This is a genomic window from Merdimmobilis hominis (assembly GCF_016901855.1).
GTDB lineage: Bacteria > Bacillota > Clostridia > Oscillospirales > Ruminococcaceae > Paludihabitans.
This window is the reverse complement of the sequence record NZ_JACJKY010000002.1, coordinates 115,058-172,526: the sequence shown is the minus strand read 5'-3', so window position 1 is coordinate 172,526 and position 57,469 is coordinate 115,058. Positions and strand designations below refer to the sequence as shown.

The 57,469-nt window shown below is 49.9% G+C and carries 57 protein-coding genes and 3 tRNA genes (2 of these 60 cut by a window edge); 28 read left to right on the top strand and 32 right to left on the bottom strand.

From position 1 onward, the window contains the following. The 14 genes from H6A12_RS02180 to H6A12_RS02115 all read right to left on the bottom strand — a co-directional run. Positions 1 to 37: the 5' end (the start) of a bifunctional 3'-5' exonuclease/DNA polymerase gene (locus tag H6A12_RS02180; RefSeq protein ID WP_178354371.1), read on the bottom strand. Its footprint begins 1,883 nt before the window's first position; 37 of the gene's 1,920 nt are visible here — the first part of the coding sequence; it begins with the start codon at positions 35 to 37; the stop codon falls past the left edge of the window. Between the two features lie 65 nt (positions 38 to 102). Beyond that, entirely contained in the window at positions 103 to 852 is a 750-nt protein-coding gene (locus tag H6A12_RS02175) for a hypothetical protein (RefSeq protein ID WP_099322086.1), read from the bottom strand. A 21-nt stretch (positions 853 to 873) separates the two neighbouring features. Next, entirely contained in the window at positions 874 to 1,290 is a 417-nt protein-coding gene (locus H6A12_RS02170) for a hypothetical protein (RefSeq protein WP_178354370.1), read from the bottom strand. Between the two features lie 13 nt (positions 1,291 to 1,303). After that, positions 1,304 to 2,572: a DEAD/DEAH box helicase gene (locus tag H6A12_RS02165; RefSeq protein ID WP_345941212.1), complete on the bottom strand. Its 1,269-nt coding sequence runs from the start codon at positions 2,570 to 2,572 to the stop codon at positions 1,304 to 1,306. A 77-nt stretch (positions 2,573 to 2,649) separates the two neighbouring features. Beyond that, a complete protein-coding gene (locus tag H6A12_RS02160) occupies positions 2,650 to 3,078 on the bottom strand; it encodes an HNH endonuclease signature motif containing protein (protein WP_204444301.1) in 429 nt (142 codons plus the stop codon). A gap of 113 nt (positions 3,079 to 3,191) precedes the next feature. Then, positions 3,192 to 3,395 carry a hypothetical protein gene (locus H6A12_RS02155; RefSeq protein ID WP_178354369.1) on the bottom strand — a complete coding sequence of 68 codons (204 nt, stop codon included), beginning with the start codon at positions 3,393 to 3,395 and terminating at the stop codon, positions 3,192 to 3,194. 81 nt (positions 3,396 to 3,476) lie between these two features. Beyond that, positions 3,477 to 3,866: an RNA polymerase sigma factor gene (locus H6A12_RS02150; RefSeq protein WP_099322501.1), complete on the bottom strand. Its 390-nt coding sequence runs from the start codon at positions 3,864 to 3,866 to the stop codon at positions 3,477 to 3,479. A 590-nt stretch (positions 3,867 to 4,456) separates the two neighbouring features. Next, positions 4,457 to 5,272 (bottom strand): DUF3825 domain-containing protein, encoded by an 816-nt coding sequence (locus tag H6A12_RS02145; protein ID WP_178354368.1) that lies wholly within the window; start codon positions 5,270 to 5,272, stop codon positions 4,457 to 4,459. Beyond that, a complete protein-coding gene (locus H6A12_RS02140; protein ID WP_178354367.1) occupies positions 5,269 to 5,511 on the bottom strand; it encodes a helix-turn-helix domain-containing protein in 243 nt (80 codons plus the stop codon). The genes H6A12_RS02145 and H6A12_RS02140 overlap by 4 nt, the downstream gene beginning before the upstream one ends. After that, on the bottom strand, positions 5,486 to 5,908 hold the full coding sequence (locus H6A12_RS02135; RefSeq protein ID WP_178354366.1) for an RNA polymerase sigma factor: 423 nt from the start codon (positions 5,906 to 5,908) through the stop codon (positions 5,486 to 5,488). Before H6A12_RS02135 ends, H6A12_RS02140 begins: the two co-directional genes overlap by 26 nt. 205 nt (positions 5,909 to 6,113) lie before the next feature. Further along, positions 6,114 to 6,542 (bottom strand): arsenate reductase ArsC, encoded by a 429-nt coding sequence (locus H6A12_RS02130; RefSeq protein ID WP_204444331.1) that lies wholly within the window; start codon positions 6,540 to 6,542, stop codon positions 6,114 to 6,116. 2 nt (positions 6,543 to 6,544) lie between these two features. Further along, entirely contained in the window at positions 6,545 to 6,922 is a 378-nt protein-coding gene (locus H6A12_RS02125) for a thioredoxin family protein (protein WP_204444299.1), read from the bottom strand. Positions 6,923 to 6,940: 18 nt separating this feature from the next. Next, positions 6,941 to 7,954 (bottom strand): permease, encoded by a 1,014-nt coding sequence (locus H6A12_RS02120; RefSeq protein WP_204444297.1) that lies wholly within the window; start codon positions 7,952 to 7,954, stop codon positions 6,941 to 6,943. Positions 7,955 to 8,043: 89 nt separating this feature from the next. Then, positions 8,044 to 8,352: an ArsR/SmtB family transcription factor gene (locus H6A12_RS02115; protein WP_033125792.1), complete on the bottom strand. Its 309-nt coding sequence runs from the start codon at positions 8,350 to 8,352 to the stop codon at positions 8,044 to 8,046. A 168-nt stretch (positions 8,353 to 8,520) separates the two neighbouring features. Here H6A12_RS02115 and H6A12_RS02110 point away from each other — a divergent pair, with 168 nt between their 5' ends. From H6A12_RS02110 to H6A12_RS02100, 3 genes are all read left to right on the top strand, one after another. Beyond that, positions 8,521 to 9,141, top strand: coding sequence for a hypothetical protein (locus H6A12_RS02110; RefSeq protein ID WP_204444295.1), 621 nt, complete (start codon positions 8,521 to 8,523; stop codon positions 9,139 to 9,141). A gap of 109 nt (positions 9,142 to 9,250) precedes the next feature. Then, positions 9,251 to 9,625 (top strand): DUF3795 domain-containing protein, encoded by a 375-nt coding sequence (locus H6A12_RS02105; protein ID WP_177639268.1) that lies wholly within the window; start codon positions 9,251 to 9,253, stop codon positions 9,623 to 9,625. 159 nt (positions 9,626 to 9,784) lie between these two features. Next, a complete protein-coding gene (locus tag H6A12_RS02100) occupies positions 9,785 to 10,396 on the top strand; it encodes a SprT-like domain-containing protein (protein ID WP_177639267.1) in 612 nt (203 codons plus the stop codon). Between the two features lie 314 nt (positions 10,397 to 10,710). Here H6A12_RS02100 and H6A12_RS02095 read toward each other — a convergent pair. Then, positions 10,711 to 10,786: transfer RNA gene (locus tag H6A12_RS02095), tRNA-Thr, on the bottom strand. 136 nt (positions 10,787 to 10,922) lie between these two features. Here H6A12_RS02095 and H6A12_RS02090 point away from each other — a divergent pair. Together H6A12_RS02090 and H6A12_RS02085 are read left to right on the top strand one after the other, a co-directional pair. Further along, positions 10,923 to 11,753 carry an MBL fold metallo-hydrolase gene (locus tag H6A12_RS02090; RefSeq protein ID WP_204444293.1) on the top strand — a complete coding sequence of 277 codons (831 nt, stop codon included), beginning with the start codon at positions 10,923 to 10,925 and terminating at the stop codon, positions 11,751 to 11,753. A gap of 124 nt (positions 11,754 to 11,877) precedes the next feature. Then, positions 11,878 to 12,921 carry a polysaccharide deacetylase family protein gene (locus H6A12_RS02085; RefSeq protein ID WP_204444291.1) on the top strand — a complete coding sequence of 348 codons (1,044 nt, stop codon included), beginning with the start codon at positions 11,878 to 11,880 and terminating at the stop codon, positions 12,919 to 12,921. Between the two features lie 204 nt (positions 12,922 to 13,125). On the opposite strand, the gene H6A12_RS02080 is transcribed toward H6A12_RS02085, so the two are convergent. Beyond that, positions 13,126 to 13,201: transfer RNA gene (locus H6A12_RS02080), tRNA-Gly, on the bottom strand. 140 nt (positions 13,202 to 13,341) lie between these two features. Between H6A12_RS02080 and H6A12_RS02075 the strand changes: the two genes are divergently transcribed. From H6A12_RS02075 to hflX, 3 genes are read left to right on the top strand one after another with little or no spacing between them, the layout of a single operon-like run. Next, complete coding sequence (locus H6A12_RS02075; protein WP_204444289.1) at positions 13,342 to 13,614, top strand: DUF2508 family protein; 273 nt, start codon at positions 13,342 to 13,344, stop codon at positions 13,612 to 13,614. Positions 13,615 to 13,651: 37 nt separating this feature from the next. Beyond that, positions 13,652 to 13,924: a pro-sigmaK processing inhibitor BofA family protein gene (locus tag H6A12_RS02070; RefSeq protein ID WP_204444287.1), complete on the top strand. Its 273-nt coding sequence runs from the start codon at positions 13,652 to 13,654 to the stop codon at positions 13,922 to 13,924. Between the two features lie 48 nt (positions 13,925 to 13,972). Then, the gene (gene hflX / locus H6A12_RS02065) at positions 13,973 to 15,244 is read left to right on the top strand and encodes a GTPase HflX (RefSeq protein WP_204444286.1); all 1,272 of its coding nucleotides are present in this window, start codon (positions 13,973 to 13,975) and stop codon (positions 15,242 to 15,244) included. Between the two features lie 196 nt (positions 15,245 to 15,440). Here the strand turns inward: hflX and H6A12_RS02060 are convergent, their stop codons facing one another. After that, positions 15,441 to 17,831, bottom strand: coding sequence for a glycoside hydrolase family 38 C-terminal domain-containing protein (locus H6A12_RS02060; RefSeq protein ID WP_204444284.1), 2,391 nt, complete (start codon positions 17,829 to 17,831; stop codon positions 15,441 to 15,443). Between the two features lie 365 nt (positions 17,832 to 18,196). On the opposite strand from H6A12_RS02060, the gene H6A12_RS02055 reads away from it, so the two are divergent. Together H6A12_RS02055 and H6A12_RS02050 are read left to right on the top strand one after the other, a co-directional pair. Then, positions 18,197 to 18,273 (top strand) — tRNA-Pro (locus H6A12_RS02055). A 743-nt stretch (positions 18,274 to 19,016) separates the two neighbouring features. Then, positions 19,017 to 20,663, top strand: coding sequence for a SulP family inorganic anion transporter (locus H6A12_RS02050; RefSeq protein ID WP_204444282.1), 1,647 nt, complete (start codon positions 19,017 to 19,019; stop codon positions 20,661 to 20,663). A 106-nt stretch (positions 20,664 to 20,769) separates the two neighbouring features. Here H6A12_RS02050 and serS read toward each other — a convergent pair whose 3' ends face one another. The 12 genes from serS to rpmH form a co-directional block, all read right to left on the bottom strand. Then, positions 20,770 to 22,053 (bottom strand): serine--tRNA ligase, encoded by a 1,284-nt coding sequence (gene serS / locus H6A12_RS02045; RefSeq protein ID WP_204444280.1) that lies wholly within the window; start codon positions 22,051 to 22,053, stop codon positions 20,770 to 20,772. Between the two features lie 20 nt (positions 22,054 to 22,073). Beyond that, entirely contained in the window at positions 22,074 to 22,943 is an 870-nt protein-coding gene (locus H6A12_RS02040; protein ID WP_204444278.1) for a ParB/RepB/Spo0J family partition protein, read from the bottom strand. Beyond that, on the bottom strand, positions 22,934 to 23,716 hold the full coding sequence (locus tag H6A12_RS02035) for a ParA family protein (RefSeq protein ID WP_204444276.1): 783 nt from the start codon (positions 23,714 to 23,716) through the stop codon (positions 22,934 to 22,936). The genes H6A12_RS02040 and H6A12_RS02035 overlap by 10 nt, the downstream gene beginning before the upstream one ends. Before the next feature lie 188 nt (positions 23,717 to 23,904). Beyond that, complete coding sequence (locus H6A12_RS02030) at positions 23,905 to 24,705, bottom strand: ParB/RepB/Spo0J family partition protein (protein ID WP_204444274.1); 801 nt, start codon at positions 24,703 to 24,705, stop codon at positions 23,905 to 23,907. A gap of 119 nt (positions 24,706 to 24,824) precedes the next feature. Next, on the bottom strand, positions 24,825 to 25,538 hold the full coding sequence (gene rsmG, locus H6A12_RS02025) for a 16S rRNA (guanine(527)-N(7))-methyltransferase RsmG (protein WP_204444272.1): 714 nt from the start codon (positions 25,536 to 25,538) through the stop codon (positions 24,825 to 24,827). Beyond that, positions 25,535 to 27,418: a tRNA uridine-5-carboxymethylaminomethyl(34) synthesis enzyme MnmG gene (mnmG, locus tag H6A12_RS02020; protein ID WP_204444270.1), complete on the bottom strand. Its 1,884-nt coding sequence runs from the start codon at positions 27,416 to 27,418 to the stop codon at positions 25,535 to 25,537. The genes rsmG and mnmG overlap by 4 nt, the downstream gene beginning before the upstream one ends. A gap of 9 nt (positions 27,419 to 27,427) precedes the next feature. Then, the gene (gene mnmE, locus H6A12_RS02015; protein WP_204444268.1) at positions 27,428 to 28,792 is read right to left on the bottom strand and encodes a tRNA uridine-5-carboxymethylaminomethyl(34) synthesis GTPase MnmE; all 1,365 of its coding nucleotides are present in this window, start codon (positions 28,790 to 28,792) and stop codon (positions 27,428 to 27,430) included. A gap of 102 nt (positions 28,793 to 28,894) precedes the next feature. After that, a complete protein-coding gene (gene jag, locus H6A12_RS02010) occupies positions 28,895 to 29,758 on the bottom strand; it encodes an RNA-binding cell elongation regulator Jag/EloR (RefSeq protein WP_204444266.1) in 864 nt (287 codons plus the stop codon). Between the two features lie 19 nt (positions 29,759 to 29,777). After that, complete coding sequence (yidC, locus tag H6A12_RS02005) at positions 29,778 to 30,836, bottom strand: membrane protein insertase YidC (RefSeq protein WP_204444265.1); 1,059 nt, start codon at positions 30,834 to 30,836, stop codon at positions 29,778 to 29,780. A 32-nt stretch (positions 30,837 to 30,868) separates the two neighbouring features. Then, complete coding sequence (yidD, locus tag H6A12_RS02000) at positions 30,869 to 31,114, bottom strand: membrane protein insertion efficiency factor YidD (RefSeq protein ID WP_204444262.1); 246 nt, start codon at positions 31,112 to 31,114, stop codon at positions 30,869 to 30,871. Further along, positions 31,111 to 31,452, bottom strand: coding sequence for a ribonuclease P protein component (rnpA, locus tag H6A12_RS01995; protein ID WP_204444260.1), 342 nt, complete (start codon positions 31,450 to 31,452; stop codon positions 31,111 to 31,113). The genes yidD and rnpA overlap by 4 nt, the downstream gene beginning before the upstream one ends. Positions 31,453 to 31,590: 138 nt before the next feature. Beyond that, positions 31,591 to 31,725, bottom strand: coding sequence for a 50S ribosomal protein L34 (gene rpmH, locus H6A12_RS01990; RefSeq protein ID WP_204444258.1), 135 nt, complete (start codon positions 31,723 to 31,725; stop codon positions 31,591 to 31,593). 560 nt (positions 31,726 to 32,285) lie between these two features. Here rpmH and dnaA point away from each other — a divergent pair. The 10 genes from dnaA (at position 32,286) to H6A12_RS01940 (ending at position 45,730) form a co-directional block, all read left to right on the top strand. Further along, positions 32,286 to 33,692: a chromosomal replication initiator protein DnaA gene (gene dnaA / locus H6A12_RS01985; RefSeq protein ID WP_204444256.1), complete on the top strand. Its 1,407-nt coding sequence runs from the start codon at positions 32,286 to 32,288 to the stop codon at positions 33,690 to 33,692. 367 nt (positions 33,693 to 34,059) lie between these two features. Continuing rightward, the gene (dnaN, locus tag H6A12_RS01980) at positions 34,060 to 35,175 is read left to right on the top strand and encodes a DNA polymerase III subunit beta (protein WP_204444254.1); all 1,116 of its coding nucleotides are present in this window, start codon (positions 34,060 to 34,062) and stop codon (positions 35,173 to 35,175) included. A gap of 11 nt (positions 35,176 to 35,186) precedes the next feature. Continuing rightward, positions 35,187 to 35,402, top strand: a complete 216-nt coding sequence (locus H6A12_RS01975) for an RNA-binding S4 domain-containing protein (RefSeq protein WP_204444252.1) — start codon at positions 35,187 to 35,189, stop codon at positions 35,400 to 35,402. Positions 35,403 to 35,427: 25 nt separating this feature from the next. Then, on the top strand, positions 35,428 to 36,546 hold the full coding sequence (recF, locus tag H6A12_RS01970) for a DNA replication/repair protein RecF (protein WP_204444250.1): 1,119 nt from the start codon (positions 35,428 to 35,430) through the stop codon (positions 36,544 to 36,546). A 4-nt stretch (positions 36,547 to 36,550) separates the two neighbouring features. After that, positions 36,551 to 36,802: an extracellular matrix regulator RemB gene (gene remB / locus H6A12_RS01965; RefSeq protein ID WP_204444247.1), complete on the top strand. Its 252-nt coding sequence runs from the start codon at positions 36,551 to 36,553 to the stop codon at positions 36,800 to 36,802. Positions 36,803 to 36,862: 60 nt separating this feature from the next. Next, positions 36,863 to 38,800 (top strand): DNA topoisomerase (ATP-hydrolyzing) subunit B, encoded by a 1,938-nt coding sequence (gyrB, locus tag H6A12_RS01960; RefSeq protein WP_204444245.1) that lies wholly within the window; start codon positions 36,863 to 36,865, stop codon positions 38,798 to 38,800. A 17-nt stretch (positions 38,801 to 38,817) separates the two neighbouring features. Next, positions 38,818 to 39,510, top strand: coding sequence for a YcxB family protein (locus tag H6A12_RS01955; protein ID WP_204444243.1), 693 nt, complete (start codon positions 38,818 to 38,820; stop codon positions 39,508 to 39,510). 52 nt (positions 39,511 to 39,562) lie between these two features. Further along, positions 39,563 to 42,115 carry a DNA gyrase subunit A gene (gyrA, locus tag H6A12_RS01950; RefSeq protein ID WP_275955277.1) on the top strand — a complete coding sequence of 851 codons (2,553 nt, stop codon included), beginning with the start codon at positions 39,563 to 39,565 and terminating at the stop codon, positions 42,113 to 42,115. A 110-nt stretch (positions 42,116 to 42,225) separates the two neighbouring features. After that, a complete protein-coding gene (locus H6A12_RS01945) occupies positions 42,226 to 42,831 on the top strand; it encodes a carbohydrate-binding family 9-like protein (RefSeq protein ID WP_204444241.1) in 606 nt (201 codons plus the stop codon). A 244-nt stretch (positions 42,832 to 43,075) separates the two neighbouring features. Further along, positions 43,076 to 45,730: a cation-translocating P-type ATPase gene (locus H6A12_RS01940; RefSeq protein ID WP_204444238.1), complete on the top strand. Its 2,655-nt coding sequence runs from the start codon at positions 43,076 to 43,078 to the stop codon at positions 45,728 to 45,730. Between the two features lie 47 nt (positions 45,731 to 45,777). Here the strand turns inward: H6A12_RS01940 and pap are convergent, their stop codons facing one another. Continuing rightward, positions 45,778 to 47,268: a polyphosphate:AMP phosphotransferase gene (pap, locus tag H6A12_RS01935; RefSeq protein WP_204444237.1), complete on the bottom strand. Its 1,491-nt coding sequence runs from the start codon at positions 47,266 to 47,268 to the stop codon at positions 45,778 to 45,780. A gap of 190 nt (positions 47,269 to 47,458) precedes the next feature. Between pap and H6A12_RS01930 the strand changes: the two genes are divergently transcribed. The 6 genes from H6A12_RS01930 (at position 47,459) to H6A12_RS01905 (ending at position 54,075) form a co-directional block, all read left to right on the top strand. Then, positions 47,459 to 48,259 carry a LicD family protein gene (locus H6A12_RS01930; RefSeq protein ID WP_204444235.1) on the top strand — a complete coding sequence of 267 codons (801 nt, stop codon included), beginning with the start codon at positions 47,459 to 47,461 and terminating at the stop codon, positions 48,257 to 48,259. 119 nt (positions 48,260 to 48,378) lie between these two features. Next, positions 48,379 to 49,572, top strand: a complete 1,194-nt coding sequence (locus tag H6A12_RS01925) for a glycosyltransferase family 4 protein (protein ID WP_204444233.1) — start codon at positions 48,379 to 48,381, stop codon at positions 49,570 to 49,572. An 18-nt stretch (positions 49,573 to 49,590) separates the two neighbouring features. After that, positions 49,591 to 50,613, top strand: coding sequence for a polysaccharide biosynthesis protein (locus H6A12_RS01920; RefSeq protein WP_204444327.1), 1,023 nt, complete (start codon positions 49,591 to 49,593; stop codon positions 50,611 to 50,613). Positions 50,614 to 50,630: 17 nt separating this feature from the next. After that, a complete protein-coding gene (locus H6A12_RS01915) occupies positions 50,631 to 51,743 on the top strand; it encodes a capsular polysaccharide biosynthesis protein CapF (RefSeq protein WP_204444231.1) in 1,113 nt (370 codons plus the stop codon). 23 nt (positions 51,744 to 51,766) lie between these two features. Beyond that, the gene (gene wecB, locus H6A12_RS01910) at positions 51,767 to 52,897 is read left to right on the top strand and encodes a non-hydrolyzing UDP-N-acetylglucosamine 2-epimerase (protein WP_204444229.1); all 1,131 of its coding nucleotides are present in this window, start codon (positions 51,767 to 51,769) and stop codon (positions 52,895 to 52,897) included. Beyond that, positions 52,894 to 54,075 carry a glycosyltransferase gene (locus H6A12_RS01905; protein WP_345941209.1) on the top strand — a complete coding sequence of 394 codons (1,182 nt, stop codon included), beginning with the start codon at positions 52,894 to 52,896 and terminating at the stop codon, positions 54,073 to 54,075. Before wecB ends, H6A12_RS01905 begins: the two co-directional genes overlap by 4 nt. A 46-nt stretch (positions 54,076 to 54,121) precedes the next feature. Here H6A12_RS01905 and H6A12_RS01900 read toward each other — a convergent pair whose 3' ends face one another. Next, positions 54,122 to 55,009, bottom strand: a complete 888-nt coding sequence (locus H6A12_RS01900) for a DegV family protein (RefSeq protein ID WP_204444225.1) — start codon at positions 55,007 to 55,009, stop codon at positions 54,122 to 54,124. 260 nt (positions 55,010 to 55,269) lie between these two features. Between H6A12_RS01900 and H6A12_RS01895 the strand changes: the two genes are divergently transcribed. Both H6A12_RS01895 and groL read left to right on the top strand, forming a co-directional pair. After that, positions 55,270 to 55,557, top strand: coding sequence for a co-chaperone GroES (locus tag H6A12_RS01895; RefSeq protein ID WP_204444223.1), 288 nt, complete (start codon positions 55,270 to 55,272; stop codon positions 55,555 to 55,557). Positions 55,558 to 55,598: 41 nt separating this feature from the next. After that, the gene (groL, locus tag H6A12_RS01890) at positions 55,599 to 57,227 is read left to right on the top strand and encodes a chaperonin GroEL (protein WP_204444221.1); all 1,629 of its coding nucleotides are present in this window, start codon (positions 55,599 to 55,601) and stop codon (positions 57,225 to 57,227) included. 74 nt (positions 57,228 to 57,301) lie between these two features. On the opposite strand, the gene H6A12_RS01885 is transcribed toward groL, so the two are convergent. Beyond that, a protein-coding gene (locus H6A12_RS01885) for an NAD(P)/FAD-dependent oxidoreductase (protein ID WP_204444220.1) crosses the window boundary here: on the bottom strand, positions 57,302 to 57,469 show its 3' portion. 1,014 nt of this gene lie beyond the right edge of the window; 168 of the gene's 1,182 nt are visible here — the last part of the coding sequence; its start codon lies beyond the right edge, outside the window — the gene reads right to left on this strand; the stop codon is at positions 57,302 to 57,304.

Genomic DNA, 57,469 nt, shown 5'->3' with positions numbered 1-57,469 from the left:
TTATCTTTTTCAGTGACAAAGCACAGGTATAGCTCATTTTTCCTCCATTCTGCCCGGAAAGCGGAGGAGGCCCGAAGGCCCCGCTCCGCTGGGCGAAAGTGCTTATTGCAGGGGTTCCACGATCTCGCCGGTTTCCGGGTCAACCAGCGGGCCAGCCTCGGCAGGCTCCTCGGTATCAAAGCCCACGCGGCGGCTGTACTGCTTCACCTGCTCGGACAGGCGGTTAATGAGGATTTGCTCCTCGCTGGTGAGCGGGCGGTCAATGGTAAACTGTGCCTGCGAGTATGCAATGCCGCTGGCGTTGGTGGCCTTTTTCAGAGAAAAGCGGGTCACGACCATGTTGCTCTTTTTGCCCTTACTGAGCAGGCGCTTGATGTAGCGGGAAAACTCCCGCATCGAGCCGGTGGGCAGGGAGAGGATCAGCGGGAACAGCTCGCCCTCCCGCAGCAGGAATACCCTGCGCCGGGTTTTGCAGGCTTTGCTGTTGTTCTCCCCGGAGCCAAACTGATTGAGGGGGCATTGTGCGCAGACACCCCCGGGTGTGCCTTCTCCGGTCACGCCATCGAAGGAGCCGCAATCGGGTGGGTTGCTGCCTCCGGTATATTTCTCCTTGTAATACTGCAAGACCGGATGATGGTGCAGGATCACAGCGGAAAATTCCTTCACCATTTCCGGCTCGTCCGCCTCGTCGCCGGGCAGCTCGAACATGGTGGCACCGCCAGACGGGATCTTCACCCGGTCAAAGCCGCCCTCCAAGCCTTCCAGTTCCTCGGCCATACTCTCGTTCATATTGAAGTCGGCAAGGGCCAGAAAGCCGCTGCCAGTAGTCATAAGTTCGTTCTTATCGCTCATGGATAAATCCTCCTGATATTTTTACTTTGCGGCCTTGCGCACGCCCACGGTAGTTTTCTCAAACACATTGACAAGGCCATCCAGCCAATCCGGCAGCATATCGCCGTTTTCCGCCACCTGCTCCTTGACAAAGGCGGAGAGGCTGTTGGCGTTGACGGTTTCATACACAAGGTCGCCGAAGCCCCCGGCGCGGAGGGCGGAAAACAATTCCTCTTTCCGGCCCGCCACGGCGGAAGCGTGGGTTTTGGTCGTCAGGCAGAACATGGTTCCGGCGCGGGTAAAATTCTGCGTTTCACTTTCGGCCATCAGCTCGGAGAGGCGGTAGTCCACCTCGTCCATTTCCGCCTTGATTTCTTTCAAGTGCTGCTCGGCCTCGGCCTTCTTGTCACGAAGCGCCCGGAGCCGGTCAGCCAGCTCAAACATTTTTTCTGTATCCATCGTTCCTCCAAATCTAAGCAGCAAAGGGATTTCTCCCGTTGCGGTAATCGTCAACAAGGGTTCTCGCAAGGTCGGCCTTGCTTTCCAGTGCCGCCAGCACCTTTTCATCCACGGTGCCACGGGCCACCAGATATAAATAGGTGCAGGGCATCCGCTGGCCCACCCGGTGTATCCGGGCCTTGGTCTGCTCAAAGTTCGACATGGAATAGTCGAGGGAGTAAAAGACCATGGTAGAGGCAGCGGTCAGGGTAATGCCAAGCCCTGCTGTGGCAATCTGGCCCACAAAGGCCATGACCTCCGGCTCATTTTGGAACCGCGCCACCTGCTCGTCCCGGTTCTTCACCTCGCCGGTGATGCAGGAATACCCAAGGCCCCGCTTTTCCAGCAATTTGCAGATGGCTTTGATTTCCGGGATAAAGCGGGCAATGATAACCAGCTTTTTCCCCTCGGCCACAGCCCCGTCCAGAATGTCCTCCAAGGCGGAGAGCTTGGCCGCGCTTACCTGCTCCACGGCAGCGGTTTTGTCATTTCCGAGAAAGCCGCCGGTGAGCTGGGACAGCCGCAGTAGCCGGGTGAGGATGTTAGTGGCTGTAACCTCGCCACCGGCCAGTTCCGCATAGCTTTCTTTAACGAGGCCCCGGTATATCCGCAGGGCGGCAGGTTCCAGCTCTATCTGCCGGATCATATCGGTGGTTTCTGGCAAATCCAGACATTCCGCCTTCGTTGCCCGGTAGGAAATGCTGTGGAGCTTCTCTGTCAGCTCGCTCTCCATAGATTTCTTCAAAACCGGGGTATGATTGCCATAGCCCACCATATCAAAGTAACGGTTGCGGAAGGCATAGAAGCTGTTCCCGTAAATGGCCGGGTTCAGAAATTTATACTGGCTGAACACATCAATGGCCTTGTTGGTGATAACCGTACCGGTGAGCAGGAGCCGGTAGCTTGCCTCCCGGCCCATCCGGTGCATGGCCTTGCTGGCAGCGATATTGTGGGTTTTGATCTTGTGGCCCTCGTCCGCGATAATCAGGTCGGGATGCCATGCGGTCAAAGCCTTTTCCAGCCGCCATGCGGACTCATAGTTTACGACCACCACCTGCAGGGCGGTGCCGATCATGTGCCGCAGGGTATCCAGCTTCTTGGCGCTGCTGCCGGAAAGAACCGCCAGCGCATACGGGAAGGCAGCAAATTTCTGAAATTCCTCCTCCCATACGCCAAGGATGGAGAGCGGGGCCACGATCATCACCCGGCGAATCCGGCCCGCTTGTGAAAGTGCGCCGGTAATGGCGATGGTAGTCAGTGTTTTCCCTGTACCGGGTCAACCCATTTCCATGAGGAGCGCAGCCCCTTTACTGGAAATGTTCATTTGCACCACCTCCCTTGCGGATCGCGGCGCTGGGTCTTGGTATGCTCTGCCTGAGAGGGCAACACCTCTAAATTCATCGGATCGTTGTTCAGCTTGTCCCCGTCCCGATGATGAACGACCTCTCCGGGCCGCAGGGGCCTGCCCAGCATGGCTTCCGCCGCCACGCGATGCTCGTGTCTGCCGTAAAATTTCCGGTAAGCCTTCCCGGCACCTTGGGCGGACAGCTTCTCCCGGTGCTTTCTGCGGGAGGACACCACCCCGCCCGGTTTGTTGAGGGGGTTGGCGGTACGGTTGTATTCCGTCATACGGCCAGCGTTCCACTTACGGGCATGAGCCACACAGCAGAAATTGTGCTGGCGCACCTCATGGGCGGGCTTCTGGAAGCTCCGACCGCACAGGTGGCATTTCACCGTCGCTTGGGCCATCCCGATCACCTCCCGGCAGCAGGCCAAACAGGCCGCAGACAAAATTGAAGGCTTCGATCTGGTGCCGGTAGGGCGTTGCCTTAATCGGCATAGGCAGGGCCGGGCGGACATTCTCATGCACAATCATGGCTGCCCACCTCCGGCACCTCCTGAACCGACAGCGCCTGCACACTGTCGCCGGGGACGATGATCGTCACACGGCGCGTATCCCCGAACAAACGCCGCAGCACCCGCTCGCGCAGCCGAACCGTCTCACAGCGGACTATGCCGCCGGTTTCCGGCCCGCTGGCAATGCAGATTTTCAAGTTATGTTTCATTTGCCTTTCACCTCTTTCTGAGAGCCGGTTTTTGTAGCTCTCACTGTTAGGCCACGGGAAAGACAAATTGTAAGGGTCAGATTAAAAATTATTTTTAATCTTCTGGTATATCCGCTTTAGGCGGTCATGGATTGCCACATGGGAAACGCCTTCTTCACGGGCAATCTTCGAGATTTTCTCATTTTCAAAATAGACTCGGCGCACCAGCTCCCGCTGGGCCGGGGTAAGGGCCTCCATGGCCCGGAGCAGGCAGGCCATATCCGCCCGCTTCAAAACTTGCTCCTCCGTATTTTCAGGGGAGAGGAACGCCTCGCCTTCGTATTCCATACCGTCGAGGGAAGTATGGCGGCGGGTTTCCTTGTGGTCGTTGTTATATTCCTGCCGGTCAAAATCCACCAGCAGCTCCCCAAGGTTGTCGTCCACCTCAATTTCAGAAATTTCTCCATTTACAAATTCATACCGGACTTTCATTTTGCCGTTCTCCTTTCGGAGCCCGGCAGGCGGCACCTTGGCCGCTAAAACAAAAAAAGCCTGACAAGCAGCACAAAAGTGCCGCTTGTCAGGCTCAATGTCGTCTCCACCATCTTTCGGGTGGTACCATGGAGGTTTGACCGCTATCTAAGGAATGAAATCGCCCCTCCGCGCATCATGCACAAACAAACGCGCGCACCGGTTTCCCGGCTTCGCTGTCCGTTGCCCGTCCTCATATACATTCCTTATGAGGGCTGTAGTATTGCCGCAGCTATCCGGTAAGTCCCGGAGTCTTGCCCGGAACATTCGGTGTTTGCTATTCAGTTTTTATTACCCCGATTTCTGCGCCGCAGTGCCCGCACTTCACATAATAATCGGGATACCGGCCCTTCTTCGGGATAATCAGCCGTGATTTGGTATCTGGTGCGGAATCCATAAACCGCCGCCCACATTTCGGGCAGAGGATCGGCTTCCGTTCATCTGTCAGCTCATATTGTTCAACCTCCTTCTTGCTTCGGCGCAAGTCTAAGCACCCCTTTCCGCCAGAGCCGATCCGGCTGCCGGGGAGCGGGCCTGCGATCTGTGCGCAGCTATTCCTCCACAATGTCCGTGAGCCAATGCGCCACCGGTCTGGAAAGAAGCCGCGCGTTGAGGTACGCCATCTCTAAGGTGAGGCAGGTATTCCCCAAATAATACCCGTCCATGATCGTGAGGGTCATGGCAAGGTCGGGCTGCTCCATATCGGTCAGACAGATCGGCAGCAAGTATTGTACCCGGCCCTGATACCCCTGTGGAACCACAATGCTCGGTTCCACCACAGCCTTCCGCCGCGCCAACTCAACTGCCGTTTCTAAGAGCAGGGGCAGGTTTTGCGCTTCTCGGATTTCTGGCGGGATACGGGAAAGGTTCTCCGCATCACCGAGGATATGCTCCACGTTGACACGGATCGGCCATTCCGGGTTGTAATTGACGCCATATTGCGTCATATAGTAGCTGGGCTTCTTTGGCAGCGGGGAGATATGCCGGAGCATCGGCGACAACTCGTCCGCAAAGCCCCTGAAAAACCATTCCAGCAGGGAGTCCTTCTTTTTATTCCGGTCAAAACAGGCATAAATGGCTTTGTACCGTCGGGTGTAGAGGCCCGTATGGAAGCAGCAAAATTCATTCTCGATGTGGAAGTAATCTGCCGCGCTGCTGGGGTTTCTTTCGTCCTTGTAGTCAATAAGCTGTTTCTTAAAGATCGCGTGAATGTATCGCTCCAAAATCGGAGTATCTGGATTTTTCGTTAAGTATATAGGGTTTTTGAATCGCCACGGTTCCGGCAAGGCCATCTCCGCCAGCATATCAAGCTGGGAGTACCAGTTCGGGACGTAGGCGAAGGAAAACAGGTCTGGCATGAGTATCATATCAGTTTCCTCCATTTGTTCTGTAATGCGTCCACGAGCTTCATCTGCACCTCAATTTTCATATCTTCATCAATATGCCGGTATATCCGGCCATCCGGGCCAACTTCGTCGTACGACACCAGAAAATTGATGTAAGCGTCATAGTGCAGGAGATATGCTTCGATTGCCTCTTGGTCGCCGTGAACCGCTCGCTTGATTAGGTCATAGGTTAATTCATGGCTCTGAGCTGCCTTGCTCATAGAATTTCCGGATTGCCTTGAAAGCGCGCTGCCTCAGGTTGTAGACAGTGCGGGTCGTCACCTCCATTCTGGCTGCAATTTCCCTGTCCGTCCAAGCATACCAGAAGTCAAAGAGTAAGACCTTCCGCTGCTTCTCCGGCAGGGAGCAGAGTGCTTTATATAAAGTTTCGCTGTGAACCACGCAGGATAACTCGTCCGCATAAAGCACAAAATGATCGGACGGATACCTGTCGTCGTGGCTTAAAGTTTCAAGAAGATAGTCTACCGGCTCGTCGGAGTAATGCTTCTCCGCGTTGGCCTTTGCCCGTTTGAGATTTCTGCTGAAATTCCGGGCCACCGTCTTGGTGAAGGAATCCACCATGGCGACGATCCGTTCTTCATCAGAGGGAGACATCATGCCGCATCCCTCCTTTTTGCAGATTTGAGCTGGTTCTTTTTCGCCTCCTCACATAACCAGAACACATCTCAGGGGTGCAAACCGGAAAGTTTTTTTGAAAAATTCATTTTATTTTTGCGAAGCTCAGATTATACAAAGGGTGTTTACAAAAAAGTGGGCCAATCCACACAAGGCAGATTGGCCCGCAATAGAGTTTGTGTAGCCTTTAGTCTGATTCTGATTGAAGGCCATCGTTGCTGGTGCAAAAATAATTTTTTAACTCATTTAATCTTTTCTCTATCTGCATGATAACATATTTGAATATTTCATCACCTTGTCCCGTTGGATCGGGAAGACCCCAATTATCATCAAATGCTCTACCGATATAGGGACAGCCGACATCACACCCCATTGAAATCGCAATATCAGGCGTGGGGATTTTATCAATCGTCTTGCTATACTGGCTTTTCTCCATATCTATCCCATAAAGCTGTTTCATAAGCCGCACAGCATCCTGATTGATTTGTGGTTTTGTTTCTGTTCCAGCAGAATAGAAATCAAACTTATCTCCCGCCAAATGTTTTCCAAGTGCTTCTGCAATCTGACTGCGGCAGGAGTTATGCACACAAATAAAGGCTACCTTTTTCTTATCCATCATTAAAACCCCAGCTTGTGCAGCAGAGCAACTACATCAACGGCTTTCAAAACCTTGCCCATAGCAACAACCTTTTCATTGACAACAAGGGCAGGCATACTCATAACCCCGTATTCCATTACTTTCTGCATGTCGGTAATGTATTCGACCTCTACGGAAAGTCCCATATCCTTTACCGCCTGTTTTGCGTATTCAAATTGTTCGTGGCAGGATTTGCAACCTGCTAACACTTTGATACAGCAGATTTCTCCCTCTTTCAAATCAGGACAGCAATCGTTTGTAATGCTTTCTGCTTCGCTGGCAGCACCACCACAGCTACAAGCGCAAGCAGGTGTTTTCTTTTCTTCTTCCTTTTTCTTTCCAAAATTAAATAATGCCATAATAATAACCTCCTAAAATTAAACAATTAAATATTGTATTGCGTTGAAAAGATAGCCTACAATAATAATACCAGCGGCACATATTCCAATGAAAATACCGAGCAGTTTCGGCTTAACTGCTTTGCGAAGCATAATTATTGAAGGGAGCGAGAGCGTTGTAACGCCCATCATAAAGGAAAGCACAACGCCGAGCAAAGCACCTTTTGCAAGCAGGGCTTCTGCAATCGGGATTGTACCGAAAATATCCGCATACATCGGAATACCTACTATCGTAGCAAGAATTACGCCAAACGGATTATTTTCGCCAAGTGCTTTGACAATAAATTCTTCAGGAATCCAGTTGTGAATGAAAGCACCAATGCCCACGCCAATCAGAACATAAGGAGCAACCTTTTTAGCGGTTTCAACAACCTGTTCCCACGCAAATTTCATACGGTCTTTGAAATGCAGCTCCTCCTGCGGAACATCAATTGAGTGACCGTTTCGGATATATTCTTCCACTTGATTATCGAGGTGCAACTTTTCAATTAGCGTTCCGCCAGCCACAGCGATTACCAAACCGAATATTACATATAAAACAGCAACTTTCCAGCCGAAAATACTCATCAGTAAGACAAGGCTTCCGAGGTCAACCATCGGCGAAGAAATCAAAAAGGAGAATGTAACGCCAAGCGGCAAACCTGCGCTTGTAAACCCGATAAACAACGGAATGGAAGAACACGAGCAAAACGGTGTTACCGTACCGAGCAGAGCGGCGATGATATTCGCCCATATTCCGTGAAATCTGCCGAGTATCTTTTTAGCTCTTTCGGGCGGGAAATAACTTTGAATATACGAGATAATCAAAATCAAAACGCCAAGCAGTACCATAATTTTTATGGTATCATAGATGAAAAACTGAATACTCGCTCCTATTTTGCCCGTGGTATCTAAACCGCAAGCGTTCAAAATTGTTTCAATGAGACGATTCAGCCAGTTCATACCGAGGACTTCATTTTGAAAAAAGTCCCAAATTGTTTTTAGTGCCTCCATAAAAAGCTCCTTTCATATAGTCATATTGAAATATGTCGATTTAATATTCCGAATATAAGTCGTGCGGAAAAGCATTCAAATAAACTTCCTCACTTTTCACAGCACGACTTATTTTCGCTTTCAACATCAAGTGTTGTCAACTGCCGCAAACATTCTTTTGCCTGTTCCACACCTTTTTCTGAAATAGAATAGTGTGTCCATTTTCCCTCTTTGCGCCCGACAACTATTTCCGAGTCACAAAGAATTTTCATATGGTGGGAAAGCGTAGGCTGTGTGACATTGATTTCTTCCAACAGCTTGCAGGCGCATTTTTCACCTGAACGCAGCAGTTTTATAATCCTAATGCGATTTTCATCACAAAACGCTTTGAAAATTGCCGCAATTCTTTTTTCATCCATCTCTCTCAATCACCTCCTATAGATAAATGTCTATATGTTATTATATGCACGACAGCGTGAATTGTCAATACCTTTTTCAAAAAAGGCCTTGATTTTTCACCCGTGGTGTGTAAGCTGTGACTCACACAAGGCAACAGCCCCAGCACAAAATGAAAGGTGGAAATGATAATGAAAACAGGAAAAATCACAGCGAAACTGAGGGACGCGGTTCCGGTTTGCCTTATGGTAAACGGCGAGGAAGTCAAGCGGTATAAGAACATTGAGCTGCCGGACGCACTGAAAGAGGTGGAAATGACCGACTTCCATTTCAACGTACACATGGATGGGAAGATCACCTTTGAAATCCACTATGAGGAAGGCGCACTGCCGGAGATATTCCCGGAGGCCCGCACCAGAGTAAGCCGAGCGGCGAAGGCCGCAGCCAAAGCCGCCGCACAGGAAAGCACAGAGGTTATGGCCGTGGAGGCTGCCGAGCCGGAAATAGAGACCGCGCTGCAAGAAAGCCCACAAACCGACGAAATCCCGGCGGAAGATCCCGGTGAGCCTATCACGGTGGGAAATGAGCCGGAAGGCATCGAAGCGGCCTATAATGTGACAGGTGTGCGTCGCAAGGAGCTGGTGGCAGCAGTAGGCGACTTCATTGGCGCAAAGCCGGAATATCTGAGAGCGCCGACATACGCTTTCGCAGTAGGAAGCTATAACATTGACAAAGAAGGAACCTTGACCGGCCCGGAAAATCCGGCCCTCATCGAAAGCCTGAAAGAACAAGGTTTCATTGCCGCAGAGTAAAACGAGAAGGCCCCGCTTCGGCGGGGGCTTTCTTGGGTTATAACATGCTTCCCTTTTGTAGCTCGATATGCTATAATCAGAAAAACAAATTGGAAGTTGGAGGGATCACATGAAACGAGAATTAGGAATTGCCAGATGTGGCCTTGCGTGTTGCTTATGCACAGAGAAAGCTGATTGTAACGGCTGTGGCTCAAACGGTTGTCCAGATAATGATATTTGTGAGAATAAAAAATGTTCGATTGCAAAAGGACTGACACACTGTTATGAGTGTGAAGAAAATTGCAGGAAAGGACTATTAAGCAAAATCAAACCGTACGCATTTACCTTATTTGCGAAAAAGTATGGAGAAGAAAAGCTCTTGGACTGTTTAGAGAGAAATGAGAAAAACGGGATTGTATATCACAGAAATGGCATAAACGGAGATTATGATGATTTTGATGATGTAGAACAGTTAATGAATTTTATCCTGACAGGAGTGCGATAAATCCTAATTTGCTGTTTTGATTAGCCCCGCTTCGGCGGGGCTTTTCCTGTCCTCAGTGAAAAAAGATATGTTTCAAGACCTTTAGAGCTTGCTTTTTGACCGGTGTTGTATAAGCTGTCACTCACAGAAATAAAACATATCTTTAAGGAGGACGCAATCATGCTACAAATATCTGAAATCGTAAGAAAAACCGAGGAAATGTTCGACCTGTTCAACGAGCATTTTTACGAGGGCGAGTTGAGCCGCCCGGCCATCACTGTATCGCCGGACGGAGGGCGCGGGGCTTATGGCTGGTGCAGTATCAACGAGATATGGAACGCCAGCGGAGAGAAATATCGGGAAATCACTCTCTGTGCCGAGTACCTTGACCGGCCCATCTTCGAGCTGGCAGCCACGCTTCTGCATGAGATGGCGCATCTCTACAATCTGGTTCATGGCATCCAAGACGTAAGCAACAACGGCTACTACCACAACCAGAAATTTAAGGCCACCGCTGAGGCCCACGGCCTGCATATCGAGAAGCACGCCAAGTATGGCTGGACGGTAACAACGCTGGCCCCGGAGACTGAGGCATGGATCAGAAAAACTTTGGGCGAGGACAAGATCAACGCCAGCCGCTTGCCGGTGGAAGGCACCACCAAGGGCGGAAGTAAGAAATCCATTAACCGCAGCATCAAATATGTCTGCCCCTGCTGCGGCACCATTATCCGGGCAACGCGGGAGGTCAATGTAATCTGCGGGGATTGCGGAGAGCCATTCGAGCAGGAATGAGACAAAAGCGGGAGCCGTAAGGTTCCCGCTAAATTGTTCTCATTGAAAGAGGTGGCGCTGTCCGGGAGTGGATACTTTTTAGCGTTTCCTCGTTTCTGGCATATACGGGCCGGACAAGGGTGTGCAAAAATGAGCCGCCATGGGACTATGTGATCGCCGCGATAGGAAGCGGGCCGATGGCGGACTAATCCACCAAGTCCCCGGAAAACAGAAAAAGCCCGGAAAGCCTGATATTGTGGGCTTTCCGGGCATAGATACAAAAACAGCCCTCCGATTTGGAAGGCTGTTTTTGTATTAAAGATTGTTCCTTAATATGGAGCTGGTGGACGGACTCGAACCCCCGACCTGCTGATTACAAATCAGCTGCTCTACCAACTGAGCTACACCAGCGTATCTCATATTCTATTATTATAATACACGATTCCGCAAAAAGTCAACCTGCTTTTTTCGTTTCTTCTTTCACTTGCAACCATGGTTGCGTTTTTTTATACTATACTTAAATAACCCATTGATCGGAGGGATTCTCTTGAAACTGACGGTTCTTTCAGAAAACAGCGCGTTTTCTCCTCAATTTTCATGCGAACACGGTCTGTCCGTGCATGTCTGCACATCCGACTGCGCCGCTTTGTTCGATACCGGTGCATCCGACCTATTCTTGACCAATGCAGCAGCCTGCGGCATTGATCTTTCCACCGTTTCATGCGCCGTGATTTCACACGGCCACTACGATCACGGCGGCGGCATTGCCGCTTTTCTGCGGGTGAATCAAACCGCTCCTGTTTATCTGCACAACGGCGCATTTGCTCCGCTTTATTCCCGCCGGGCAGAAGGACTCGCTTTCATCGGGCTGCCGCCTGGGCTAAACGATCACGAAAGACTGCGCATCATTTCCTGTGACAGCATTGTTCCGGTCTGCAATCATATATCTGTCTTTTCCGGTGCAGAACCGACTGCACTTTTCCCTGCCGCAAACAAAAAACTGCTGATCCGCACAGCTGACGGCGATTTTCCCGACCCGTTTTTGCATGAACAATACGCCGTCTTCGAAGAAAACGGAATGCTCCTGCTCTACACCGGCTGTGCACACCGCGGCATTGTGAACATCATGCACCGGTTCTGCGCGCTGTTCGGACGCGCACCCGATCTCGTTGCGGGCGGATTTCATTTAGGCGACCCGCGCAACCCGCTCGCCTTTGACGCATCATTCTGCGCGCAGACAGCCGCCGCGCTTGCCTCATTTTCCAACACGCTCTATCTCACCGGGCACTGTACCGGAAGTGCACCATATGAGATTCTTGCAAAACATCTCGGTACACGGCTCATGAAGCTGTCTGCCGGTGCACAGTTTGATTTGTAAGCGCCGCGCTTACGGAAAATGATTACATTCCGACAACATTTATTACAGTTGATAAACAAATTTCACTTTCCTATTGATTGTCGCATTTTGTCGATTATAATAAGAAGTAACAAGAGGAAAGTAGGTGTTTGTTTTGAAACGATTTCACTTCTTAAAACTCATTTGCTGTATTACTGCATGCTTGATGCTCAGCAGTTGTGTGTCTTATCAGACACCTACGCTTTCTTCCGCGGAATCATCGGAAAGCAGTATCACAAGTACAAGTGAGCCGACTTTTGAACAAACATCTTCAGAAGAAATTTCCGAGGAATCAAAACCCGAATCTTCCGAAGAAACGTCTTCGAAACCGGAATCGTCAAAGCCGGCATCATCGAAACCGTCTTCATCAAAGCCGACGGAATCAAAACCGAAACCTTCCGAACCGGAATCATCGACTCCCCCAAAACCAGTGACATATCCGAAAAGTCCCAAGGGATTAAACACCGTATACCTCACCTTTGATGACGGACCGACCCCAATGACGCCGCAGGTACTTGACGTACTCAACGAGTTTGGTGTCAAAGCAACGTTTTATGTGGTATCCGGGCCGGGTGCGAAATATGCCGATTACACAAAGCGCGCATTTGACGAGGGACATGAAATTGCGATTCACAGCGCCTGCCATGACTACAAAAAGATTTATCAGTCAAAGGACGCATTCTTTGAGGATTTTACAAAGACACAGAACTGGATTATGGAAGTGACCGGAAGCGGTACGCCGACGCTTCAATTCAGGTTCCCGGGTGGAAGCAGTATTTCGAAAAAGTGGGCGGCGCCATCGGTGATGAACGAGATTCTGCACACAGCTCAAAGCATGGGTGCGGTGCACAACGACTGGAACGTATCGGCAGGTGACGCGACATATCCGCGTCCGTCCAAGGATCGGCTCATACAGAATATTCTGCCGGCGGCGATGAAGCTGAACGAACCGGTCATTCTGATGCACGACTCGAAAGATAACAAGAATTTATGCGCGGCGCTTCGTGAGATTATTCCGGTGATGCTGGAAGCGGGATACACATTCGACACGATCTCGAACATCAAAAATCCGGCACAGCATCGCATTTACAGTGAATCCGGCACGCCGGCAAGCGGCGGCGGTTACGTCAAGCGCCAATTCGGCGCCTAAGGCGCGTTTCCATCGCACACGGAATTTTGTGCAAAACCGAACTCTTCTTCCTGCGCTGGAGACTTCATAAAAAAATAAACACCCCGTATCGCATGATACGGGGTGAATTGCTCCACCGCAGGTGGTCCAGACTTAGCCCACAGCGCGGGCAGAAAACCAACAATAATAAAAAAACCTGCGTGCGCGAGTTGCGCACCGCAGGTGTGGAGCGGATGACGAGGCTCGAACTCGCTACCTCCACCTTGGCAAGGTGGCGCTCTACCAGATGAGCTACATCCGCAGGTAAATCGCTTCAAAAAGAAAGCTTTATTATTATATCAGCCGCACACGCCCTTGTCAAGCATTTTTTGTTTGCACAAGCTGTATAAATACAGGAAAAACGGTCCAACCTTTTACATATGATAAAAGGAGGCACCGCACATGGAAGGAATTCTTTCAAAAACACAATCGAAATGCGCACAAATCTGCGCACTCGTCTTAAACCGCCCGGCTTCCAAACAGCCCACGCGCGCCGAAGAATTGATTGCCGCACTCCGCGAAACAAAACAAAAACTCGCCGCACTCGAACAGGCTTTCGACTTGGAAACCGACTTTGACCGCATCGACGCGTATGTCTTTGAAATCGAAGCGTGCAAACGACAGTATTCCTACCTCATCAAATGCGCAAAACGCGAACACATCACCGCGTTTTAACCCGCCTCGCATCTTTTTTAATAAGGAGCGATCGTCTATGGGGAATATTCTGCCCTCCGAATGGATTACGCTGTTTGTATTAGCCGCACTGCTCATCCTGCTCTTATGGCTTTTGCGGCATTACCGGCGCGCAAGGCTCTGCGTGCTCTGCTGGGCATGCACGGGTGTCGGTGCGCTGTTTTTATGTACTGCGCTCGTGCCGAACACGATACTCCCACTCACCGCCAACCTGTTCACCGGCGCCGTTTCTGCGGTGCTCGGCGTGCCGGGCGTGTGCCTGCTCACCGGCGCGTGTCTTTCGCTTTTTTAAAAGATATGGTATAATACTGCCAAACCGATTCGCAAAGGAATGACGCACATGCATCTTTTGGAAGAAGAAACACAACGCGTTTTGCTCGCCGCAGTCGATACAGGCGAATATGATGCAGAAGAATCCATGGAAGAACTCGCGGAACTCGTCCGCTCAGCAGGCGGCGAAGTGAAAGCACAGGTCATCCAGCCGCTTCCCTCCATTCGTCAGGCAACATATTTAGGCATCGGAAAGCTTAAAGAAGTCAAGGAAGCTGCCGAACGGCTCGACGTAAACCTGCTCATCTTTGACACAGAGCTGACCGGCGCACAAATGCGCAACATCGAAGCGGAAACCGGCATCCCCGTCATCGACCGCACGATGCTGATTCTTGATATTTTTGCACAGCGTGCACGGACAAACGAAGGCAAACTGCAAGTAGAACTTGCACAGCAAAAGTACCGGCTCCCACGGCTTATCGGCATGGGGCAAGCACTCTCCCGTCAGGGCGGCGGCATCGGTACGCGCGGCCCGGGCGAAACAAAGCTTGAAAGCGACCGCCGTCACATCCGCCGCCGGATTGAATCGCTCACCCGCCAGCTTGATGAGTTAAAACGCCGGCGCGGTGACTTGCGCAAACGCCGCCAAAAAAGTGAACTGCCGGTCGTGTCGCTCGTCGGCTATACAAACGTCGGCAAATCCTCGCTATTAAACGCGCTGACCGACGCAAACGTCTATGCCGAAAATCAGCTGTTTGCAACGCTCGATACCACCTCCCGCCGGCTTTTGCTCCCCTCCGGAAAAGAGGCAATCCTCACCGATACCGTCGGACTGCTGTCCCGCCTGCCGCATGAACTGATTGAAGCGTTCTCCGCAACACTTGAAGAAGCGGCTTCCTCCGATCTGATTTTGCATGTGTGCAATCTTTCAAACCCGCGTGTCGCAGAGCAAAAGGAAATTGCTGAGCAGCTGCTTTGCAAACTTGGCTGTACCGATATTCCAATGATCACCGTCTACAATCAGTGCGACCGTGTGCCGCTTTCGCTCCGACCGCGGACAAACGATCATACGGCAGTCACCTCGGCGCTCACCAAAGAAGGCCTTGACGATCTGCTGCTAAAAATCGAACAGCTATTGTCTGCCGAAATGCAGTCGGGCACATTTTTACTGCCGTATCACGAGGGTGCGCTGCTTTCAGAAATCCGAAAGCTTGGCCGTGTGGATTCCACCGATTTTGAAGAAGGCGGCATCCGCATCACTGCCTCAATGCCGAAGCGGCTGTTTGCTCAGGCTTCGCAATATGCCTGCACGGACACAAACGAATATTCCGATTTGGAATAATATAATTATTTTATACGATTAGGAATTAAAGAACGATGCGCATTTTGATTCCTGTTTGTATTAAACATCTTATATTCTCCTGCTTGTTGTTTTGTTGTGTAAAGATAATAATACAACTCGGATAAATCATTAAAGATATAACAAAACAGCGCTGTCCCGTTTCAGACAGCGCTGTTTTTATCATGTACGCATTTCATTATTCACCGGTGATAAAGGTCACGACGCCGAGGTCGCGGTCTTCCAGCCGATCAAGCGATGCGTTCGGTGCTTCGCCGCTCACGCGCTCGATCGCATAGCAGTATTCTGTAAAGCCGGAGAGATCCATTTTGAAGTTTGTCTCCCATGTGTTGTTCATGATCCAGCTGTACAGCGGACGTGCATTGTTCTCCTCTTTGTTGTCGCATAGGTGAATCGGATGGTGACGCATCTCACCCTGATACAGCAGTGCGGTATCGAGTGTGCTTACCAGATAGCTTGCATCATCGGACGCAAACACCACACCGTGATCGGCAGTGTAGTATTCCATATTGGTACCCGGCAGCTGGTCGATGCCCGGGCGCATCATGACGCCGCCTTTTTTGATATATGACACGGTTTCCGTGTTCAGCGACAGCGGCAGGAACATGCTTTCGATATCATGCGAAATGGTTTTACCGATCTGGAGTTTGAAGTCGATGCGCGGCAGTTCACGGTACATTTTGACAATGACCGCAGTGTGTACTGTGCCCGGAAGCGAGAATGTGAATTTCACTGTGACAAAGACCGGGCCGCAGTCTGTAACCGTGACATCGGTGAGCGCTGCCTGATACAGTTTCGCGTGCAGGCCGCGGATGTTTCTGCCGATGCGGCGGCGTTCTTCATAGACGTCGGTGCGGATTTCCGTGTTTTCATAAAGCGGTGTGAAGAAGGTGTTGATGCCGTCTTTTAACAGCTCTTTGCCGCTCTGTTTATCATAGAACGATGTAAATCCCTCGCCGATGCGGTACGACAGTTTAAACCAGTCGTTTTCGATCTGATACGGCAGCAGATACGATTCGGTGTCATGATTGTTTTCGACATCACGCACCCGCTCTGCACCGACGAATGCAACACGTGTACTTGCCGGTTTTGTCTGATCCGGAATTTCCTCATAACGGAATGTTTTCTCCTCGCCTGCTTCAAAGAACGAAACAAAGCTTACGAGCACACCGCGCGGATGTGCAGACATCTGTGCCGGAATTTCTGCGCCTGTGGACGGATCAGTCACGCGGATCCCGCTCATTTTTGCGGTTTCCACATAGAACTCCACCGGGAATTTGCCGGCCGTTCTTGCAAGGTTGACTGCCTTGACTGTACCGGTGGTGTTATAGTAATAGTGGCTGTCACCGAGTGCATGACACTGCTCATTTTTCCGCATTGCACTTGCTTCGTGCGCTTTGGATGCATAGCTGGTGTTGCGGATATCAAGATTTTGCACCATAGTGTCATACGGATTTGTAATCGTCGAAGAATGACCCCAGGTGTGCTCTGCATAGAGGAGCATATTTTCGTCTGCGGTGTCTGCAAGTGCATCATTATGAATCCCCGTTTTTTCTTCGAGGCGGTCACAGATGTGTGCAAGGCGCTGTGCCTCTTTATAGTGTTTGACGGAATACGGTGTACTGCCAACGCCGTTTGCCCACCAGTCGTTCAAATCGCCGCGGTAAATCGGTGCATTTTTGACTGCATCGCGGATCAAATCATACAGCTCGGACACAGTGACCATCTGCAGACGGACTTCCTCGCCGTACCGCTCGTTGAACGCGTTGATCATTGGAATAATGGTCGGGTTCGGCGGTGCGTTATCGCTGAACACGCCGGACACGCTTGTGATATAAAACGGATACGGATAGCCGTCGTCCTCGTATTCTTTGATGCTCTTTTTGAGATTCTCGTGCAGAATGTCCACCGGATCGGTTTCATTCTGTCCGCCGAAATACATCTTCGTCATATAGTAGGTGTTTTTGTTATAGACAATGCCGAGTGCGTTGCCGAGGTTATAGTGCTCGCCGCTCCACACCAGCAGACGTTTGCCGTTTTCTGCTTCCCAGAAATACGGTGTCTGGTTTTTATAAAGCGGGTACATGCCGTGGTGCGTATGGATATTGGTGAACAAAAACTCAATGCCGTTTTCGATCAGAATATCACGTGCGCCCATCGAAATGCCGTTAATGTCTGCGTTCATTGCCGCATTGACCGGCAGTCCGTGTGCAGTGAACAAATCCTGCATCTGTTTCGTTTTGCGGGAAAGCGCACCGCAGTCGACCAAGTCGTTAAAGTTTAAATAAGTGCCCGAAATGCCGATATTGCCGCGGCGCACCAGTTCAAAGAACAGCTCTTTTTCCGCTTCGTCCGCGTGTGCTAAAAATTGCTCGACACAGTAGTACGTTTCGCAGTTCCATTTGAAAAAGCGCATGTCGGTATTTTGTTTGTAGCCTTCGTCGATCATGTGGATCGCCTTTTTGATATTATAGATATGGTTATAAACCACCTGCTCCTGCAAATCAGTATAGCCGATATCGGTGTGCGAATGATGAACGATATAGACGTTTTTAATGGTGTTTCCCATTGCAAGACCTCCTGTGTTTTCTTTGAAAGAATACTTCCCCTACATATTAGCGAGAATCGTTCAATATGTCAATACATATTAAGAAAATTTTTATTGCAAAAAATATTACAAATCGTAATTTATGCAGGAAAAACGGCGTATTTTCGGGATGCGCACGCTTGCTTTCAACAGCGATGTTGAAAACGAAGTGCATAAAACCGCCTGTTTCCACGTTTTCAACAATGGGAATGTTGAAAACGTGGAAAGTTTACGCTTCGTATTACTCACGATTTAACAGCGATTATACATAAAACAAACATTTCAAAACAGAACAAATGCACTGCTTCTTGACATTTTTTAAAAAGCAAGCTATAATAAGAAATCGACGAGGCGTAGCTCAGTTTGGTAGAGTGCTTGGTTTGGGACCAAGATGCCGCAGGTTCGAATCCTGTCGCCTCGACCACCAGGCTGAGCCTGGAGCCAATTTGCGCTCCGGGCTCTTTTTTATTGATTAATGAGCATCCCGCGCTGAAAATAGGTCAAAACGCCTTAGGCGCCGGTCAGCGTTTCGCCGTCGTAGGTTCTTTTCTTTTTATTTAGCAAAGATACCCGCGCCGCAGGCGAATCAATGTGCCTTAGGCACCGCGCCGCAAGCGAATCAATGTGCCTTAGGCACCGCGCCGCAAGCGAATCAATGTGCCTTAGGCACTGCGCCGCAGGCGAATCAATGTGCCTTAGGCACCGCGCCGCAGGCGAATCAATGCGCCTTAGGCGCCGCGCCGGAGGCGAATCAATGTGCCTTAGGCACCGGTCAGCGTTTCGCCGTCGTAGGTTCTTTTCTTTCTTTTAATAAAACTGCTCGCGTCGAATATAAACGTGGAAAACAGGCTTAGCCTGAAGACTGCGCCTGGAGTCAAATTGGCTCCAGGTTTTTTGCGCAAATTCTCATGCTGAAAATAGACAGCTCCGGCGGGCGGTGTTTCACATGAAACCAGTCTTTCTAGATATTTATTCTTTGGTTTTCTCTGTCGTATCACTGATGCCAGTGTGTCAAGAACAGCGCGGTCAGCTTTGCCGCCGAGAATCGGAAGTGATTTTATTTTTCCACAGCCAAATATTGTTTCTGTTGAAAAAGTGTCTTACCTTTTGGCTTGATCTTTTTCATTTTGTTATTGATCTTACCCTAATGCGAAAGGAATGTATTTCATGAAAAACATTTTTCATCCGATGCTGTTTTCAGATCTTAAAAGCTACAGCAAAAAGCAGTTTGGCTTGGATTTGATTTCAGGAATTATTGTTGCGGTCATTGCTCTGCCGCTTTCCATCGCGCTGGCGATTGCATCCGGCGTCGCACCCGAAGCCGGTATCTACACGGCAATCATTGCAGGATTTCTCACTGCGGTGTTTGGCGGCAGTAATGTGCAAATCGCCGGTCCGACGGCCGCCTTTGCAACCATTGTCGCCGGAATCGTTGCAAAAAACGGCACGGATGGTTTGATGATTGCAACCATTATGGCCGGCATCATCCTCATTATTATGGGATGTTTAAAGCTCGGCAACTTGATTCGCTTTATTCCCTTTACGATTACCACCGGATTTACATTCGGCATCGCAGTGACACTGTTATTCGGTCAGCTCAAGGATTTCTTTGGCGTGACCTATCAAAACGGCGAATCTCCGATTGAAACCATTGAAAAACTCAAAGCCTTTTTTGTAAATGTCACCACGGTGAATTGGCAGGCAATCGTTGTGGGTGCGGTCTGTCTGGCTATTTTAATTATCTGGCCGAAAATTTTCGATAAAATTCCTGCATCTTTGATTGCCATTGCCGCCGCAATTGCTATGGTTGTCGGTTTTGACATGGAAGTAAACACCATCGGTGATTTGTTTACCGTAAGCGGAAAGCTTCCAACGCTTCATGTGCCGCAGATGTCGTTTTCTACCGTTGTTACCCTTTTGCCGGATGCGCTTACCATCGCTGTTTTGGCGGGAATTGAATCGCTTCTTTCCTGTGTGGTCGCTGACGGAATGATCGGAAAACATCATCGTTCCAACACGGAATTGATCGGACAAGGCATCGCAAATCTCGGTTCTGCGCTGTTTGGCGGTATTCCGGCAACCGGTGCAATCGCCAGAACGGCTGCCAATATTAAAAACGGCGGCAGAACACCGGTTTCTGGAATTGTCCATTCTGTAGTACTTTTAATCGTTTTGGTGGCACTGATGCCATATGCCGCATATATCCCAATGCCGGCCATTGCCGCTATTTTAATCAGCGTGGCATATAACATGTGCCAGTGGCGTCAGTTTGTCAATCTGTTAAAAACAGCGCCGAAAAGCGATGTTCTAGTGATGGTTTCCACCTTTTTGCTGACTGTCGTATTTGATTTGGTCGTAGCGATTGAGGTTGGTATTATCATGGCATGCGTGCTGTTTATGAAGCGCATGAGCGAAGAAACACGCATCAAGAGCTGGAAGTACACCGACATCACCGACGATGAATCGGACGAATCGCTGATGACCGTCCCCAAACATATCAGCGTATACGAGCTTAATGGTCCCCTGTTTTTTGCCGTTTCCGATCAGCTTCGTACCATTCGTACCAAATCGTTTACAACGTGTGTCATTCTGCGAATGGGCGCTGTTCCGATGATGGATACGGATGCGATCCGTCAGATCAAAAAATTCGTTGATGATTGTCATAAATCAGGAATTACTGTGATTTTGTCCCATGTTAATGCACAGCCGATGAAAGCCATCAAAAAGGCCGGTTTATATCAGATAATCGGCAGTGAAAACTTCTGCAAAAATATCGATCATGCAATGCGCCGCGCAAAACGCATCGACGCCTAACTTATATACTGAACTGCAAACACTGCTTTGTTTTCCACAACACACAGCATAATCGGTTGAAAAAACGCCTATGGAATGTTCCATAGGCGTTTTTTATTGTTCTTTCTTATTCTTTTGTAATGCGGTCGATACCCATATATTTACGGAGCACTTCCGGAACGGTGACAGAGCCGTCTTCATTCTGATACTGCTCGACGATTGCCGGAATCAAACGGCTGGTTGCAAGGCCCGATGCGTTGAGTGTATGGACAAAATGCAGTTTTTTGTCCTCACCGCGATAACGCATATTGCCGCGGCGTGCCTGATAATCACGCGCATTCGATGCGGAGCTGACTTCTTTGTAGATGCCCATGCTCGGAATCCAGACTTCGATGTCATAGGTGCGTGCCATCGAGAAGGAAACGTCGCCTGCTGCAAGCTTCGATACCTGATGATGGAGACCCAGCTTCTGCACAAGGCGCTCTGCTTTGCCGACGAGCTCTTCAAATGCTGCATCCGAGCCGTCCTCTGTTGTATACTGCACCATTTCCACTTTGTTGAACTGGTGGCCGCGGATCATGCCGCGTTCTTCCGAACGATAACTGCCTGCTTCTCTGCGGTAGCACGGTGTATACGCGATATATTTGCAGGGCAGCTCTGAAAGATTGAGAATTTCGTCGCGGTGCAGGTTGACAAGTGCTGTTTCTGCGGTCGGCAGCATGAATTTTGCCACTTCGCTTGTCGGGTTCGCGATTTTATACACCTCATCGGCGAATTTCGGGAACTGGCCGGCAGTATAGCCGCACTCATAGTTGAGCATATGCGGCGGCAGAATAAACTCATAGCCGTCTGCAACATGTTCTTCAATAAAGAAGTTAAGAAGCGCCCATTCAAGCCGTGCACCCCATCCACGGTATACCCAGGAGCCTGCACCTGCCAATTTTGCGCCGCGCTCATAGTCAATCAGACCAAGGGATTCACACAGCTCGACATGGTTTTTCGGCTCAAACGAAAATTCCGGTTTTTCAAGGAAGGTACGAATCGGCACGTTGTTCTCTTTGCCGCCTTCTTTCAAATCTTCATCCGGCATATTTGCAAGGCTTAAAAGCAGTTCTTTCTGCTGTTCTTCGAGTTTTGCCACCTCTGCCGCATTTTTAGTGATCTCATCGGACAGCGTTTTCATTTTTGCCAAAATCTCAGAAACATCCTGTCCCTGTTTTTTGAGCATCGGAATCTGCTTGCTTGCGCTGTTCTGCTCGCTCTTCATCTGATCGGTCTTTGTCGAGAGCTCACGGCGTTTCACGTCAATTTCCAAAATGCTGTCGACCACAGAATCGAGTTCCAAACAGCGTTTTTTCATTCCTTGTTTTACTTTTTCCGGGTTTTCGCGGATCATTCGAATATCCAGCATAACTGATAACCTTCCTTTTTTTAATATGGTTTATACTGTTTGATTAAAGCAAGCCGGGAAGCAATATCGCTAAGCTCCTCTTTGCTGTAAAACGAAATTGTAAGCGTTCCTTTTTCTCCGTCGCTTGTAATTTTAATGCTTCGATGGAGTTCCTCGCGCAGTGCAATCTCCATTTCATCGAAAAAGCTGTCCCGGAATGCCGGTGCATGGTTCTTTTTCTCTGAAGATGCGGCTTTTTTGCTCATCCGCTCAATTTCACGGACGTTTAATCCCTTCTGCACGGCTTCTTCTGCGACTTTGCACATGCGTTCTTCCTCTTCAAACGCCAAAATTGCACGCGCATGACCGGAAGAAAGCTGTCCGTTTTTCACATAATCCATGACTTTTTGCGGCAAATTCAAAAGACGCAGTGTATTTGCAACGGCAGACCGCGATTTTCCAACGCTTTTTGCCACATCCGCCTGTGTCATGCCGTATGTCTCCATAAGCTCCTGATAGCCTGCAGCTTCTTCCATCGGATTTAAGTTTTCCCGCTGCAGGTTTTCGATCAGTGCGAGTTCCATCGTTTTCTGATCGTCAAGCTCACGGATAATCACCGGCACTTCCCGCAGTCCTGCCATCCGGCTCGCACGGTAACGCCGCTCACCTGCAACGATCTGATAACCGCCCTCCGGCAGCGGACGCACCAAAAGCGGCTGAATGAGTCCGTGCTCGCGAATCGATTCCGCGAGTTCCTGAAGCGGTTCGTCTTCAAATACTTTTCGCGGCTGCGAGCGGTTCGGTGTAATGTCACTCAGCAAAATGGTCTGCACACCGCTTTCAGATGTCTCTGTCGCATTGTCCAAAAACAGCGCATCCAACCCTTTTCCAAGTCCCTTTTTTACTGCCATTTGCTCGCCTCCTTATTTCGTTTCATAAATTCATTTGCAAGTTCCATATAGGCTCTTGTTCCCGATGAAGATTTGTCATAATAAAAGACGGGCTGTCCATAGCTTGGCGCCTCCGACAGACGCACATTTCGCGGAATCGTCGTTTTGTAGACCTTTTCCCCGTAATATTTTTTGACTTCGGACAACACCTGTGCCGTTAAGTTTAATCTCCCGTCATACATTGTAAGCAGCACGCCTTCCAAATCAATGTTCGGATTATACAGCCGCTTGACCTGACGCACGGTTGCCATCAGCTGAGACAGACCCTCGAGCGCATAATATTCACACTGAATCGGAATGAACAGCGTATCGCAAGCAGTCAGCGCATTCAGTGTAATCAGTCCGAGCGACGGCGGACAGTCGATGAAGATATAGTCAAACCGCTCTTTCTGCGCGGCAATCGCCTTTTTTAGCATATTCACGCGGTCTTCCATATCCACAAGTTCAATTTCAGCACCGGCCAACTGAATATTTGACGGAATCACTGACAAATTTTTGAATGACGTTTTTAAAATCACGTCCTCCGCCTTTGCCGTACCGATCAACAAATCATAGGAAGACGCTTCCACGGCACGTTTATTGATTCCGACACCGCTCGTTGCGTTTCCCTGCGGATCAATATCGATCAGCAGGACTTTTTTTCTGAGCTGTCCCACACATGCGGCCAAATTGACAGTCGATGTCGTTTTTCCGACGCCGCCTTTCTGATTTGCTACCGCAATAATTTTCCCCATGGTTCTCCTCCTTTGTTTGTTCTTTTTTCAGTATACCACACTTCCTTTTGAATGAAAAGATGTTTCACATGAAACAATCAAAAAATGTTTCATGTGAAACAAAACAAAATGCGCCCGGAAGGTTCCGGACGCATTTTGTCGGTTTGGGGAATGGGTAGTTTTGTTTATTTCAAGGGGTTTCCTCGAAATCAAATGGGAATGCGGACGACGTATTCAATACAAGTATCGGAATCGTTTCGTTCATATGTCACATCCACGCCGCTTTCACTCATCGTCGTGATCGCACGATCAATCGTATTCAAAAAGATGCGAACATCCTTGATAATCGGTTTTTTTCGTTTTCGATGCACTTTTGGCTGTTCAAGCTGTTGTTCAAGCAGCTTTGCCATATGCTCGGCTTCTTCTGCTGACAGGTTATGCTCTGCAATCCGCGTAACTGCCTGCAAAAACTGCGGTGTACCTGCCAAACAAATCAGTGCCCGCGCATGCCGTTCAGGAATTCGGTTTGTAAGCAGTGCCACACGTTCTTCTTCTGAAAACCGAAGCAGCCGGATTTTATTTGCGATGGTCGGCTGTGCTTTTCCGAGCCGCTCGCCCACCTCCTGCTGCGATACACCCCATTCGGTGATAAGATTTTTAATTGCAGCCGCCTCTTCAAAATAGTTGAGGTTTTGCCGCTCAATATTTTCGATCAGCGCAAAAATAGCCGCCTGCCGGTCCGATGTATCCATAATAATACTCGGAACTGCCGAAAGTCCTGCCAATATGCTGGCACGAAGCCGGCGTTCGCCTGAAATCAGCTGATATTTTCCGCCGGCAATCCGCCGGACAGTGATCGGCTGAAGCAATCCGTTTTGTTTGATACTGTCAGAAAGCGCATGCAATTCTTCTTCGGAAAAATCAACACGCGGCTGTGCAGGATTCGGTTCCACCTGTTCCGGCGGAATCAATACCACGCGATTGATTGTTTTAAGTCCGATTCCTTTCATAAAAAAACACCTCCGTGGACCCTGCTTGTCCTTTCTACAATGCAGAGTATACCACAGAAGTGTTTTAATTTCCAGTATTTTCTATTGACATTGCTTGCGCTTTTTCGACAATCAGTATGTCAAACAAGCGGCTGCTTTTTGATTTTTGCGCTGGGACGCGGATATTTTGTCGGTGTCTGCGATATTTTTTCAATCATCACAAGCGTTCTGCCACTACCGTCCGGCAATGTATACGACTTCACTTCTTTGATTTTTCCGCCGAGCAGTCGAATTGCCGTTTTTGCTTCGGTCAGTTCCTGTTCCATTTCCGGACCTTTGAGCGCTAAAAACATGCCGCCGACCTTTACAAATGGTAAGCAGTATTCACTCAGCTCCCGTAAATGCGCAACCGCACGTGCAGTTGCCACATCAAACTGTTCCCGCAATTCTTTCTGACGGCCGCCCTCCTCTGCACGTGCATGAATGCATTCTGCCTGCACGCCGATGGAAGCGGTCAGATGACTTAAAAATGCAATGCGTTTATTGAGGCTGTCGAGCAGCGTGAGTTTTATGTCCGGACGCAAAATTGCACATGGCACGGACGGAAATCCCGCGCCGGTACCCACATCGATCATCGATGCATGGTCTGCAACTGCGGCATGGGAAAGAAGCAAAGCACTGTCAAGAAAATGCTTCACGATGATTTCGTCCGGTGCAGTAATCGCCGTCAGATTCATTTTTTCGTTCCACTCCACCAGAATCTGCGCATATGCGTCAAACTGCGACGCTTGTTCCGGTGTTACGAAGATATTTGCTTCACCAAACAGCGCAATCAATTTTTCCTGATCGATCATTGCTGATATCCTCCTCTCTGCTGTAACCATACCAAAAGCACCGAAATATCCGCCGGACTGACACCCGAAATACGCGATGCCTGTCCAATATTGAGCGGTTTCACCTTCTGAAGCTTTTCGCGTGCCTCGAGGCTCAATCCGATCAGCGTATTGTAATCCACATCCTGCGGCAGTTTCCGTGCTTCCAGCTTCCGCATTTCATTTACCTGAGAAAGCTGCTTTTGAATGTAGCCTGCATATTTTAATTCAATTTCAACCTGTTCACACACTTCAGAAGACAGCTCCGGTGCATTCGGATCGAACTGCATCACATCACGATAAGAGAGCTGCGGCCGGCGAATCAAATCAGCGGCACGCACGCCGGTCGACACCGGTGATGTTTCACGTGAAACAAGCATTGCATTGAGCGCGTCACTCGGCGAAATCGTCTGTTTTTCCACGCGAGCAATCTCCGCATCAATCTGACGCACTTTCTCTTCAAATCCTTCATATCGTTCTTTGCTGATCAATCCGATCTCATAGCCAAGCGGTGTCAGCCGCTTGTCAGCATTATCCTGACGCAAAATCAAGCGATACTCACTGCGCGAAGTCATCATACGATACGGATCGGAACAGCCTTTCACCGTCAAATCGTCAATCAGTGTCCCGATATACGAACTTGCACGGTCAAGCACCACCGGTTCTTTTCCCTGAATCGTGCGCGCCGCATTGATGCCCGCAATCAGTCCCTGTGCCGCCGCTTCCTCATAGCCGGAAGTACCGTTGAACTGTCCGGCACCGTACAAGCCTTTCACCGCCTTAAATTCGAGCGTCGGCAGCAGTTCCAGCGGATCACAGCAGTCGTATTCGATTGCATAGGCGTTGCGCATAATTTCCGCGTGTTCAAATCCTGCAATCGTGCGGATGAACGCCAGCTGCACGTCCTCCGGCAGTGAGGATGACATGCCCTGCATATACATCTCGTCGGTATCCAGGCCCATCGGCTCAACAAACAGCTGATGACGCGGCTTTTCTGAAAAGCGAACGACTTTATCCTCAAAGCTTGGGCAATACCGCGGGCCGATGCCGGAAATCCGTCCGCTGTAAATCGGCGACCGATGCAGATTCTGACGAATCACCTCGTGCGTCTGCGCATTTGTATAGCCCATATGGCAGACAACCTGGTTGTGAAGCGGCTGTTTCGTTTCAAACGAAAATGGCACGACCGGATTGTCACCCTCCTGCACTTCGAGTTTTGAAAAATCAATGCTTCTGCGGTTGATACGGCACGGTGTTCCTGTTTTAAACCGCCGAATCGTAATGCCAAGCTCCCGCAGGCAATCGGTCAAACCGATACTCGGGGCAACAGCATCCGGCCCGCTCGCATACGACACCTCACCGACATGAATCATCGCACGCTGATACGTTCCGCTGCAAACAATCGCCGCTTTTACTTCATAAACGGCACCCAGCTTCGTTTCCACGGCACAGACATGATGTGCGTCATCCACATGAACGGCAGTGATTTCATCCTGTTTCAGCCACAAATTTTCCTGTTCTTCAATTTTTTGTTTCATATAAACGTGATACGCACGCCGGTCGCTCTGGACACGCAAGCTGTGCACAGCGGGACCTTTTCCGCGGTTGAGCATACGGCTCATCAAAAACGTCGCATCGGCCGCTTTGCCCATCTCGCCGCCCAGTGCGTCAATTTCACGCACCAAGTGTCCCTTTGCCGTACCGCCGATCGACGGATTGCACGGCATATTTGCCACCGCATCGAGCGTCAATGTAAACAAAATGGTACGCAGTCCAAGCCGTGATGCTGCAAGCGCCGCTTCCACGCCGGCATGTCCCGCACCGATCACCGCGATATCATACGTTCCCATTGGATATGACATAACGTTTCCTCACTTTCCTACACAGAAATTCGAAAAGACCTGATCGACAACCGCTTCGGTCACACGTTCACCCGAGAGCGTCAGAATCGCTTCGATGGCTTCCTCGACCAAGACGGTCACTGCGTCAAATGTCATGCCGTCACGCACTGCTGCAAGCACGCCTGCAAGCGATTCTTTTGCCGCAATCGCACAGCTTCTTTGACGCTCGTTTGCAAGCATCGGTGCAGTCGGATCGATTTGCTCCATCGACAGCTTTTTACGGATTGCTTCTTCAAGACTCTTTGCCGCCGATTCCTCACGCGCCGAGATTTCAACAATCGAATCGAACGATTGTTGAATCTTTTCCATATTCGTTTTAGACGGCAGGTCATTTTTATTGACAATCGCGACAGTCGGACGGTCTGCTGTCATGAGAATCAGCTCCTCATCCTCTTCGCTCCAGTCAGACGAGCCGTCAAACACCGCCAGCACGAGCGACGCTTCCGCAAGCCGCTGTTTTGCAATCGAAACACCGATCTGCTCCACACGGTCGTCCGTTTCGCGAATACCTGCCGTATCTGACAGCCGCAAAAGCAAATCGCCGAGCCGCACGGACTCCTCTACCACGTCACGCGTCGTTCCGGCAATATCAGTGACAATACTGCGCTCATAGCGTGCAAGCGTATTCATGAGCGTCGATTTGCCGACGTTCGGTTTGCCGACAATGACGGTATCAATGCCCTCGCGGATGAGCCGTCCCGCGTCATACGTATCGAGCAATGCACAGATTTCATCATAACATGTCTGTGCCGTTTCGACGATTTCACTCTCATCCACCTCAGGGATTTCATCCTCGGGATAGTCGACCCACGCCGACAGATGCGCCGCAAGTTTCAACAACTGATCTTTAACACTGTTGATTTTTTTGCCGAGCACGCCTGAAAGCTGACTCGTTGCCGCCTTCGACGCATCGCGCGTTTTCGCTTCGATCAAATCGATGACCGCCTCTGCCTGTGTGAGGCTCAGTTTTCCGTTTAAAAAGGCGCGCTTTGTAAATTCACCCGGTTGTGCAAGGCGTGCACCGCTTTCGAGCACAGCACGCAGAACCGCTCTTGTCACATAAATGCCGCCGTGGCATGAAATCTCCACGACCGTTTCTCCTGTATAGCTGTGCGGCGCCAAAAACACAAGCGCCACCGCCTGGTCGATCACCGCACCGTCTTGTTGCACCGTACCAAACAGCGCTTCATAGCCCTTGCAGTCAAACAGCGTTTTCTTTCCCGCCGGAACAAACACGCGCGATGCCACCTCGAGCGCTTCATCGCCCGAAATGCGGATCATCGAAACGCCTGCCGGCGCTACTGCCGTTGATACTGCCGCAATCGTCTGTGCCATGATACGTTCTCCTTTCTTTAAACAAAACAAAAGGACCGAGCCTGCCGCCCGATCCTCCCGCTCAAGAATCATGCAAACACCCTTACGGGGCTTGTTTTTTTCTTACAGTTCAATTTTCGAATACAGCTCTGCGCTCTCTTCTTTTTTGCGGAATTCATCTTTTAAGATGTCCTCCATTGTGCGCTCCGGCTTATTCTGATACGATTTTTTCTGATATCCGCCGTTCGAACGGCCGCCGCGGCGATTGTTGTTATTGCGCGGTTTCGGCGTTTCGCTTAAAATCACGACACGACGGTTCGGCTCTTCGCCTTTCGATTTCGAGAACACACCCGGAATTTCAGACACGACCGCATGAATGATGCGGCGCTCATACGGATTCATCGGCTCTAAAAGCTGGCTTCTGCCGGTGCGTTTGACCTTTGCGGCAATGCGTGCAGCAAGCGCTTTGAGTGTTTCCTCACGTTTTTCACGGTAGTTGCCGCAGTCGAGTGTAATGCGGAAATATTCGCCGTCCACACGGTTGCAAGCGAGCGCTACAAGGTACTGAAGCGCATCGAGTGTCTCGCCGTGATGACCGATCAGAACCGCAATATCCTCGCCCTCAAAGGTGATGACTGCGCCGTCTTCCGATGTTTCTACGTTCAGATTCACATTCTCAATGCCCATTGCTGCGAGAATCGACGAAAGATACTCTTTTGCAACGGTGATTTTTTTCTCCTCTGCGCTGCTTAATGCACTCTCCGGCTCTTCAACCGACTCGGTCATCTGAAACTCTGCCGGTTTGTTGACCTCTGCCACTTCTGCGGTCACTTTGAGCACTGCATATTTTAGTTTCGATGAAAACAGCTTTTTCGGCGCTTCCATCACTTCATATGTGCAAACAGCTTCTTCCACGCCAAGCTGATCCGCACCCTGTGCAAGCGCTTCTTCAATCGTTGCCGCTTTAATAATCACTTCTTTTGTCATAACGACAAGTCCCCTTCCGTCAATCCTCTTTATATTCATCACCGTATTTTTCGGCCATACGGCGACGTGCTTCTGCAATCCGCTTATTCACGGTGTCACGGTCTTCCGCCAAATCAAGCTTTTCTGCTTTTTTCGACTGTGCGTTTTGTGTGGTACCCTTTTTCTCGTTCATGCGTGCGGACAATTCATCCATTTTTTCGCGTTTTGCACGCATTTTTGCACGTGTTTTTTCAATATCTTTCTGCGACATTGCCATCACTTTTTCCGGTGAATACATTTTCTGCAGAATGAGTGTCTGTGCAATCATCAAAACGTTCGAAACAGTCCAGTAAAGACCAACGCCCGCCGGCAGCGTAATCGCAAACCAAAGCGATAAAAGCGGCATCAACAGCATCGTCCATTTCATGCCGTTCATCATTTCCATGCCGTTTTGCTTCTGTGTTTTCATCATCAGCAGCGTGGAGATGACCTGTGTGCCGAACGAAAGAATCGGAATGATAATGACCGGGCTTAAGAGGTTTTCCTGCGGAATCTCACCTAAGTTCAGTCCTAAAAAGTTCATGTTGAACGACTGAATCTGTGCGACAATATCTGCGCCGAAAATGCCGGTAAGCTCCTGTGCAAACTGACCGCCGTTTTGAATCTGGCTGATGATGGTCAGCTGCGGTGCGCCGCCCGCACTCGATCCGAGCACATTGATCGCTTCGGAAACCAGTGTCTGATCCACGTGCAGAATATGAAGCAGCGGATTATAGATGACGTCAATGATACCAAAGAGCAGCACAAATGTAATCAGCATCGGAAGACAGCCGCCTGCAGGGTTGATGCCCTCTTCCTCGTAAAGCTTCATGGTTTCCTGATTCATGCGCTGTTTGTCTTTTGCAAACTGCTTTTTGATCTGGTTTAATTTCGGCTGAAATGCCGCCATGCGTGCAGTGCTTTTCTGCTGTTTGATACCAAGCGGGAACTGCAAAATTCTTGTCAGTAAAATAAATAAAATCAGCGCCCAGCCATAGTCATGCACAATGTTATAGATAAACGACATGACATAGCCGAACGGAACGCCCAAAAAGTTCATACGACTCCTCCATACACCGCAAAAACGGCTTGTTAGTTTTTCTTGTTCTGTTTTTTCAATGAAAATGTCTGAGGCACCGGGTCAACGCCGCCTTTTGAAAACGGGTGACAGCGAAGAATCCGGCGGACAGCAAGATATCCGCCTTTTAATGCGCCGAATTTTTTCACCGCCTCGTATGCATACGCCGAGCATGTCGGATAAAACCGGCAAGAGGGCAAAAACAGCGGTGAAATGCATTTTTGATACGCACGGATCAGCAAAAGAAAAATCGTCTTCATCCGCGGCTTAACACCTGCACATGCTTTTTCATAATCCGCATGACCTCTGCGGAGGTTGCATCGGGGGTTTGAGGTCTTGCGACGAATACATAGTCACATGAGGAAAACAGTGCAGGATCTTCGTTTAACAGCATCCGGTATGCTGCCATGATCACACGGCGGGCACGGTTGCGCTTGACTGCGCATCCGATTTTTTTGGACGTGGTAATGCCGATGCGGGGCGTTTTTGCCCTGTTTTTCACCCGATAGGTGACAAGCAGCGGATGCGCCTTGAATTTTCCCTGAAAATAGGCCCGTTTAAATTCTTTATTCAGTTTGAGTGTAATCACCTGTTGCATCTTTAAAAACGCACCTTTTTTTAAAAATAAAGACCACCATTTCTTCTTAGAAAATAGGTGGTCTGTCATTTTTAAGTTTTTTCATAAAAACGCATTCCCACAACGCCAAAATACCATGTGGTTCATTTTTTAAAAAACTTAGTGGGTCAGTCTTTTTCTGCCCTTTGCACGGCGGCGAGCCAGCACTTTTCTGCCGTTTTTGTCAGCCATTCTTTTCATAAAGCCGTGTACTTTTTTGCGCTGCAGTTTTTTCGGCTGATAGGTTCTTTTCATCGAGTAAACCCCCTTTTTTTAACTTCATGGTGATGGTTTATAAACAAAGCCGAACAAAATGCGGCTCTGTCATGATTAAGACCTGCCGAAACGGCATGGCTTAAACGCATAAGAATCAGGGCAAAACCCTGCAAGTTAGTATTATACTGGGCTTTTTTTTATTTGTCAAGCAAAAACACACATTTTCTCCCCGTAAACTGCCGTGTGGCGGCACTTTTTTTGCGCTTCCCCATTTCAAAAAGAGTTACATTATATATATACTCAATTTTGTTTGCGAAAAACTTGAAAACAAATGCGGTTTGCGCTATAATAAATACTGTATCTTAATGCACGTTTACACGCTTGTTTCAACCGTGCTTCCGCAGGCATTGCACATGTTTTCAACATCTTCCCCGTGTTTTACCCGAACCGTTGTTGAAAACCGGGGGAGTATTGTTGAAAACTTGCGTTTTTCTCGTGATTCCGGCTTCTTTTTCGGGGAATTGTTTTCCACCAAAGAAAATCAGGCCGGTTTTTTCTGGCACTGCGTGCATCCATTCTTACAAAGGAGTAGGACATTCATGGAATCGTTTAACGAAGTCGTAAACCTTGTCAAAGAGCAAATCAAGGAACAGATTTCCGACATCGCCTATAACGTGTGGATCAATGTGATTGAACCGGTGAAGTTTGAAGGAAACAAAGCCGTTTTATACATCAAAACGCCGTTCCAACGCGATGTTTTGCTCAAACAATACCTTTCAAAAATCGAAGAAGCGTTCGAGGCGGTTCTGGGCTTCCCGGTCGAAGTGCTGATTGTGACGGAAAATGAGCTGAACACCTATATCTCGGACGGTGACACTGCCGCTGTGCCGACGCTCCCGACCGCTGAGGAGCCTTCCGGTGTGCCGGAGGTGCTGCCGGTCGCCGGCGGAAGCGCACAGATCGACGAAGCATCGGGTGATAATTCCGGCAATTACGAATACACCTTCGATACCTTCATCGTCGGACCGTCGAATAACTTTGCCTATGCAGCGTGCAAAGCCATCACCACCGACAACCAGATCGGCTCATATAACCCGCTGTTTATCTACGGTCCGTCCGGCCTTGGCAAAACGCACCTGCTGTCTGCGATTGCGTACGAAATCAAGAAAAATCACCCGGAGCGCAACATCATCTCCGTCAGCAGTGAAACGTTCACAAACGAGCTGATTGCGGCGATTTCTTCGCGCACCATCGACGCGTTCCACAACAAATACCGCAAAGCGGACATCCTGTTGGTCGACGATATCCAGTTCATCTCCGGCAAAGAGAGTACGCAGGAGGAGTTTTTCCACACGTTCAACGAGCTGTATAAGGTCGGCAAGCAGATCGTGCTTGTTTCCGACCGTCCGCCAAAAGACATCAAAACGCTCGAGGATCGTCTGAAAAACCGGTTTGAATCGGGACTTTTAACGGATATCTCCCCGCCAAACTTTGAAACAAGAATCGCCATCATCAACCGCAAGGCCGATCTTTTGCAGATTGAAATTCCGCCGGATGTGACCGAATATATCGCAAACCGGTTAAAGACAAACATCCGTCAGTTAGAAGGTGCGGTCAAAAAAATCCGTGCGTACAAGCTGTTCACCGGCTCGCCGCCGTCTTTAAACGTCGCACAGACCGTCATCAAAGAGATTTTAAACGACAATCAGCCGGTGCCGGTCACCATCGAACGCATCATCGAAGAAGTCGCAAAGACATATTCGATCACGCCGGATGACCTGCGCTCGAAAAAACGCGCCGCACAGATCTCCTATGCGCGCCAGGTCGCCATTTACATTATTAAAGAAGTCACGCAGATGTCTTTAGAGCTCATCGGCAACGAATTCGGCGGCCGCGATCACTCCACCATTTCGTATGCACTGCGCCAGGTGGAACAGCAAATTGAAAAAGAACCGCACCAAAAAGCCATTATTGACGATATCATCAAAAATATTAAAAATAAATAAGTTTCAACATCCGGGTTTTCCACAGAAAAAACGGCGGAAAAAACGCGCGTTTGAGTTTTCCACGTTTTCAACGAAGTTTTCAACATGTTTTTCGTTTTCCACCCGTTTTTTTGTGGAATGCACGTTGCCCTCGTTTTTTTAAACATCGTTAAACGCAAAATAAACGCGGGATAAACAACGAAAATTCCGGACAAACTTAGGTATATTGGGTGTTTGCGCCCTTTTCCCCGAAATCCACACCCCCTACTATTACTACTACTATTTATTTTATTATTTATTGATATGATAATATCATCATAATAGGACCGAATATAACGCGTGTTCTTTCCGGATAAAAAACGAAACGAATAAAAAAAGGATGTTTTCGATGAAATTTACTTGCGAAAAAGCTTTGCTCTGTGAAGCAATCAATAACGTTCTTCCGGCTGTTTCTTCGAAATCGACGCTCATTGCGCTTGAGGGCATTTTAATTTCCTGTAAAAATCAGGAACTCACCTGCACAAGCTACAACCTGGAGCTCGGTATTTCGAAAACCATCGAAGTACAATCATCGGAGGACGGCGCTGTGATTTTGAATGCGTCGCTGCTTTCGAATATCGTCAATAAAATGCCCAACGGCATGGTCACAATCACCTGTGACGAAAAGCTTCTGACGGTCATTTCCTGCAACGAGGTTGAATTTACAATCCTCGGCTTAAATGCCGCAGAGTTTCCGGATATGCCGGCAGTCGAAGGCGATCAGTCATTCTCCCTGCCTGCATTCTTATTAAAGAGCATGATCAGCAAAACGCTGTTTGCCATCTCCCAAAACGATCAAAACCCGGTGCACACCGGTTCGCTGTTTGATTTAAACGACGGTATCTTGCATGTTGTTTCGGTCGACGGCTATCGCTTGGCAATGCGCAAAGAAAAAATCAATCTGATGAATCAGTTAAAATTCGTCGTTCCGGGAAAAACACTCTCGGAGATTGTAAAGCTTCTCTCGAAAATCACCGGCGATGATGACGACGATCAGGTCGGCGTTCATGTGTCGAAAAAGCACATTTGTTTCTCCGTCAGCGGCTATCAGGTGATTTCAAGACTGTTGGAGGGCGAATTTATCAACTATAAAAACGCCATCCCGAAAGAGAGCTTAACCACCGTACAGGTCGAAACAAAAGCATTTTTGGACAGCATCAACCGTGCGTCCATCATCATCAACGAGCGTGCAAAAAGCCATATCCGCTGCTCGTTTTTAGACAGCGAGATCAAAGTGTTCTGTGAAACGGCGCTCGGCAAAATCAGCGATTCGGTGCACGCTTCGTGCGACGGTCCGGAGGTCGTCATCGGCTTTAATAACCGCTATATGGCAGACGCACTCAAAGCATGCGAATGCGAAAATATCTGCCTGCGTATGAACGGCCCGATCTCCCCGATCAAAATCGAGCCGATCGATGATGACAGCTTCTTATATCTCGTTCTGCCGGTACGGCTTAATTCATGAAAGGAATCGGTATGAATCATATTTCGATCAACACCCCATTTATTAAACTCGATCAATTTTTGAAATTTGCAAACTGTGTCGCATCCGGCGGTGAATCAAAGCTCCGCATTGCCGCAGGCGAAGTCCAGGTAAACGGCGAAGTCTGCACCATGCGGGGAAAAAAGCTTGTCCCCGGCGACACCGTGACGTTTGCGGGCGAAACATTCACGGTAGACGCCGCAGAATAAACAGTCAGACGCTGGAGGGAACTGCTTGAAGCTTACAAATCTTTCGGCGAACGGGTTTCGCAACCTTTCATCGGGTGAATTGTCGTTCGGCGACGGTGTCAATGTGATCTGCGGCGAAAATGCACAGGGCAAAACAAACCTCATCGAAGCGATCTGGATGTTTACGGGCAATGCGTCGTTCCGCGGGTCAAAACCGTCGCAGATGATCGCCTTTGACAAGAAAACAGCGTCCGTTTCGATTCAGTTTGAGGACAGCACGAGAATACAGGATGCGTTCATTTCGATCGGCGAAAAAAAGGAAATGCGGCTAAACGGTGTGCCGCTTTCTTCTTCGTCGGAGTTCTGCGGCCATTTTTATGCCGTGGTGTTTTCGCCGGCGCATCTGTCGCTCGTGCAGGAGGGCCCTGTTTACCGCCGCCGTTTCTTGGATATTGCCATCTCGCAGATTCGGCCGCAGTACGGCGCGTACTTGTCCCGCTATGAAAAACTGATCGACCAGCGAAACGCACTGTTAAAACAGCTGTACGGTGATGATATCTTACGCACCTATCTTTCGGTGTGGGATGAGCAGATTTCCAAAATCGGGACGATTTTGACGAGTTACAGGAACGATTATATAACTAAGCTCAGTCGGATTGCCGCGCAGGTGTATGACGGGCTGTCGGGTCAAAAGGAGCCGTTTGCCGTGTCGTACGATTCGACCGTGTTCTCACATCCTGCGGATGTGACGTCATATGAAGAACGCCATATTGAGGCGTATCAAAAAGCACTCGAGGAATCGTTTTTAACCGACCGCAAGCAGGGCTTTACGTCGGTGGGTCCGCACCGCGACGATTTGTCGTTTACGCTGTCGGACCGTTCCGCGCGGCTTTACGGCTCGCAGGGACAGCAGCGAAGCTGTGTCATCGCGCTAAAGCTTGCGGAGGCAAAGCTTTTAAAAAAAGCGGTCGGCGAATCGCCGGTGCTCTTGCTCGACGACGTCATGAGCGAGCTTGACCCGTCAAGACAGCACTATATTTTACATCATGTGCGCGATTTGCAGGTGTTTATTACCTGCTGTGACGAAGCAAGCGTCGAAGAACGGTTCGGCGGGACGGTCTTTTTCATGAAAGACGGCGCACTCACACAAAAAACGGAGGAATAAAACGGTGTATCTGCATTTGGGACAGGAAGTCGTCGTGCGGTTTTCGGATATTGTCGGGATTTTTGACCTCGAAAAAGCAACGCTTTCAAAACATACGAAGGATTTTTTGGCGAAAGCCACCCACGAACACCGCGTCGTGACGGTGTCCTATGAAATGCCGAAATCGTTTATCGTGACGGTGCAGAACAGCGAATGCATCGTCTATATCTCGCAGATTTCAACTGCGACACTCAAAAAACGCGCCGGACTGCGCTGACCGGCATATTCTTTTTTTACACACAGTCCGCTTTGCAGGCGGAAACGGAGGGAAAACCAAGTGGAATATAATCCGAATCAACAACCGCATTACGGTGCGGAGGAAATTCAGGTACTGGAGGGGCTTGAAGCCGTCAGAAAGCGCCCGGGCATGTATATCGGTTCGACCGGTCCGAAGGGACTGCATCACCTGGTATACGAGATCGTGGACAACGCAATCGACGAGGCTTTGGCCGGCTACTGCGACCGCATTGATGTGGAGATTCTGCCGCAGAATGTCATCCGTGTCGTCGACAACGGACGCGGCATTCCGACGGGCATTCACCCGAAAGAGGGCATCTCGGCGGCAACCGTCGTCTATACGATTCTGCACGCAGGCGGCAAATTCGGCGGCGGCGGATATAAGATGTCGGGCGGTCTGCACGGCGTCGGTGCGTCCGTTGTAAACGCACTGAGTGAATGGCTCGAACTGACCGTTTATGACGGCAAGGAAATTCACTATCAGAAATTCTGCCGCGGTCACTATGACAAACAGATGGAGGTCATCGGAACGACGGAGCGCACCGGTACCGAAGTCGTGTTCAAAGCCGATTCGCAGATTTTCGAAGATACCAACTACGACTATGAAACACTGCTCACAAGAATGCGCGAGCAGGCGTTTTTGAACGCGGGCATCCGCATTGTCATGAAGGACCTGCGCAACCGTGAGGAGCCCGTCGAAGAAGTGCTCCACTACGAGGGCGGTATTAAGAGCTTTGTGACGCATATTCACCAGAGAAAACAGGTCGAAGTGCTCCATGAGGATGTCATTTACTTAAAAAAAGAGGAAAACGATTCGATTGTCGAAATCGCGATGCAGTATAACGACAGCTATAACGAGCTCATTCTGTCGTTTGCAAACAACATCCATACTGTCGAGGGCGGTTTCCATGAAACCGGCTTTAAAAACGCGCTCACCCGCGTGTTCAACGATTACGGCAGAAAATATAATCTCTTAAAAGACAGCGACAAGAACTTGAGCGGCGAGGACGTCCGCGAGGGTCTGACTGCGATCATCAGCATCAAACTGACCGAATGTGAGTTTGAGGGACAGACGAAAACAAAACTCGGCAACGTCGAAGCACGTCCGCTCGTCGAGGGACTCGTGTCCGAGAAGCTGATGGCATATTTTGAGGAAAATCCGGCGGCGGCACGCGCGATCTTCGACAAAGCCGTCACCGCACAGCGTGCACGCGAGGCGGCGCGCAAAGCCCGCGACTTGACCCGCCGCAAAACGGCGCTTGAAACGGCTTCCCTGCCGGGCAAGCTTGCCGACTGCCAGGAACGCGATCCGGCTGTGACCGAACTGTACATCGTCGAGGGTGATTCCGCAGGCGGCAGTGCAAAATCGGGACGTGACCGCCGTCATCAGGCAATTCTGCCGCTTTGGGGTAAGATGTTAAACGTCGAAAAAGCACGGCTTGACAAGGTCTACGGCAACGAAAAGCTGATGCCGGTCGTCACTGCACTCGGCACGGGTATCGGCGCCGATTTTGACATCACAAAGCTTCGCTACGGCAAAGTTGTCATCATGGCCGATGCCGACGTCGACGGCTCGCATATCCGCACACTGCTGTTGACATTCTTCTTCCGCTTCATGCGTCCGCTTGTCGAGGAAGGACACATCTTTATCGCTCAGCCGCCGCTTTATAAGCTGTCGCGCGGTAAACAGGTGCGCTATGCATACGACGACTTGGAGCGCGACCGCTATATCGCAGAGCTTGCCGGCGAAAGCGGCGCAAAAGTTGATATTCAGCGGTATAAAGGTCTTGGTGAGATGGACCCGGAACAGCTTTGGGAAACAACCATGAACCAGGAAAACCGCATCATGATCAAAGTGACGCTCGAGGACGCACAGCGCGCCGACGAGATCTTCACGATCTTAATGGGCGACAAGGTACAGCCGCGCCGCGAATTCATCGAAGCAAACGCAAAATATGTCAGCAACCTTGACATCTGAGTCAAAAGGAGAACAACATGGAAGCAAACAACATGAAAAAAACCGAACAGGAACTTAAAGAGGCAGTCATTTCTTCGGAGAATGACGCAGAAGAAACCACCTCCCCTGTTTCACACGGCGGTGTGACCGGCGACAGCTATGACATGGAACCGGAGACCCCAGAGGAGGAAGCAGACGAATTTTTAGGAAAAGAGGGCATCCGCGTCGACTATACGTTTACCGGCGACGAGGTGCGCACCGGCTTAAAGCTGTTCCAGAAAGAAACCGTCTATAAGAAAAACATCATCTACTCACTCATTTTGGCGGCAATTTTCGGCGTCTATATGATCGGCATGGCAACACAGGGCACATTTAACGGCTTTACCGCGTTTATCTGTGTGATGTGCGTGTCGCTGATTGCACTCATCTGGTATCTGCCGCTTGTGCATGTGAGCAAAACAGCAAAAGCAATCGACGAAAACCCGGTTATGGAGTTTTCGATGGAGATTTTTGATACCGGCGTGCGCATCCGCGAGGAAAACGGCGCGTTTGTGCTGCATTACGGAAAAGAGATCACGAAAGTCATGGAAACCGATGCGCTTTTCTTGCTGTGTGCCGGAAAAGAGCGGCTGTTTGTCGTGCCGAAACGGTGCACAGGCGATGACACCGACGCAGTGCGCGACGTCTTAAAAGCCGGCATCGGCGAAGAAAAATACTTGGTGAAAGCCTAAATCTCCTGCGGGGACTTCCCTGCTCTTTTGAAAAAACAGAGGTGAAAATACATTGGAAATCAGAGAAGAAGGACGCATTATACAGCGTGACATCGAAAAAGAGATGCGCAAATCGTTTCTTGACTATTCGATGTCGGTCATTGTGTCGCGTGCGCTCCCCGATGTGCGCGACGGCTTAAAGCCGGTACACCGCCGCATTTTATATACGATGCACGAAAACGGACTGACCCCCGACAAGGCATACCGCAAATGTGCGGACACCGTCGGTGCGGTGCTCGGCCGGTATCATCCGCACGGTGACGCGTCTGTATATGACGCACTGGTGCGCTTGGCACAGGACTTTTCGCTTCGGTATCCGCTTGTAGACGGCCACGGCAACTTCGGTTCGGTCGACGGTGACCCGGCGGCTGCTTACCGTTATACCGAGGCGCGCATGAGCAAAATTTCGCTCGAAATGCTCACCGATATCGACAAAGACACCGTCGATTTCATGTCAAACTACGATGACCGTTTAAAAGAACCGGTCATGCTCCCGTCGCGGTTCCCGAACCTGCTTGTAAACGGTTCGACCGGTATCGCTGTCGGTATGGCAACGAATATTCCGCCGCATAACCTGCGCGAGGTCATTGACGGCATTAACCTGATGATCGACAACCCCGACGTGACACTGCCGGAGCTGATGGAGTGCATCAAGGGGCCGGACTTCCCGACTGCCGGCATTATCATGGGATTATCCGGCATCCGTGCGGCATATGCAACAGGCCGCGGCAAAATCACGCTGCGTTCGCGTGCGGAGATTCAGGAATTTAAACCGGGACGATTCCGCATCGTTGTGACGGAGCTTCCCTACATGGTCAACAAAGCACGGCTCATCGAAAGCATTGCAGACCATGTCAAAAACAAACGCATTGAGGGCATTTCCGACCTGCGCGACGAATCCGACCGCAACGGCATGCACTTTGTTATCGAGTTAAAACGCGACGCAAACCCGCAGGTCGTTTTAAATCAGCTGTACAGCTACACGCAGATGCAGGAAACCGTCGGTGTGATCATGCTCGCCCTTGTTGACGGACAGCCGAAGGTGCTCACCTTAAAAGAATGCCTGCGTCACTATATCGACTTCCAGTCGCAGGTCATCCGCCGCCGTACCGAGTATGAGCTTAAAAAAGCACGGGAACGCGAGCACATTCTGGAAGGCTTAAAAATCGCACTCGATTTTATCGACGAGGTCATTGCGCTGATTCGTTCGTCGAAAGACCAGCCGCAGGCAAAACTCAACTTGATGGAGCGGTTCGGCTTGTCGGAAATTCAGGCGACTGCCATCGTGCAGATGCAGCTTGGCCGTCTGTCCGGTCTTGAGCGCCAGAAAATCGAGGACGAACTCGCCGCAATTAAAGCGAAAATTGCGCATCTTTTGGAGATTCTTGCGGACGAGCAGCTGATTTTGGGCATCTTAAAAACAGAAATCACTGCAATCCGCGATAAATTCGGCGACGACCGCCGTACCGAGATTCAGCAGGTAAGCGGTGAGGTCGATATCGAGGATCTTATCCCTGAGGAAGACTGCGTCGTTACCCTCACCCACTTCGGCTATATCAAACGTCAGCCGGTCGATACGTATAAGCTGCAAAAACGCGGCGGCCGCGGCGTTGCAGGCATGAAGCACCGTGAGGAAGACTTTGTCGAGGAGCTGTTTATTTCGTCGACACACGAAAACGTGCTGTTTATCACAAACCTCGGCAAGATGTATAAGCTTAAGTGCTATGAAATTCCGGAGGGCAGCCGGACATCGCGCGGCGTAAACGTCGTGAATCTCCTGCCGCTTGAAACGGATGAAAAAGTTGCGTATATGATCAAAGTCAAGCAGTTTGACGAGGATCACTTCCTGGTGATGGCAACAAAGAACGGTCTGATTAAACGCACGAAGCTGGATGCATACAAAAACGTGCGCAAAAACGGACTGATTGCAATCGGTCTAAACGAGGGCGACGAGCTTGCATCCGTGCGGCTGACTGACGGTGTCAGCCAGCTGCTGCTTGCAACACGCAAGGGCATGTGCATTCGTCTGGATGAACAGCAGATTCGTCCGCTCTCCCGTACGGCACGCGGTGTGCGCGGCATTCACCTGCGCGACGACGATACCGTGGTGAGCATGGCAAGACTGCGTGAAGGTGCATCGGTCATGACGATCACAACGCTCGGCCAGGGACGCCGTACATCGCCGGAGGAATACCGTTTGCAGGCACGCGGCGGCTACGGCAAGATCAACTATAAGCAGATCGAGCAGCGCGGCGAGGTTGCCGGCGTGCGCGTCGTCGATGAGGACGAAGATCTGATTCTGATTGCAGACGATGGCGTCATCATCCGTATTCGCGTCAGCGATGTAAACCTCATGTCGCGGTATGCGTCGGGTGTGCGTGTGATGCGTCTTTCCGAGGGCAGCAAGGTGGTTACCTTTGCCCGCGCAGAGCATGACGAAGAAGAGGAAACCGCACAGGTCGAACAGGCGGACAGCACAGAAGATGCAGATGCCGCTGAGATCGAAGCGCTCGAAGCATCTTTGCAGGAAGAGGATGCACCGCTCGATGACGAAACAGAGGAATAATCACGGGATTTCCCCGATGAAAAAAACAGCGAAACCATTTGGTTTCGCTGTTTTTTTCTCTTGCACAAATGCGCACGATGTGTCATAATACCAAAAGGAGGGATTGGCATATGTATGAGGTTCAAATTATTGAAAAACGAGAAGAAATTACAAAAGGCAATATTGCAGATATTTCCGTATATAACTGGGGCGGTGCGTACCAGCCCGTATCGAAAGCCATCCTGTGCTTTTTGAAAAACGAAGGCTTTCTTTTGAAAATCTGGAGCGAGGAATTCCGCCCGCGTGCAACGTTTACCGGTAAAAACGAGGGTGTATGCCGTGACAGCTGTCTTGAATTTTTCGCAAACTTTGCGCTGCAGAAAGAACACAGCGGCTATATCAACTTTGAAGCAAATGCAAACGGTGCACTGCTCTGCTGCTACGGTGAAAACCGTTATGACCGCCGTACCATCGAGGAAATGGGACTTGTTCACCCGACGGCTGTTCCGTTTAAAGAAGCCAACTGCTGGGGATACGAATTGTTGATTCCGCTGTCCTTATTACAAGGCGTATACGGTGATGTGTCGTTTGAAGAGGGCACACTCATCCGCGGCAACTTCTATAAATGCGGTGATGACACCGAAATTCCGCACTACGGCAGCTTTACAAAAATCATCTGGGAAGATCCGGACTTCCACCGGCCGGAATTTTTCGAAGATATGATCCTTGTTGATTAAAAGGCATGAACGGACTGTAAATGTTTTTTGTTTTGATTGACGAACAGGAAAAAAACGGGTACAATGAAATGAATCACATAGAAAAGTTCATGAGGGAGTAGTTTTCACAAGCGATTGTGTGGCAAATCAACATACATGGCGTTTTTTGCCTGGTTTGTCTTAAAAAGCGAGACTCATGCAGGGCAAAAATTGCTTTGCATGGGTCTTTTGTTTTTTGCTTGTGGCAAAAGGAAGGAGAGAAAACATGAACGACTATCTAAAAAGCGCCGAAGAGGTCATACTTGAACAGCAGACCACCGAAAACGGGCTTTCGGCGAAAACAGCCGAAGAACGGCTGTTGAAATTCGGGAAAAACAAGCTTGCCGAAGCGAAAAAAACACCGCTGATTGTGCGGTTCTTGAAAGAGCTTGCCGATCCGATGATTATTATTCTGCTGGCAGCTGCGGCGGTTTCAGGCGTCACAGCGGCATATGCAAATGAGTCGTTTACCGATGTGTTCATCATTCTGGCAGTTGTCATCATCAACGCGGTTTTAGGCGTCTATCAGGAGAGCAAAGCCGAAAAAGCGATTGCCGCTTTGCAGGAGATGACTGCCGCAACATCGAAAGTCCTGCGCGACGGCATGATGCGCATGGTCAAAAGCGAAGATCTTGTGCCGGGTGACGTGGTGCTCCTGGAAGCAGGCGACGCAGTCCCTGCCGATGCGCGCATCATCGAGAGTGCAAGCTTAAAGGTCGAGGAAGCGGCGCTCACCGGTGAAAGTGTGCCGGTCAGCAAAAAGACAGATACACTCACGGTCAAAGAGGGCGAAAAAGATGTGCCGCTCGGCGACCGCAAAAACATGATTTATATGGGCAGCACCGTTGTATACGGCCGCGGAAAAGCGATCGTCACCGGTACGGGTATGCAGACTGAGATGGGCAAAATCGCCGACGCACTCGCAAAAGCAGAGGACGGCCAGACACCGCTTCAGCTGAAACTTGGACAGCTGAGTAAAGTGCTTTCTGTGCTGGTGCTCGGCATCTGTGTGTTTATCTTTGGTTTTAATCTGTTTAAAGCATACCCGGATTTGTCGGGCACAACGCTCATTGACACATTCATGGTTGCAGTCAGCCTTGCCGTTGCGGCAATTCCGGAGGGACTTGCAACCGTTGTGACGATCGTACTCTCGATCGGTGTCACAAATATGTCGAAGCGCAACGCCGTCATCCGAAAACTCACCGCAGTCGAAACGCTTGGCTGTGCGCAGATCATCTGCTCGGATAAAACGGGTACACTTACCCAAAACCGCATGACCGTTGTCGAGCATGCGGGCGACGATGAAACATTGCTTGCAAAGGCAATGGCGCTGTGCAGCGATGCAGAGCTCGACGAAAAGAACGAAGCAACCGGTGAACCGACCGAATGTGCGCTTGTCAACTATGCGTATTCTTTGTCGATGCCGAAACCGCAGTTAAAAGCAGAGCTTCCGCGTGTGACAGAAGCGCCGTTTGATTCGATGCGCAAAATGATGTCCACCGTTCATAAACAAGCAGACGGCAGCTATATCCAGTATACAAAAGGCGCACCGGATGAAGTGCTCAAACGTTGTGTGTCGTATTGGAACGGCAGCGAGGTATTACCGCTTGATGACAGCCGCCGTGCCGAGATTTTAGGCCAGAACAAAGCGTTTGCAGACCGTGCGCTGCGTGTGCTGTGTGCAGCGTTTCGTGTCCACGGCAATACTCTGCCGGACAACGCACCGGAATCGCTCGAGCAGTCGCTTGTCTATATCGGTCTGACCGGTATGATCGACCCGGTTCGCCCTGAGGTCAAAGCGGCAATCGCAGAGTGCCGTGAAGCAGGCATCCGTCCGGTTATGATTACCGGCGACCATAAGGATACCGCTGTTGCGATTGCAAAGGATTTGGGCATGATCGAAAGCGCAGACGAAGCGCTGACCGGTGCACAATTAAACGAAATTGACGACGACACGTTTGCAAAGACGATTCAGAATTACTCGGTATATGCGCGTGTTCAGCCGGAGCACAAAGTCCGCATTGTCAATGCATGGCGTAAAAACGGCAAAATCACCGCAATGACCGGCGACGGCGTCAACGATGCACCGTCGATCAAAAATGCAGACATCGGTGTGGGCATGGGCATCACCGGTACGGACGTGACGAAAAACGTCGCAGACATGGTGCTTGCAGACGATAACTTTGCAACAATCGTTTCGGCAGTCGAGGAAGGCCGCCGTATTTACGACAACATCCGCAAAGCAATTCAGTTCCTGCTCTCGTCGAATTTAAGCGAGGTTGTCGCCATTTTCATGGCAACGCTGTTCGGTTTTGTAATTTTAAAACCGGTGCATCTTCTGTGGATCAACTTAATCACCGATACGTTCCCGGCACTTGCACTCGGCATGGAGCCGGCGGAAGAAAACGTGATGAAGCGTGCGCCGCGTAATCCGAAAGAAGGCATTTTTGCCGGCGGCCTCGGCTTCTCGATCGTGTACCAGGGTATTCTGGTGGCAGTCCTCACGGTTGCGGCATATTTAATCGGCCACTATATCGAAGCCGGTGTCTGGGAGTTTACAAACAGCCCGGACGGCATGACAATGGCATTTTTGACGATGTCGATGGCGGAGATGTTCCACTCGTTTAACATGCGTTCGCGCAAAGAGTCGATCTTTACGATCAAAAAGCAGAATAAGTTCCTCTGGGGCGCAATGCTGCTGTCTTTGCTGCTTACCACAGCAGTCATCTATCTGCCGGGCATTTCGGACGCATTCGAATTTACGCATATTTCGTTTGTCGAGTATATCGTTGCACTCGGTCTTGCCTTTTTGGTCATTCCGATTGTGGAACTCATCAAATGGATTGTACGCTCTATCGAGCGCAGAAAACACGAAAACTAAAACGAGAAACACCCTGCAAACGCAGGGTGTTTTTTGTCTTTTTGCGATTATTTCTCCCGTTTTTTGAGTGCATCCTCAAGCGCTTCGGTCACGATTTTTAATGTTTTGATGCGGGCGTATTTTTTATCGTTTGATTCAATGATATGCCAGGGTGCAGTTTTGGTGCTTGTCTTTTGAATCATCTCGTTGACGGCTTCCTCATAAAGATCCCATTTTTCACGGTTGCGCCAGTCTTCGTCGGTGATTTTCCACTGCTTTTCGGGTGTGTTCTGGCGTTCGGTGAAGCGTGCAAGCTGGGTGTCCTTGTCGATGTGAATCCAGAATTTTAACAGCACAGCACCCCAGTCCGTGAGCTCGCGTTCAAACTCGTTGATCTCGTTATATGCGCGCTTCCAGTCGGCTTCGCTGCAAAAGCCTTCGAGCCGTTCCACCATGACGCGTCCGTACCAAGTGCGGTCGAAAATTGTGATGTGTCCCGTTTTCGGCAGACGGTTGTAAAACCGCCACAGATAGTGACGCGAAAGCTCAAACGGCTTCGGACTCGCAATCGGAATCACCTCATAGCCGCGCGGATCGAGTGCGCTGGCAATGCGCTTGATGTTGCCGCCCTTGCCTGCCGCGTCCCATCCCTCATAGGCGATGATGACCGGGATTTTCTTGCGGTAAATCCGGTTGTGGAGGGTGCGCAGCTTTTTCTGATAATACCGCTTGAGCGTTTCGTATTCTTCGAGCGTGACCGATTTGTTTAGATCAATTTCCGAAAGCAGCGGCATCGGCTCGAGCGGGTAGTCTTTTTGGATGATCGGGCGCGGTTTTTTCTCTTGTTTTGCTTTGATCGCTTTGTCAATGGCGTCGGTCAGAATCGAGAGGGTCTCAAATTCCGCCTGTTTTTTATCACTGGCGTCAATGATATGCCACGGTGCATCCGGCGTGTTTGTCTGGTGCAGATAGTCGTCAAAGCAGTCAAAACACATGCTGTAATGTTCGGTCTGCCACTCGTCGTAGTCGCCGACGCGCCAAGCAGTGTCCTCGTTTTTTAAAAGCTTTTCGATGCGTTTTTTCTGCTCTTTTTTGTCAATGTGGAAAAATAGCTTTAGCAAAAGATAACCGTTGTCGACCAGCTGGCGTTCAAACGTGTTGATTGCCTGCAGGCGTTCTGCATATTTTTTGTCGTCCAAACGGTCAAACAGGCGCATCTGCACCGTTTCCTTCATCCAGCCGGAGTCCAAGAATAAAAAGTTTCCGGCTTCCGGGATGTTGACGAAATGACGCCACAAAAACGGCTTACGGCGCTCCTCATCGGTGGGCGCACCGACTTTTGACACACGGAATGAGCGCGGATCGATTGACGAAATGACTTTTCCGATCACACTGCCCTTTCCCGCGGCACCCCATCCCTCAATCAGGACGAGTACGGGAAGCTTTGCTTCTTTGATGGTCTGCTGTGAAACGAACAGCTTTTGCCGCAGTGCATCAATCGCTTGTTTTTGCGTGTCTTTGTCCTGCGGGTCTGGTTTTTGATAAGAATGGAGCAGCATGATGAAATCCCACCTTTTTGAATTATTTATTGTTATTATACCATGTTTTTTTAAAAAAGAAAACCAAATAAAAAAACTCTTTTTTCAAAACAAAAACAATGTAAATTCGCCTTTTTTACGCTTTTCTTGACTTTTTTTCTTGATGTCGTGTATCATAGAGATATGATAAAAAAGACAAGCAGGTGGCAGTATGACAGAACTTCGGAATATCCAGCTTTTGCAGCTGATGATTGCAAAAGAGGTCAAACGCATTTGTGAACTTCACAAGATCCAATATTTTATGATTGCGGGCACACTGCTGGGTGCCGTTCGTCACAAGGGATTTATTCCGTGGGACGATGACTTGGATTTCGGATTTGTAAGAAGCGATTATGAACGCTTTTTAGAAGCCTGCAAAACGGATCTTCCCGACGAATATTTTTTGCAGACATGGGACACTGATCCCGAATATGCACTGCCGTTTGCAAAAATCCGCTTAAAAGGCACGCATTTTGTCGAGAAAAACACCGGCAGAGCGCATCTTGTCGAAGACGGCATCTTTGTCGATCTGTTCCCGTTTGACAAATGCAAAAATCCGGACAAAAGGCAAGTCAAAACAGCGTTTTATCAGCGGCTTCTGCTGATGAAAAACGGCTATGACATTGCGCATGACGGCGGTATGTTAAAAAAGGCAGTCTATGCCGGTATCAAAGCGGTTTCGCTGTTTTTTTCGCGTGCGTCGATTCAGCGTACACTGCAAAAGAGTAGTATGAAAGACAACGGATCTGACTGTGCATATCTGTGCGATCATTATGAACGGCCCATTCAATCGTCGCTGACGGAGTCGCTTATACCGATCCCGTTTGAGGACGATGCATTTTTGAGTTTTTCCTCATACGACGAGTATCTGACCGTCACATACGGCGATTACATGACACCGCCGCCTGAGGACAAGCGCGAAAATTATCACGGGATCACGCGTGTGGAACTTTCAAAATACAAGATGGACTAACAGAAAAAACGGCACTTCGGTGCCGTTTTTTGCGTGTCTGTATGAACATAGACTTGCGAAAACAGGTGCGCTGTAGTAAAATGAAATTACAGTATTATGCAGATCGGAAGGGTTCTATTTTGAATATTTTGATTGTGTCGCAGTGTTTTTATCCCGACAATTTTCGGATCAACGACATTGCGCAGTCGCTTGTTTCGATGGGACATCAGGTGCGGGTGCTGACCGGACTGCCCGACTATGCCACCTCGAAGGTGCCCAAGGAATACCGGTGGTTTCGCCGCCGCAGAGAATCGATAAACGGCGTGCAGGTTGTCCGCGTGCCGATTATCGCACGGCACAAAGGTGTGCTGTTTCGTGCGCTCAATTACGCATCGTTTGTTGTGTCCTCGTGGCTCTATGCGTCGTTTTGCAAGAAAAAGGACATCGACGTGATTTTCTGTTATCAGACATCGCCGGTGCTTCAGGCATATGCGGCAAGACGGTTAAAACACCGCACCAAAAAGCCGCTCGTGCTTTACTGCTGTGATCTGTGGCCCGAGTCATTAAAGGCGTTTCATGTCGGCGAATCACATCCGCTGTTTCGTGCCGTGAAACGAATCAGCCGCAAGCTTTACCGGGCGTGCGATAAAATCGCTGTCACCTCAGCGCCGTTTCGCACATATCTCACCGATTTGTGCGGCGAGGATGTCAATGACCGCATTTTTGATCTTCCCCAGCATGCGGAGGATTTGTATGCGGATATCTGCGGCGTTTATGAAGAAAATGAATGTGTGGATTTCTTGTTCGCGGGAAATATCGGCGCGGTTCAGAATGTGGACTGCATCATCAAGGCAATTCCCCACATTCAAACGGACAAGCCGTTCATGGTGCACATTGTAGGCGACGGCTCGGAGCTTTCTGCATGCAAAGAACTGAGCGAATCGCTTCATGTGACGGATCATATTACGTTTCACGGGCGGTTTCCCCTTGCGGAAATGGAGCGGTTTTATAAGCTTGCCGACTGTTTTCTGCTCACACTGCGCGGCGGCGATTTTATCGGCATGACACTGCCGGCAAAAGCGCAGGGATATTTAAGCGCCGGCAAACCGATTGCAGGTGCGATTGACGGCGCCGCCGCACAAATGATCGAAGAATCGGACTGCGGCGAATGCGTGCGTGCAGGCGATGCAGAAGGTCTTGGCGCTGTCATGCAAAAGATCATCGAAAACCCGGAACAATACCGGAAAAAAGGCGAAAACGGCCGGGTTTACTACGAACAGCATTACACAAAAGAAATCTTTATGAATACATTTATCAAATTGTTGGAGGAATAAGTCATTATGGCAGAATCAATTTTTAACGGAAAAACACTGCTCATTACCGGCGGCACCGGCTCGTTCGGCAACGCGGTATTAAAACGCTTTCTCGACACCGACATTAAGGAAATCCGTATTTTCTCGCGCGATGAGAAAAAACAGGACGACATGCGCCACGCCTACAACAACGACAAAATCAAATATTATATCGGCGACGTCAGAAATCTCCAGAGCATCAAAAATGCGATGTATGGCGTCGACTATGTGTTCCATGCCGCGGCATTGAAACAGGTGCCGTCGTGTGAGTTTTTCCCGCTTGAAGCCGTGTATACAAACGTCATCGGCACGGATAACGTGCTGACCGCCTGCATCGAATGCGGCGTCAAAAAGGTCATTTGCCTTTCGACCGACAAAGCCGCATATCCGGTCAATGCGATGGGTACGTCCAAAGCAATGATGGAAAAGGTGTTTGTCGCAAAATCGCGCACCGTTTCGCCGGAGAAAACGCTCATCTGCGGCACACGCTACGGCAACGTCATGTGCTCGCGCGGTTCAGTCATTCCGCTGTTTATCGAGCAGATCAAAGCAGGCCAGCCGCTCACCGTCACAGAGCCGTCTATGACCCGGTTTATCATGAGCCTTGAGGAAGCAGTGGAGCTTGTCATTTTTGCATTCGAGCATGCAGAGAGCGGCGATATCATGGTGCAGAAAGCGCCGTCGTGCACCATCGAAACACTCGCACAGGCAGTCAAAGAGCTGTTCCATGCAGACAATCCGATTAAAATCATCGGCATCCGTCACGGTGAAAAAATGTATGAAACACTGCTCACCAACGAGGAGTGTGCGCATGCGATCGACATGGGCAATTTCTACCGTGTGCCGGCGGACAAGCGTGACCTAAACTACGAAAAATACTTCAAACAGGGCGACGAAAACCGCAAAACGCTCGTCGAGTTTGACTCGAGCAATACCGAGCTTTTGACAGTCGAGCAGGTCAAAGAAAAACTGCTGTCGCTTTCTTATATTCAGGATGAGATTGCCGCATGGGAGCAAAAATGAGCAAAGGAGCAAACAACATGAAGATCCTCATTACCGGTGCAAACGGATTTGTGGGCAAAAACTTAAAAGCGGAGCTTTTAAACCGCGGGTTTGAGGTGCTCTCGTATGACATCGACACCGACCCTGCTTTACTCACGCAATATGCCGCATCGTGTGATTTTGTATTTCATCTGGCAGGTGTAAACCGCCCGAAAACGGACGACGAATTCATGAAGGGAAATTTCGGTTTTACGTCGACTTTGCTCGATGCGCTCAAAGCCGCAGGCAACAAAGCGCCGGTGATGCTCGCCTCCTCGATTCAGGCAGAGCGTCAGAATCCGTACGGCGAGAGCAAAAAAGCCGGCGAAGATCTTCTGTTCGCTTACGGAAAGGAAACCGGCGCGCCGGTGCTTGTATACCGCTTCCCGAATCTGTTCGGCAAATGGTGCCGCCCGAACTATAACAGCGTCATTGCAACGTTTTGCCACAACATTGCGCATCATGAGCCGATCACCGTCAATGACCCGTCGGTGAAGCTGACACTGTGCTATATCGACGATGTGGTGGACGAGCTCTGCCGTGCCGTTTCGGGCAATCCGACGCGCGACGGTGATTTCTGCTGTGTGCCGGTTACGCATGAGGCAACACTCGGCCTCCTTGCATCGCTTATTGCCTCGTTTGCTGAAAACCGCAAAACGCTTTCTCTTCCCGATCTGTCCGATCCGCTTATAAAAAAGCTCTACAGCACCTATTTAAGCTATCTGCCTAAGGACGAATTTTCCTATCCGCTTACGATGCACAAAGACGAGCGCGGCTCGTTTACGGAGATGCTCCGCACGCCGGACCGCGGACAGGTGTCTGTCAATGTGGCAAAACCGGGCATTACAAAGGGCAACCACTGGCATCACACGAAAAACGAGAAATTTTTAGTCGTGTCGGGTGAGGCATCGATCCGCTTCCGTAAAATCGACAGCGACGAAGTGATCGAATACCGTGTAAGCGGCGAGGAACTGACCGTCGTCGACATTCCCACCGGCTATACCCACAGCATTCAAAACATCGGACAGACCGATCTTGTGACCGTCATGTGGGCAAACGAGCCGTTTGACCCCGAAAAACCGGATACGTTCTTTTTGCCGGTCATCGAGTAAGCAGAGAAACGGAGAGAATACGAATGAATAAGTTAAAAGTCATGACCGTTTTGGGCACACGGCCGGAGATCATCCGTCTGTCGGCGTGCATCAAAGCGTGCGACAAATACTTTGACCATATTTTGGTGCACACCGGCCAAAACTGGGACTACACCTTAAACCAGGTCTTTTTTGAGGACCTCGGCCTGCGCGAGCCGAATTATTATTTAGACAGCGTCGGCAAACATTTAGGCGAAACAATGGGAAACATCATCGCCAAATCGTATGAAGTCATGGAAAAAGAGCGTCCGGATGCCGTGCTGATTTTAGGCGATACCAACTCGGCGCTCGCGGCAATTTCGGCCAAACGGTTAAAAATTCCGATTTTCCACATGGAAGCCGGCAACCGCTGCTGGGACTGGAATGTGTCCGAGATGATCAACCGCAAGATCGTCGACCATATTTCCGACATCAACCTCCCCTATACCGAGCATTCCCGCCGCTATCTGTTGAGCGAGGGCATCGACGGCAAGACGATTTTTGTCACCGGTTCGCCGATGCGCGAGGTTCTGCGCGATCATATGGACAAAATCGAAGCAAGTGATGTGCTCGAGCGCATGAATCTGACGGCGGGCAAATATATCTTGGTTTCCGCACACCGCGAGGAGAATATCGACAACGAAGCGCATTTTCTCTCGCTGATGAACGCGGTCAATCGCATTGCCGAGCGGTATCAGATGCCGGTCATCTATTCGACCCATCCGCGCAGCCGCAAATTCATCGAACAGCGCGATTTCAAATTCCATCCGCTCGTGCAAAGCTTAAAGCCGTTCGGCTTCATGGATTATAACAAGCTCCAGATGAACGCATACTGCGTGCTGTCCGACAGCGGCACCTTGTCCGAAGAATCGGCAATGCTCCACTTTGCAGGCGTGCTCATCCGCACTTCGACGGAGCGGCCGGAGGTGCTCGATAAAGGTTCGGTCGTCATCGGCGGCATTACGGGCGACGACGTTGAACAGGCGCTCGAGCTGGCGGTTTCTATGCGTGAAAACAACGAAGAAGTCGTCATGGCGGAGAACTATGCCGATACAAACGTGTCGGTGAAGGTCGTCAAGCTCATTCAAAGCTATGCAAAAATCGTCAACATCACCACATGGGGGAAAACGATGTGAAGCTTTTGCAAGTCAATTCCGTCTGCGGTTATGGCAGTACGGGACGGATTGCCGCCGATCTTGCCCGCGCGGCAAAGAAAGACGGCTTTTTATGCAAAATCGCGTATGGACGCGGCACAGCGCCTGACGACTGCGATACCATCCGCATCGGTTCGGAGATTGGTGTGAATCTGCACGGCGTGCTGTCGCGTATAAGCGATAAACACGGGTTTTATTCGACACAGGCGACCCGTGCGTTTTTAAAAGAGGCGGATGCGTTTTCCCCGGATCTCATTCACCTGCACAACATCCACGGCTATTATGTGAATATCGAACTGCTGTTTGAATGGCTTCAGTCGCAGAATAAGCCGGTTGTGTGGACACTGCACGACTGCTGGGCATTTACAGGACACTGTGCGCATTTTGACCGGATCGGCTGTGAAAAGTGGAAAACCGGCTGTCATACCTGCCCACAGAAGGGCGAATATCCGGCGAGCATGGTGTTTGACCGTTCGGCATGGAACTATGCGCAGAAAAAGCGGCTGTTTACGTCGCTTGAAAATTTGACGATCGTCACACCGTCTGCGTGGCTTGGTTCCCTTGCATCGCAGTCGTTTTTCAAAGATACGCCGGTGCGCGTCATCGAAAACGGAATTGACCTCTCGGTCTTTCATCCGGTACACGACGCGCCGCTTTCCCTGCCGAAGGGCAAAAAAATCGTCCTCGGTGTGGCGAGCGTGTGGACGAAGCAGAAAGGCTTTGACGATCTGATTGCACTGAGCGAATTGCTCGATGATTCCTTCTCCGTCGTCATCGTGGGTGTGACGCAGGCGCAGAAAGATGCACTGCCCGAGCGGGTGATTGGCATCACGCGGACAAACAATGCGCATGAGCTTGCCGCGCTGTATACGGCGGCGCACGCGTTTGTGAACCCCACTTATGAAGACACGTTCCCGACGACCAATTTAGAAGCACTCGCCTGCGGCACGCCGGTCATCACCTACCGCACCGGCGGCAGTCCTGAGAGCATCGACGACACCTGCGGCATGGTGATCGAACAAGGAAATGTGAAAGCACTCGCGGATGCTGTGCAGTCGGCTGCGTTTTCAACAGAGGCGTGCGTTTCGCGTGGAAAATTATATGACAAAAACGAGCGGTTTTTAGAGTATCTTTCGCTTTATCATGAACTGCTTGCATAAAAAAATCCTGTTGGGATGTCCCCAACAGGATTTTTTATTTTGCATATCAGAGCTTTTTCTCACTGCGGTCATTGCCGACAAAGAACAGCGCCACCGTGCCGGGACCGGAATGCGTGCCGATGACCGGGCCGATCGGATTGATGATCTTTGTTTTGATGCCGTATTTGTCCTTGACTTGTTTTGCGACATATTCGGCATCCTTTTCACAGTCACCGTGCGAAATGAATACGTACGGGTTCTCCTGTCCTTCAATTTTCGTGCCCATTTTGGCAACCAATGCATCGAGCGAAGCTTTTCTGCCGCGGACTTTGCCGATTGGAATCAGGTGTCCCTCCTCGTCGACGTGGAGCACCGGTTTAATACCGAGCATTGTGCCGAAAATTGCCGCCGTTTTGGAAACACGGCCGCCGCGGTACAGATGATGCAGATCGTCGACCGTGAAGTAATGGCAGACGTTTTGCTTGACCGATTCTGCATAGTCGGCGAGTGCGTTTGCGTCGATGTCCGGTTCGCCGGCTTTGCGTAACACAAGATCGACAAACAAACCCTGTCCCATTGACGCACACAGCGAATCGACACAGCGGATCACTGCGCCGTCATAGGCGGGGAGAATTTCGTCGCGTGCAATGCAGGCGTTTTGATAGGTGCTCGAAAGTCCCGACGAAAAACCGAGATATACCACGTCTTTTCCGGCTTTTAATGCGTGTTCAAAAAAGCGGCAGAGCGTGTCGGGCGGGACTGCCGCTGTTTTTGCCATCGAACCGGATTTTAATTTTTCATAAAACAGATGCGGATTTAAGGAATGTTCAAATGTTCCGTCATAATCGACGTCATCGATCGTATACATAAACGGAACGACGGGAATGTTGTTTTTCTCATAGTAACTCTGCGGGAGATCGCAGGTCACGTCGGTCAGGATGACAAACTCACGCATAAACGACACCTCTTTATTCTTGCTTTTTTCTTTTATTATATCGGAATCACAGAAGGAATTCAACCAAAAAGCGAAAAAATCTTCGTCAGATTCGATAAACAATAAATATGTAAAAGAGTGTTAATTATAAAAAATGACGATTAGCAAATTGTTCATAAAGTACGGGTTGATTTTTCACAAAAAATCACTACAATAGATATCAGTTAGCACTCGACGATTCAGAGTGCCAAAAACAAACTGATTTTTCAGGAGGAGATCTTATGAATATCAAACCGCTGGCAGACAGAGTCGTCATCAAAATGACAGAAGCAGAAGAAACCACAAAAAGCGGCATCATCTTGGCGTCGACCGCAAAAGAAAAACCGCAGATTGCAGAAGTTGTTGCAGTAGGCCCGGGCGGCGTTGTCGACGGCAAAGAAGTAAAAATGGAACTTTGCGTCGGTGACAAAGTGCTCATCAGCAAATATGCAGGCACAGAGGTAAAATTAGACGGCACAGAATACACCATCCTGCGTCAGTCCGACGTGCTCGCAAAAATCGAAGGCTAATCCTATATTTGAATTTTTAAAATAGAAAGGCAGATTGCACTATGGCAAAACAGATTATCTACGGCGAGGAAGCAAGAAAAGCACTCCAGTCCGGTATTGACAAATTGGCAGACACCGTAAAAATCACACTCGGCCCGAAAGGCAGAAACGTTGTTCTCGACAAAAAATTCGGCGCACCGCTGATTACAAACGACGGCGTTACCATCGCAAAAGAAATCGAGCTCGAAGATGCATTCGAGAACATGGGCGCACAGCTCGTCAAAGAAGTTGCAACCAAAACAAACGACGCAGCAGGCGACGGCACTACAACTGCTACCCTGCTTGCACAGGCTCTCGTCCGTGAGGGTATGAAAAACGTTGCAGCAGGCGCAAACCCGATGGTGCTCAAAAAAGGCATCCAGAAAGCAGTGAACGCAGCAGTGGAAGCAATCGTGAAAAACTCGAAAACCGTTTCCGGTTCGCAGGATATCGCACGTGTTGCAACCGTTTCCGCAGCAGACGAGAACATCGGCAAGCTGATTGCAGAAGCAATGGAGAAAGTCACCGCTGACGGCGTTATCACCATCGAAGAGTCGAAAACAGCAGAAACCTACAGCGAAGTCGTTGAGGGTATGCAGTTTGACCGCGGCTACATCTCGCCGTATATGTGCACCGACACTGACAAAATGGAAGCAGTCATCGACGATGCACTGATTCTCATCACCGATAAAAAAATCTCGAACATTCAGGATCTGATGCCGCTGCTCGAGCAGATTGTCAAAACCGGTAAAAAACTCGTCATCATCGCAGAGGACATCGAGGGCGAAGCACTGGCTACCCTGCTTGTCAACAAACTGCGCGGCGTGTTCACTTGTGTTGCTGTCAAAGCACCGGGCTTTGGTGACCGCAGAAAAGAAATGCTGCAGGATATCGCAATCCTGACCGGCGGCGAAGTCATCAGCAGTGACTTGGGCCTTGAGCTGGCTGACACCACTTTGGCGCAGCTTGGCCAGGCAAAACAGGTCAAAGTACAGAAAGAAAACACCATCATCGTCGACGGCGCTGGTGATTCTGATGCAATCAAAGCAAGAGTCGGCCAGATCCGCGCACAGATCGAAACAACCACTTCGGACTTCGACCGTGAGAAACTGCAGGAGCGTCTTGCAAAACTGGCAGGCGGCGTTGCAGTCATCCGCGTCGGCGCAGCAACCGAGATCGAGATGAAAGAGAAAAAACTCCGCATCGAGGACGCACTCGCAGCAACAAAAGCAGCTGTTGAGGAAGGCATCGTTGCAGGCGGCGGCACAGCTTGCCTGAATGCAATTCCGGCAGTGGCAGCACTCGTTGACTCCACCGCAGGCGACGAGAAAACAGGCGTCGCAATCGTTTGCAAAGCACTCGAAGAGCCGGTTCGCCAGATCGCGAAAAACGCAGGCCTCGAGGGCAGCGTCATCATCGATAAAATCATCACCGCAGACAAAGTCGGCTACGGCTTTGACGCATACACCGAGACCTACGGCGACATGATCGAAGCAGGTATCGTTGACCCGACAAAAGTCACCAGAAGCGCACTCGAAAACGCAGCTTCCGTCGCTTCCATGGTTCTGACCACCGAGTCGCTCGTGGCAGACATCAAATCGGAAGAACCGGCTATGCCGGCAGCTCCGGGCGGAATGGGCGGCATGTACTAATCCCCCGCTTCTAAGATAAGCCAAGCAAACAGAAAAAACGCATTGTTTCATATGAAACAATGCGTTTTTTGTCGTTATTTGAGCATTCCGTCATACAGATGAAACGGATGAGAGCCTACACACAGCGATGATACAATCGGTGCGGTGACGAATGCGGCTGTTAAAATATCGGGCGAGCCGGGCGACAGTACAAAGACACCGTCCTCCTCTTTGGCGGGTGCACAGTACGGAAGGCCATTCGG

Excerpts from the sequence above, each read along its gene's own strand:
- rnpA (WP_204444260.1), bottom strand. The coding sequence starts at position 31,452 with ATGCAACAGGTGATTACACTCAAACTGAATAAAGAATTTAAACGGGCC.
- H6A12_RS02040 (WP_204444278.1), bottom strand. The coding sequence starts at position 22,943 with ATGGCAGTAAAAAAGGGACTTGGAAAAGGGTTGGATGCGCTGTTTTTG.
- H6A12_RS01955 (WP_204444243.1), top strand. The coding sequence starts at position 38,818 with ATGGAAGCAAACAACATGAAAAAAACCGAACAGGAACTTAAAGAGGCA.
- H6A12_RS02175 (WP_099322086.1), bottom strand. The coding sequence starts at position 852 with ATGAGCGATAAGAACGAACTTATGACTACTGGCAGCGGCTTTCTGGCC.
- H6A12_RS02170 (WP_178354370.1), bottom strand. The coding sequence starts at position 1,290 with ATGGATACAGAAAAAATGTTTGAGCTGGCTGACCGGCTCCGGGCGCTT.
- H6A12_RS02160 (WP_204444301.1), bottom strand. The coding sequence starts at position 3,078 with ATGGCCCAAGCGACGGTGAAATGCCACCTGTGCGGTCGGAGCTTCCAG.
- H6A12_RS02155 (WP_178354369.1), bottom strand. The coding sequence starts at position 3,395 with ATGAAACATAACTTGAAAATCTGCATTGCCAGCGGGCCGGAAACCGGC.
- H6A12_RS02110 (WP_204444295.1), top strand. The coding sequence starts at position 8,521 with ATGAAAACAGGAAAAATCACAGCGAAACTGAGGGACGCGGTTCCGGTT.
- H6A12_RS02130 (WP_204444331.1), bottom strand. The coding sequence starts at position 6,542 with ATGGATAAGAAAAAGGTAGCCTTTATTTGTGTGCATAACTCCTGCCGC.
- serS (WP_204444280.1), bottom strand. The coding sequence starts at position 22,053 with ATGCTGGATATTCGAATGATCCGCGAAAACCCGGAAAAAGTAAAACAA.
- H6A12_RS02030 (WP_204444274.1), bottom strand. The coding sequence starts at position 24,705 with ATGAAAGGAATCGGACTTAAAACAATCAATCGCGTGGTATTGATTCCG.
- H6A12_RS02115 (WP_033125792.1), bottom strand. The coding sequence starts at position 8,352 with ATGGATGAAAAAAGAATTGCGGCAATTTTCAAAGCGTTTTGTGATGAA.
- rpmH (WP_204444258.1), bottom strand. The coding sequence starts at position 31,725 with ATGAAAAGAACCTATCAGCCGAAAAAACTGCAGCGCAAAAAAGTACAC.
- rsmG (WP_204444272.1), bottom strand. The coding sequence starts at position 25,538 with ATGATCGATCAGGAAAAATTGATTGCGCTGTTTGGTGAAGCAAATATC.
- H6A12_RS01930 (WP_204444235.1), top strand. The coding sequence starts at position 47,459 with ATGACAGAACTTCGGAATATCCAGCTTTTGCAGCTGATGATTGCAAAA.
- jag (WP_204444266.1), bottom strand. The coding sequence starts at position 29,758 with ATGACAAAAGAAGTGATTATTAAAGCGGCAACGATTGAAGAAGCGCTT.
- dnaN (WP_204444254.1), top strand. The coding sequence starts at position 34,060 with ATGAAATTTACTTGCGAAAAAGCTTTGCTCTGTGAAGCAATCAATAAC.
- H6A12_RS02105 (WP_177639268.1), top strand. The coding sequence starts at position 9,251 with ATGAAACGAGAATTAGGAATTGCCAGATGTGGCCTTGCGTGTTGCTTA.
- H6A12_RS02150 (WP_099322501.1), bottom strand. The coding sequence starts at position 3,866 with ATGAAAGTCCGGTATGAATTTGTAAATGGAGAAATTTCTGAAATTGAG.
- mnmG (WP_204444270.1), bottom strand. The coding sequence starts at position 27,418 with ATGTCATATCCAATGGGAACGTATGATATCGCGGTGATCGGTGCGGGA.
- H6A12_RS02035 (WP_204444276.1), bottom strand. The coding sequence starts at position 23,716 with ATGGGGAAAATTATTGCGGTAGCAAATCAGAAAGGCGGCGTCGGAAAA.
- mnmE (WP_204444268.1), bottom strand. The coding sequence starts at position 28,792 with ATGGCACAGACGATTGCGGCAGTATCAACGGCAGTAGCGCCGGCAGGC.
- hflX (WP_204444286.1), top strand. The coding sequence starts at position 13,973 with ATGCATCTTTTGGAAGAAGAAACACAACGCGTTTTGCTCGCCGCAGTC.
- H6A12_RS01895 (WP_204444223.1), top strand. The coding sequence starts at position 55,270 with ATGAATATCAAACCGCTGGCAGACAGAGTCGTCATCAAAATGACAGAA.
- groL (WP_204444221.1), top strand. The coding sequence starts at position 55,599 with ATGGCAAAACAGATTATCTACGGCGAGGAAGCAAGAAAAGCACTCCAG.
- H6A12_RS02100 (WP_177639267.1), top strand. The coding sequence starts at position 9,785 with ATGCTACAAATATCTGAAATCGTAAGAAAAACCGAGGAAATGTTCGAC.
- wecB (WP_204444229.1), top strand. The coding sequence starts at position 51,767 with ATGAATAAGTTAAAAGTCATGACCGTTTTGGGCACACGGCCGGAGATC.
- H6A12_RS02120 (WP_204444297.1), bottom strand. The coding sequence starts at position 7,954 with ATGGAGGCACTAAAAACAATTTGGGACTTTTTTCAAAATGAAGTCCTC.
- H6A12_RS01900 (WP_204444225.1), bottom strand. The coding sequence starts at position 55,009 with ATGCGTGAGTTTGTCATCCTGACCGACGTGACCTGCGATCTCCCGCAG.
- H6A12_RS02135 (WP_178354366.1), bottom strand. The coding sequence starts at position 5,908 with ATGATGTCTCCCTCTGATGAAGAACGGATCGTCGCCATGGTGGATTCC.
- H6A12_RS02140 (WP_178354367.1), bottom strand. The coding sequence starts at position 5,511 with ATGAGCAAGGCAGCTCAGAGCCATGAATTAACCTATGACCTAATCAAG.
- H6A12_RS02125 (WP_204444299.1), bottom strand. The coding sequence starts at position 6,922 with ATGGCATTATTTAATTTTGGAAAGAAAAAGGAAGAAGAAAAGAAAACA.
- H6A12_RS02050 (WP_204444282.1), top strand. The coding sequence starts at position 19,017 with ATGAAAAACATTTTTCATCCGATGCTGTTTTCAGATCTTAAAAGCTAC.
- yidD (WP_204444262.1), bottom strand. The coding sequence starts at position 31,114 with ATGAAGACGATTTTTCTTTTGCTGATCCGTGCGTATCAAAAATGCATT.
- yidC (WP_204444265.1), bottom strand. The coding sequence starts at position 30,836 with ATGAACTTTTTGGGCGTTCCGTTCGGCTATGTCATGTCGTTTATCTAT.
- H6A12_RS02075 (WP_204444289.1), top strand. The coding sequence starts at position 13,342 with ATGGAAGGAATTCTTTCAAAAACACAATCGAAATGCGCACAAATCTGC.
- H6A12_RS01940 (WP_204444238.1), top strand. The coding sequence starts at position 43,076 with ATGAACGACTATCTAAAAAGCGCCGAAGAGGTCATACTTGAACAGCAG.
- pap (WP_204444237.1), bottom strand. The coding sequence starts at position 47,268 with ATGCTGCTCCATTCTTATCAAAAACCAGACCCGCAGGACAAAGACACG.
- H6A12_RS02060 (WP_204444284.1), bottom strand. The coding sequence starts at position 17,831 with ATGGGAAACACCATTAAAAACGTCTATATCGTTCATCATTCGCACACC.
- dnaA (WP_204444256.1), top strand. The coding sequence starts at position 32,286 with ATGGAATCGTTTAACGAAGTCGTAAACCTTGTCAAAGAGCAAATCAAG.
- H6A12_RS02070 (WP_204444287.1), top strand. The coding sequence starts at position 13,652 with ATGGGGAATATTCTGCCCTCCGAATGGATTACGCTGTTTGTATTAGCC.
- H6A12_RS02145 (WP_178354368.1), bottom strand. The coding sequence starts at position 5,272 with ATGATACTCATGCCAGACCTGTTTTCCTTCGCCTACGTCCCGAACTGG.
- H6A12_RS01945 (WP_204444241.1), top strand. The coding sequence starts at position 42,226 with ATGTATGAGGTTCAAATTATTGAAAAACGAGAAGAAATTACAAAAGGC.
- H6A12_RS01915 (WP_204444231.1), top strand. The coding sequence starts at position 50,631 with ATGAAGATCCTCATTACCGGTGCAAACGGATTTGTGGGCAAAAACTTA.
- H6A12_RS01975 (WP_204444252.1), top strand. The coding sequence starts at position 35,187 with ATGAATCATATTTCGATCAACACCCCATTTATTAAACTCGATCAATTT.